At 58.3% G+C, this 57,671-nt stretch carries 49 protein-coding genes and 1 tRNA gene (1 of these 50 cut by a window edge); 32 read left to right on the top strand and 18 right to left on the bottom strand.

Translation table 11 applies throughout. From position 1 onward, the window contains the following. The 4 genes from PMI23_RS07785 to PMI23_RS07770 form a co-directional block, all read right to left on the bottom strand. Positions 1-1,319, bottom strand: partial view of a c-type cytochrome gene (locus PMI23_RS07785; protein ID WP_007915392.1) — the 5' portion only. 34 nt of this gene lie to the left of the window's left edge; only the first 1,319 of its 1,353 coding nucleotides appear in the window; it begins with the start codon at positions 1,317-1,319; its stop codon lies beyond the left edge, outside the window. A gap of 17 nt (positions 1,320-1,336) precedes the next feature. Continuing rightward, complete coding sequence (locus PMI23_RS07780) at positions 1,337-3,589, bottom strand: xanthine dehydrogenase family protein molybdopterin-binding subunit (protein WP_007949731.1); 2,253 nt, start codon at positions 3,587-3,589, stop codon at positions 1,337-1,339. Further along, positions 3,589-4,044 carry a (2Fe-2S)-binding protein gene (locus tag PMI23_RS07775; RefSeq protein ID WP_007915396.1) on the bottom strand — a complete coding sequence of 152 codons (456 nt, stop codon included), beginning with the start codon at positions 4,042-4,044 and terminating at the stop codon, positions 3,589-3,591. Before PMI23_RS07775 ends, PMI23_RS07780 begins: the two co-directional genes overlap by 1 nt. 77 nt (positions 4,045-4,121) lie before the next feature. Continuing rightward, positions 4,122-5,054: an AraC family transcriptional regulator gene (locus PMI23_RS07770; protein WP_007915400.1), complete on the bottom strand. Its 933-nt coding sequence runs from the start codon at positions 5,052-5,054 to the stop codon at positions 4,122-4,124. A gap of 230 nt (positions 5,055-5,284) precedes the next feature. Between PMI23_RS07770 and PMI23_RS07765 the strand changes: the two genes are divergently transcribed. Continuing rightward, positions 5,285-6,517, top strand: coding sequence for an MFS transporter (locus tag PMI23_RS07765; RefSeq protein WP_042704918.1), 1,233 nt, complete (start codon positions 5,285-5,287; stop codon positions 6,515-6,517). A 16-nt stretch (positions 6,518-6,533) separates the two neighbouring features. Here PMI23_RS07765 and PMI23_RS07760 read toward each other — a convergent pair whose 3' ends face one another. Beyond that, the gene (locus tag PMI23_RS07760) at positions 6,534-6,995 is read right to left on the bottom strand and encodes a hypothetical protein (protein WP_007915403.1); all 462 of its coding nucleotides are present in this window, start codon (positions 6,993-6,995) and stop codon (positions 6,534-6,536) included. 218 nt (positions 6,996-7,213) lie between these two features. Between PMI23_RS07760 and PMI23_RS07755 the strand changes: the two genes are divergently transcribed. The 4 genes from PMI23_RS07755 to PMI23_RS07740 all read left to right on the top strand — a co-directional run bounded on the left by PMI23_RS07755 (position 7,214) and on the right by PMI23_RS07740 (position 9,862). Then, complete coding sequence (locus PMI23_RS07755) at positions 7,214-7,435, top strand: hypothetical protein (protein ID WP_007915404.1); 222 nt, start codon at positions 7,214-7,216, stop codon at positions 7,433-7,435. A gap of 214 nt (positions 7,436-7,649) precedes the next feature. Further along, positions 7,650-8,198 carry a hypothetical protein gene (locus PMI23_RS07750; RefSeq protein WP_007915405.1) on the top strand — a complete coding sequence of 183 codons (549 nt, stop codon included), beginning with the start codon at positions 7,650-7,652 and terminating at the stop codon, positions 8,196-8,198. Between the two features lie 54 nt (positions 8,199-8,252). Beyond that, entirely contained in the window at positions 8,253-8,648 is a 396-nt protein-coding gene (locus PMI23_RS29735; RefSeq protein ID WP_157279734.1) for a hypothetical protein, read from the top strand. Positions 8,649-8,923: 275 nt separating this feature from the next. Then, entirely contained in the window at positions 8,924-9,862 is a 939-nt protein-coding gene (locus PMI23_RS07740; RefSeq protein WP_007915406.1) for a hypothetical protein, read from the top strand. A 172-nt stretch (positions 9,863-10,034) separates the two neighbouring features. Here the strand turns inward: PMI23_RS07740 and PMI23_RS07735 are convergent, their stop codons facing one another. After that, positions 10,035-10,655 (bottom strand): tyrosine-type recombinase/integrase, encoded by a 621-nt coding sequence (locus tag PMI23_RS07735; RefSeq protein WP_007915408.1) that lies wholly within the window; start codon positions 10,653-10,655, stop codon positions 10,035-10,037. Between the two features lie 300 nt (positions 10,656-10,955). On the opposite strand from PMI23_RS07735, the gene PMI23_RS07730 reads away from it, so the two are divergent. Together PMI23_RS07730 and PMI23_RS07725 are read left to right on the top strand one after the other, a co-directional pair. Continuing rightward, a complete protein-coding gene (locus tag PMI23_RS07730) occupies positions 10,956-15,005 on the top strand; it encodes a helix-turn-helix domain-containing protein (protein WP_007915409.1) in 4,050 nt (1,349 codons plus the stop codon). Positions 15,006-15,172: 167 nt separating this feature from the next. After that, positions 15,173-17,164 (top strand): DUF7380 domain-containing protein, encoded by a 1,992-nt coding sequence (locus PMI23_RS07725; RefSeq protein WP_007915411.1) that lies wholly within the window; start codon positions 15,173-15,175, stop codon positions 17,162-17,164. A 118-nt stretch (positions 17,165-17,282) separates the two neighbouring features. Here PMI23_RS07725 and PMI23_RS07720 read toward each other — a convergent pair whose 3' ends face one another. Both PMI23_RS07720 and PMI23_RS07715 read right to left on the bottom strand, forming a co-directional pair. Further along, positions 17,283-21,662 carry a response regulator gene (locus tag PMI23_RS07720; protein ID WP_007915422.1) on the bottom strand — a complete coding sequence of 1,460 codons (4,380 nt, stop codon included), beginning with the start codon at positions 21,660-21,662 and terminating at the stop codon, positions 17,283-17,285. Positions 21,663-21,706: 44 nt separating this feature from the next. Further along, positions 21,707-22,864, bottom strand: coding sequence for an HD-GYP domain-containing protein (locus tag PMI23_RS07715; protein WP_007915424.1), 1,158 nt, complete (start codon positions 22,862-22,864; stop codon positions 21,707-21,709). 342 nt (positions 22,865-23,206) lie between these two features. Between PMI23_RS07715 and PMI23_RS07710 the strand changes: the two genes are divergently transcribed. The 3 genes from PMI23_RS07710 to PMI23_RS07700 all read left to right on the top strand — a co-directional run bounded on the left by PMI23_RS07710 (position 23,207) and on the right by PMI23_RS07700 (position 27,202). Beyond that, complete coding sequence (locus PMI23_RS07710) at positions 23,207-24,544, top strand: MFS transporter (RefSeq protein ID WP_007915426.1); 1,338 nt, start codon at positions 23,207-23,209, stop codon at positions 24,542-24,544. A 24-nt stretch (positions 24,545-24,568) separates the two neighbouring features. After that, complete coding sequence (locus tag PMI23_RS07705) at positions 24,569-25,831, top strand: gallate dioxygenase (protein WP_007915428.1); 1,263 nt, start codon at positions 24,569-24,571, stop codon at positions 25,829-25,831. 123 nt (positions 25,832-25,954) lie between these two features. Beyond that, positions 25,955-27,202, top strand: a complete 1,248-nt coding sequence (locus PMI23_RS07700; RefSeq protein ID WP_007915430.1) for an OprD family porin — start codon at positions 25,955-25,957, stop codon at positions 27,200-27,202. On the opposite strand, the gene PMI23_RS07695 is transcribed toward PMI23_RS07700, so the two are convergent. Then, entirely contained in the window at positions 27,177-28,412 is a 1,236-nt protein-coding gene (locus PMI23_RS07695) for a LysR family transcriptional regulator (protein ID WP_007915432.1), read from the bottom strand. The genes PMI23_RS07700 and PMI23_RS07695 overlap by 26 nt on opposite strands. A gap of 154 nt (positions 28,413-28,566) precedes the next feature. Here PMI23_RS07695 and galB point away from each other — a divergent pair, with 154 nt between their 5' ends. The 3 genes from galB to PMI23_RS07680 are packed head-to-tail and all read left to right on the top strand — an operon-like array spanning position 28,567 to position 31,144. Further along, a complete protein-coding gene (galB, locus tag PMI23_RS07690) occupies positions 28,567-29,301 on the top strand; it encodes a 4-oxalmesaconate hydratase (protein WP_007915437.1) in 735 nt (244 codons plus the stop codon). After that, the gene (locus tag PMI23_RS07685; protein WP_007915439.1) at positions 29,298-30,014 is read left to right on the top strand and encodes a 4-carboxy-4-hydroxy-2-oxoadipate aldolase/oxaloacetate decarboxylase; all 717 of its coding nucleotides are present in this window, start codon (positions 29,298-29,300) and stop codon (positions 30,012-30,014) included. Before galB ends, PMI23_RS07685 begins: the two co-directional genes overlap by 4 nt. A 2-nt stretch (positions 30,015-30,016) precedes the next feature. Beyond that, positions 30,017-31,144, top strand: coding sequence for a 4-oxalomesaconate tautomerase (locus PMI23_RS07680; protein ID WP_007915441.1), 1,128 nt, complete (start codon positions 30,017-30,019; stop codon positions 31,142-31,144). Positions 31,145-31,298: 154 nt separating this feature from the next. Here the strand turns inward: PMI23_RS07680 and PMI23_RS07675 are convergent. Then, positions 31,299-31,386: transfer RNA gene (locus tag PMI23_RS07675), tRNA-Ser, on the bottom strand. Between the two features lie 122 nt (positions 31,387-31,508). Between PMI23_RS07675 and PMI23_RS07670 the strand changes: the two genes are divergently transcribed. Both PMI23_RS07670 and PMI23_RS07665 read left to right on the top strand, forming a co-directional pair. Further along, positions 31,509-32,180: a Bax inhibitor-1/YccA family protein gene (locus PMI23_RS07670; RefSeq protein ID WP_007915443.1), complete on the top strand. Its 672-nt coding sequence runs from the start codon at positions 31,509-31,511 to the stop codon at positions 32,178-32,180. Between the two features lie 403 nt (positions 32,181-32,583). Beyond that, positions 32,584-33,939, top strand: a complete 1,356-nt coding sequence (locus tag PMI23_RS07665; protein ID WP_007915445.1) for a hypothetical protein — start codon at positions 32,584-32,586, stop codon at positions 33,937-33,939. Positions 33,940-33,982: 43 nt separating this feature from the next. On the opposite strand, the gene PMI23_RS07660 is transcribed toward PMI23_RS07665, so the two are convergent. Beyond that, positions 33,983-34,312: a YceK/YidQ family lipoprotein gene (locus PMI23_RS07660; protein WP_007915447.1), complete on the bottom strand. Its 330-nt coding sequence runs from the start codon at positions 34,310-34,312 to the stop codon at positions 33,983-33,985. 58 nt (positions 34,313-34,370) lie between these two features. Next, positions 34,371-34,808, bottom strand: a complete 438-nt coding sequence (locus PMI23_RS07655) for an Lrp/AsnC family transcriptional regulator (protein ID WP_007915449.1) — start codon at positions 34,806-34,808, stop codon at positions 34,371-34,373. A 137-nt stretch (positions 34,809-34,945) separates the two neighbouring features. Here PMI23_RS07655 and PMI23_RS07650 point away from each other — a divergent pair, with 137 nt between their 5' ends. Beyond that, positions 34,946-35,839: a DMT family transporter gene (locus PMI23_RS07650; RefSeq protein ID WP_007915451.1), complete on the top strand. Its 894-nt coding sequence runs from the start codon at positions 34,946-34,948 to the stop codon at positions 35,837-35,839. Positions 35,840-35,842: 3 nt separating this feature from the next. Here the strand turns inward: PMI23_RS07650 and PMI23_RS07645 are convergent, their stop codons facing one another. The 4 genes from PMI23_RS07645 to PMI23_RS07630 all read right to left on the bottom strand — a co-directional run bounded on the left by PMI23_RS07645 (position 35,843) and on the right by PMI23_RS07630 (position 40,015). After that, a complete protein-coding gene (locus tag PMI23_RS07645) occupies positions 35,843-36,883 on the bottom strand; it encodes an FUSC family protein (protein ID WP_007915453.1) in 1,041 nt (346 codons plus the stop codon). A gap of 61 nt (positions 36,884-36,944) precedes the next feature. Beyond that, positions 36,945-37,904: an HlyD family secretion protein gene (locus PMI23_RS07640; RefSeq protein ID WP_007915455.1), complete on the bottom strand. Its 960-nt coding sequence runs from the start codon at positions 37,902-37,904 to the stop codon at positions 36,945-36,947. Between the two features lie 5 nt (positions 37,905-37,909). After that, on the bottom strand, positions 37,910-38,260 hold the full coding sequence (locus PMI23_RS07635; RefSeq protein ID WP_007915457.1) for a DUF3302 domain-containing protein: 351 nt from the start codon (positions 38,258-38,260) through the stop codon (positions 37,910-37,912). 129 nt (positions 38,261-38,389) lie between these two features. Continuing rightward, complete coding sequence (locus PMI23_RS07630; protein WP_007915458.1) at positions 38,390-40,015, bottom strand: NADP-dependent glyceraldehyde-3-phosphate dehydrogenase; 1,626 nt, start codon at positions 40,013-40,015, stop codon at positions 38,390-38,392. 369 nt (positions 40,016-40,384) lie between these two features. On the opposite strand from PMI23_RS07630, the gene PMI23_RS07625 reads away from it, so the two are divergent. From PMI23_RS07625 to PMI23_RS07560, 14 genes are all read left to right on the top strand, one after another. After that, positions 40,385-40,738 carry a c-type cytochrome gene (locus PMI23_RS07625; RefSeq protein ID WP_007915459.1) on the top strand — a complete coding sequence of 118 codons (354 nt, stop codon included), beginning with the start codon at positions 40,385-40,387 and terminating at the stop codon, positions 40,736-40,738. Positions 40,739-40,814: 76 nt separating this feature from the next. Continuing rightward, entirely contained in the window at positions 40,815-42,143 is a 1,329-nt protein-coding gene (locus PMI23_RS07620) for a D-arabinono-1,4-lactone oxidase (RefSeq protein WP_162130182.1), read from the top strand. 74 nt (positions 42,144-42,217) lie between these two features. Next, positions 42,218-43,426, top strand: a complete 1,209-nt coding sequence (locus PMI23_RS07615) for a DSD1 family PLP-dependent enzyme (RefSeq protein ID WP_162130183.1) — start codon at positions 42,218-42,220, stop codon at positions 43,424-43,426. Positions 43,427-43,583: 157 nt separating this feature from the next. Further along, on the top strand, positions 43,584-44,015 hold the full coding sequence (locus PMI23_RS07610; protein WP_007915477.1) for a hypothetical protein: 432 nt from the start codon (positions 43,584-43,586) through the stop codon (positions 44,013-44,015). A gap of 388 nt (positions 44,016-44,403) precedes the next feature. After that, the gene (locus PMI23_RS30275) at positions 44,404-45,015 is read left to right on the top strand and encodes a transposase (RefSeq protein WP_007915478.1); all 612 of its coding nucleotides are present in this window, start codon (positions 44,404-44,406) and stop codon (positions 45,013-45,015) included. Between the two features lie 56 nt (positions 45,016-45,071). Beyond that, complete coding sequence (locus tag PMI23_RS07600) at positions 45,072-46,670, top strand: ShlB/FhaC/HecB family hemolysin secretion/activation protein (RefSeq protein WP_007915479.1); 1,599 nt, start codon at positions 45,072-45,074, stop codon at positions 46,668-46,670. Between the two features lie 14 nt (positions 46,671-46,684). After that, on the top strand, positions 46,685-48,481 hold the full coding sequence (locus PMI23_RS07595; protein ID WP_007915480.1) for a DUF2341 domain-containing protein: 1,797 nt from the start codon (positions 46,685-46,687) through the stop codon (positions 48,479-48,481). Between the two features lie 11 nt (positions 48,482-48,492). Beyond that, on the top strand, positions 48,493-48,918 hold the full coding sequence (locus PMI23_RS07590) for an ExbD/TolR family protein (RefSeq protein ID WP_007915482.1): 426 nt from the start codon (positions 48,493-48,495) through the stop codon (positions 48,916-48,918). A gap of 3 nt (positions 48,919-48,921) precedes the next feature. Next, positions 48,922-49,626: an energy transducer TonB family protein gene (locus tag PMI23_RS07585; RefSeq protein ID WP_007915486.1), complete on the top strand. Its 705-nt coding sequence runs from the start codon at positions 48,922-48,924 to the stop codon at positions 49,624-49,626. 39 nt (positions 49,627-49,665) lie between these two features. Beyond that, the gene (locus PMI23_RS07580) at positions 49,666-51,363 is read left to right on the top strand and encodes a putative porin (protein ID WP_007915487.1); all 1,698 of its coding nucleotides are present in this window, start codon (positions 49,666-49,668) and stop codon (positions 51,361-51,363) included. A gap of 17 nt (positions 51,364-51,380) precedes the next feature. Then, positions 51,381-52,010 carry a hypothetical protein gene (locus tag PMI23_RS07575; protein ID WP_007915488.1) on the top strand — a complete coding sequence of 210 codons (630 nt, stop codon included), beginning with the start codon at positions 51,381-51,383 and terminating at the stop codon, positions 52,008-52,010. A 17-nt stretch (positions 52,011-52,027) separates the two neighbouring features. After that, positions 52,028-52,498 carry a YbjN domain-containing protein gene (locus PMI23_RS07570; protein ID WP_007915489.1) on the top strand — a complete coding sequence of 157 codons (471 nt, stop codon included), beginning with the start codon at positions 52,028-52,030 and terminating at the stop codon, positions 52,496-52,498. Next, complete coding sequence (locus PMI23_RS07565) at positions 52,495-53,442, top strand: peptidylprolyl isomerase (protein ID WP_007915490.1); 948 nt, start codon at positions 52,495-52,497, stop codon at positions 53,440-53,442. Before PMI23_RS07570 ends, PMI23_RS07565 begins: the two co-directional genes overlap by 4 nt. Before the next feature lie 187 nt (positions 53,443-53,629). Next, on the top strand, positions 53,630-54,610 hold the full coding sequence (locus PMI23_RS07560) for a LysR family transcriptional regulator (RefSeq protein WP_007915491.1): 981 nt from the start codon (positions 53,630-53,632) through the stop codon (positions 54,608-54,610). Positions 54,611-54,711: 101 nt separating this feature from the next. Here PMI23_RS07560 and PMI23_RS07555 read toward each other — a convergent pair whose 3' ends face one another. Further along, positions 54,712-55,473, bottom strand: coding sequence for a hypothetical protein (locus PMI23_RS07555; protein ID WP_007915492.1), 762 nt, complete (start codon positions 55,471-55,473; stop codon positions 54,712-54,714). Between the two features lie 252 nt (positions 55,474-55,725). Between PMI23_RS07555 and PMI23_RS07550 the strand changes: the two genes are divergently transcribed. Continuing rightward, the gene (locus tag PMI23_RS07550; RefSeq protein WP_007915494.1) at positions 55,726-56,244 is read left to right on the top strand and encodes a GNAT family N-acetyltransferase; all 519 of its coding nucleotides are present in this window, start codon (positions 55,726-55,728) and stop codon (positions 56,242-56,244) included. Between the two features lies 1 nt (position 56,245). Here the strand turns inward: PMI23_RS07550 and PMI23_RS07545 are convergent, their stop codons facing one another. Continuing rightward, a complete protein-coding gene (locus PMI23_RS07545) occupies positions 56,246-56,938 on the bottom strand; it encodes an aspartate/glutamate racemase family protein (protein WP_007915496.1) in 693 nt (230 codons plus the stop codon). A 212-nt stretch (positions 56,939-57,150) separates the two neighbouring features. Between PMI23_RS07545 and PMI23_RS07540 the strand changes: the two genes are divergently transcribed. Next, on the top strand, positions 57,151-57,642 hold the full coding sequence (locus PMI23_RS07540) for a hypothetical protein (protein ID WP_007915498.1): 492 nt from the start codon (positions 57,151-57,153) through the stop codon (positions 57,640-57,642). Positions 57,643-57,671 lie beyond the last annotated feature (29 nt).

Genomic DNA, 57,671 nt, shown 5'->3' with positions numbered 1-57,671 from the left:
GCCGGATCGGTGTGTTCACGCAACTTGCCCACCGTCTGCGCATCGACAGCGCTGGCCTGATTGCCCCAGGTGCTGCGCATGAACGTCAGCACTTCAGCGATCTGCTGATCTGACAACTGCTCGCGGAAGGCCGGCATGCGATAAGCGTCCGGTACGCCAGCCGCGACGACACGCTGCGAACCATTCAGGGTGATGTTGATCGCCGAAGCGCTCTCCTTGGCCAGTGCCGAGGTGGCGCCCGCCAGCGGCGGCATCCATTCAGGTTGCCCCTTGCCGTCCAGTCCATGGCACGAAGCGCAGCGCGCCACGTAGGTATGCGCACCGGGCGAGTCCAGACGTTGCGCTGCCGAAACCGCTTGATACTGCCACGGCGCGCCGTCCCGTTCGCGATCCCCGGGAAGCGACTTCAGGTAGTGGGCAATCGCGCTCAGATCGTCATCGCTCATGAACTGCGTGGAGTTGTTGAACGCTTCGGTCATCGAGCCGTAGACCACCGCGTGTTGGTTGCGACCGGTCTTGAGGAACTGCACGATTTCCGCCTCACTCCAGCGGCCCAGACCGGTGTTGTGGTCATCGCGCAGGCTCGGCGCGTACCAGCCATCGAGCAAGGCGCCGGCGAGGTACGGTTTACCGGTGTCATCGAGTGCCTTCTCGTTGAACGCCAGGCCGCGCGGCGTGTGGCAACTGCCGCAGTGCCCGGCGCCCTGAACGAGGTAAGCGCCACGGTTCCATTGTTCGTCCTGCGACGGTTTGGCCACGTAAGGCTCGGCGTCGACAAACACGCCGTTCCACAGTGCAATCGGCCAGCGCAGGTTCAGCGGAAACGGAATCGCACTCGGGATATTCGCCTGTTTCACCGGCGCCACGCCTTTCATGAAGAACGCATACAGCGCGCGCACATCATCGTCACTGAGCTTGGCGTAGGACGGGTAGGGCATCGCCGGATACAACCGGCGACTGTCGGGGGCCACGCCGTGACGCACCGCTCGGTCGAAGTCCGCCAAGCTGTAGTGGCCGATGCCGGTTTCCGTGTCCGGGGTGATATTGGTCGCATGGATTGAGCCCAGCGGCGTGGCCATTTCCAGGCCGCCGGCGAATGGCGCGCCGCCCGGCACGCTGTGGCAGGCCACGCAATCGCTGAGCCTGGCGACGTATTCGCCACGGGCGACCAGTGCCGGGTCGATATCGGCCACGGCGATCTGAGGGTTTTCCAGGCGCGAGACAGGCTCGCGGGTGACATACCAGGCCAGCAGGCCTGCCGCGACCAGGCACGGCACTGCCAGCCAGCCAGCGGTTCTTGCGAATCGGCTGTTATTCATGGACGCTCCGGCGCTGATCAAGTGAAGGTGTGTCGGCTCATGGGCAGGCTGCGCACCCGCTGACCGGTTAGCCTTGCCACCGCGTTAGCGACGGCGGGCGCGACCGCTGGCAACGGCGGTTCACCGATGCCACCCATTTTTTCCCCGCTCTCGACCACACGCACATGGACCCGAGCCATCCGCGCAGGCGGCAGGATCGGATACAAGTCGTAGTTACGCGCCCGGGGTTTGCCATCAATCCACACGGCTTCTTCCACCAGGGTTTGCGACAGCCCCAGCGCCACGGCGCCATTGACCTGAGCCTCGACAATCGCCGGGTTGACGATGCTGCCCGGATCAATTGCCTGCCAGATGTCGTGCACCTTGACCTGGCCGTTCTCGATGGACACCTCAGCGATCACCGCCGTCTCTGTACCGAACGGCGAAGCCATGGCCACGCCGCGCGCACGTTTGCTGCCGTCTTCGGCGGTAAACGGCCCGCGCTTCCAGCCACCTGACAGTTCACCCACCGCTTGCAGCAGCGTGGTCAAACGCTTGTTGTCACGCAGCAGATGCAGGCGCAGGTCGAACGGGTCTTTGCCGCCCTTGTCGGCCAGTTCATCGAGGAACGATTCATAGAAGAAGTCGTTCAGCGAGTTGCCTACCGAACGCCAGTAACCGAGCATCGCCGGGCCTTTGACGTAGATCTGCGCGATGCGCTTGTTGGGGATCGCATAGGACTTGCCCGACAAGCCTTCAAGCGCTGTGGGGTCAAGTTTTTCACCCTGCTTGCCGGCAAGGGCTTCGGTCGGGCCTTCTGTGGCACTGATCGCTTCGATTGCCAGCGGCCAGCCGTCGCTGTCCAGCGCCGCACGGAAATTCACTGCGGCAACCGGGCGCAGCACGTCACGCAGGAACTCTTCTTCGCGACTCCAGATCAGTTTGACCGGTCGGCCAACGGCCTTGGACAGCGCAATCGCCTGCGGATAGGGACTGGCCGAGTCGTAGAGGAAATGCCGACCGAAGAAGCCACCCAGCAGTGGCGAATGCAACGTAATGCGCGACGGATCCAGCCCGGTGCGTTTGGCGATGTCGGCGCGGAACATGTCCGGCGCCTGATTCGGCAACCAGACTTCCAGCGAACCGTCCGGATTGAATCGGGCCAGTGCCGAAGGCGGCTCCAACTGGCCGTGGTTCAGGTATTGGTTGTGGTAAGTGGCGTCGATCCGGGTCTTGGTCTCCTTGAGAATCGCAGCCACATCGCCTTGGTTTTCATCATCTTTGGCCGGGCCTTTATCTTCAGCGAGGCGCTTGAACCAGGCATCGCTGGAAAAGTCCGCGGGCATCGGCCGCACTTTGCTCTCGGCCGTTGGCTCTTGCCAGTCGACCTGAATTGCCTCGACCGCACGTTTGGCGTGCCACCAGCGCTCGGCGAGCACCGCCACGGCGCCCGGCAAACGATGCACGGAATGCACGCCTTTCATTGCCTTGACCTGCTCTTCGTTGCGCAGGCTGCCGACCGTCATGCCCAAGCGCGGGGCATGTTGAACGGCGGCATGGAGCATGTCGTCGACTTTCAGGTCGATGCTGTACAGCGCCTTGCCCGTGGATTTGTCATAGGCATCGAGACGCTTCACCGGTTTGCCGATCCAGCGGAACTGGCTCGGATCACGCAGTTGCACGGAGGCCGGATCGGGAACCGGCAGATCCATTGCGCGCTCGGCCAGATCACCGTAGGCCAACGAGCGGCCCGACTTGGCATGCACGACTTTGCCAGGCTCGGTGGTCAATTCACTCACCGGCACGCCAAGTTGCTGCGCACCCGCCTGCAACAACATGGCGCGGGCGAGGGCGCCGAGGCGGCGCATGACCGGGTAACTCATGCGCACCGACATGCTGCCGCCGGTGATGCGCATGCCGTTTTCCAACACCACATAGGCTTCGCCGGGCGGTGCGGCTTCGACCAGGAAGGTTGTCGGGTCGGCATCCAGCTCTTCACCGACGATTTGCGCCATCGCCGTGAACGTACCTTGTCCGCCCTCCATGAACGGGCAGAGCAGACGCACGCGGTTGTCCGGACGGATTTCGAGAAACGCCGGCACTTGCGTGCCGCGCTCGGCCGTTGCCGCTGCAACGGCAGCTTGCACGCGCGTTGTACCGAGCGGCAGACCGAAACCGAGGACCAGTGCGCCGACGGCGGTACCGGTCAGAAAACGCCTGCGCGAAACATTGATCGGTTCGTGCAGATCCAGCACCGAGGCTTGCTGTGAAGGGTCGATACGTACGTTCATCACGCGTCTCCCTTGCCGGCCAGCTCATGCACGGCGGCATGAATGGCGTTGTAAGTGCCGCAGCGGCACAGGTTGACCATCGCCGCTTCGATCTGCGCATCACTTGGTTTGGGGTTTTGTTTGAGCAGCGCGGTGGCGGCCATCACCTGACCGGACTGGCAGTAGCCACACTGAGCAACCTGCAGATCGACCCAGGTCGCGACCACCCGTTTGCCCACGTCATCGCTTTCGATCGCCTCAATGGTGGTGACCTCGCGGCCGACCACACCCGCCACCGGCGTGACGCACGAGCGCACCACATTGCCGTCCACCAGCACCGAACAGGCGCCGCATTGCGCCAATCCGCAGCCGTATTTGGTGCCGGTCATGCCCAAATCATCGCGGATCACCCACAGCAAGGGCGTATCGGCGTCGGCATCGACCTGATAGGTCTTCTGGTTGATTCGTAGTTCCATGGTTCACCCGCTGATCATCGGTTGACTTGCATTGTTATGAGCGGTGACACGCGGCGAGGCGTATCAGCGTTTTTCGTTCAATTCGCTACTGTGCCGAGGGCTTCTGCTTCGAATGGCTGCCCACGCAAAAGGGCAATGTCACGACTCGGCGCGGTGCCGAACAGCCGGGCATATTCGCGGCTGAACTGCGACGGACTTTCATAGCCGACCGCAAACGCCGCCCGCGAAACGTCGAGACGCTCGACCAACATCAGCCGCCGCGCTTCGTTGAGGCGCAGCCATTTCTGGTACTGCAGCGGACTCATGCCAGTGAGCTGTCGGAAATGGTGGTGAAAGGTCGGCGCACTCATCTGCACCCGCGCGGCCAGATCGTCGATGCGCAGAGCATCGGTGTAGTTGACCTTCAGCCAGTCAATCGCTTTGGCGATGCGATAACCCTGACCATCGACGGCCGTGATCTGCCGCAGCCGTGCGCCTTGGTCGGTGTGCAGCAGCCGATAGTGGATTTCGCGCAGAATCAGCGGCGCCAGCACCGGGATCGCCTCGGGTTCATCGAGCAATGCCAGCAGCCGATCGAGTGCGCCCTCCAGCGCAGACGACAAGCTGCCAATCGCGGCGCCCGTGCCCGTTGCTGGCTGCCGCTTGGCCGGCAAGCCGCTCTTGGTGATGACCTCGGCGAGCATGCTGACATCCAGTTTCAGCACGAGGCCGACACAAGGCTGTTCGGGGCTGGCGAGCATCACTTCGGAGTTGGCGGGCAAGTCCAGCGACGTCACCAGAAACCGTGACGGGTCATAGCTGTAGCCTTCACCGCCGACCCACAAGCGCTTTTCGCCGCGCCCCACCAGAATCAGGCTCGGTTCGATCATGCACACCACGGGCGGCGCCGGTTGGTCGCGACGAAACAACGACAAGCCGGGGATGGCCGTGGCGAAGTCACCCGGTGCGCTCACGCGCGGGTCAATGTGCAATGCCAAAGGCGATTCCTGGGGCAGAGGGGTAGGGATCATGTCGGGTCACTCCTGTTGACCGAACTCTAATCCGCGCGCGAGACGTTTCCTATCCATCACCCTGCATCGCCAGAGGATCAGGCAAGCATTCAAGAGGAATGCGCTAGGGAAGGGCCGGATTGACCGGGAGAATGTGTCTATCTGTTACAGGGGCAGTGTCCGGAAGCGACGACAAACTGCTTGCCCCTGCGCATCACATCCACAGGTTTTTCGCACCACAGGTAGTTCTCATGACGTTTCCATCTACAGATCCATCTAAAAGAACAGGCGGCTGGAGCGCTGTGCTGGCCATGTCGTTGGCCGCATTCGCCTTGGTCGCTTCAGAATTCATGCCGGTCAGCCTGCTGACGCCGATTGCGGCCGACCTGCACATCACCGAAGGCCAGGCCGGGCAGGGCATTTCCGTGTCCGGTGCCTTTGCCTTGATCACCAGTCTGTTGATTGCCTCGGTCGCTGCTCGCGTCGAACGCAAGAAATTGTTGCTGGGCCTGACCTTGCTGATGATCGTCTCCGGTACGGTCGTCGCGGTCGCGCCGGGTTACCCGTCATTCATGTTTGGACGTGCGCTGATCGGGATAGCGATTGGTGGTTTCTGGTCACTGTCGGCGGCGACTGCAATACGTCTGGTCAAGCCTGAACAGGTTTCGCGAGCGCTGGCCATCGTCAATGGCGGTAACGCCTTGGCCACGGTCATCGCCGCTCCGGCGGGAAGCTTTCTCGGCTCGCTGATCGGCTGGCGCGGCGCGTTCTTCTGTGTGGTTCCGGTCGCAGTGCTGGCCGCCGTGTGGCTGCTGATAAGCCTGCCGTCGTTCAAGGCCGAGCGCCAAGCCGGTAGCGGCAACGTTCTGCGCCTGATGAAGCAGCCGCCAGTAGCCTTGGGCATGGTCGCCGTCAGCGTATTTTTCATGGGCCAGTTCATGCTGTTCACCTACCTGCGGCCCTTTCTTGAGGGTGTGACTGGCGTCAGTGTCTCAACCTTGTCCTTGATGCTGCTGGGGTTGGGACTGGCCGGTTTTATCGGCACCTTTCTGATCGAACGGTTTATGGGCCGTGGCCTCTACCGCACGTTGACCGTCATCCCGCTGATCATGGCGGCCATCGCGCTGGCGTTGGTCAGCTTCGGCAAGTCCCCGCTGCTGACCGCCGTGTTGCTCGGCCTCTGGGGACTGGTTGCCACCGCCGCGCCGGTCGGCTGGTGGACATGGCTGGCGCAGACGCTTCCGGATGACGCGGAAGCCGGAGGCGGTTTGCTTGTTGCCATTGTGCAACTGGCGATCGCCGGAGGCGCGATCATTGGCGGTCTGGCTTTTGACCTGAGCGGATACAAAGCCACATTCGAGCTCAGTGCGGCGGTGCTGGTCGCCGCGTCTGTGCTTGCCTGGCTGGCGGGGCGGAATGCCACTGAAGTTCATCTTGTTGAGTCGGCCGCTGTTTCCGGCGATCCGGAGTCCCGATTTGTCTGATCGAGCAGGAGGCTGCTCAATGCACCAATGACGGTTGGGTCGCGACCGAGACCGTGAAGACCACGACAAACAGCACGACCAATCCCCAGAACATCACCATGATCGTCAGCAGAAAAACCTTAAGGCCTTGATAAAGCCTGCGCAGCCAATGGCCTTCGGGTTTTGCGTCTGCGCGGGTTCTGAGTACGCCTTTCAAATAAAAGCCGAGCAGCGCAAGCAGTGCGCCATCTATTGCCAGCGCAGGCAGGCCGGCCAGGGGGAAAATGCTTTCCCAGCGATAGAAAGAAGACCGGCTCAGAAAGACCACATAACAAGTCAGGCTGCCGTAGGGCAGGGCTCGCCACCATTTTCCCGCCAGCGCCCCGACCATCAGGCACATGATCACCATGAACGGGCTGAGGAGAATATGGAGCATCCACTCCAGTACGTTGGGCAAGTAGTCCGGGGAATGGATGTTGCGCCAGAGGTGTTCCAACATTGTTTGGGTTCCTTCCTTCTAGGGAGTCAGTGCTGCTGCGGTGCTTCCGTGCTGCTGGACGGTATCGGCGTGTTTTTGGGTTACATAAGGGGTGTTGGGTGAATTGGCGGCTTTAGGGAGCGCGGACTACGCCGGAGCATGCCCGGGCGGTGGAGGGTTTCCAGTTTTTGCGCTATTGCTATAGGACCGGCATGGAGCCGGGATCAAGGAGTGATCTGATGAACGATTATCGAAAGTTGACCCAGGCGGAACTGTCTGTCGCCCTAAAAATGCCTGAGAGCGAGGTTGCGCGTTATGTCGCCGACAATGAGCCCATGGCTGATGGTTCTGGCCACTGGGTGTTCTTTTCTCTCTCAGCGCCCAAAAGCCTTCTCTCTCGCCTAAGGGTTGACGATGGTCACCGGCTGGCGCTTGGCAAGTCGTGGACAATTGCGCCCTGACAACACGGTTGCTTCACTTCGGAGCGATCCGGGCCAATACGTTCCGATCGCTTCTCCTTAGTCGAATTATGGGTCAACAGTTTGGTGATGGTTGGCGTGCGGCAATTTTCGGCCAGAAGCGGCCGGTCGATCCCTCAAATGAAAGATCTGGCGTGATAGTGGGTTCGGGGATATTGTTTGCGCGTCCGGTAGGTCGCCGGCATAAGGAGAGGTTATGGAGAATCTAACAAGGAATCAGCATTTTATCTCTCAGTCCGAGCAACGTAGCAATTGCATCGACGAGAGCAGACCAAAGGATAAGCAACGAATCTACAAGTTTGAAATTGTAGATCGAGAAAATAGCATTGTCCGCCTGACTAATGCAGAGGGCGTTAGAGTTAAGAAGAATCTCTCTTTTGATGATCTTTTTAGTTTTGATGTAAAGAACTCATCTCTAAGAAAAAATCTAGAGGATTTCTTTCAGATATTTGAAGCGGATCTAGCTCCAGCCGCTGACCTTCTTATTTCAGAGTCAAAGGTCAACTCCGAAGGTGATGTTTTGAGGGGCGCCGCTGAAAAAGTCTTCAAATCAAAGTTTATGGGGTGGATAAGAAACCCATATTCTATTGCTCGAACAATTGATATGTTTAAGGGGGTTGCGGGGTTGTACCCAACTGATCCTATTTTGCTAGCCGATTTCTGTGACATTCGCACGGGAATAAAGCCTCACTTAGCTGCTGTTTGCGCAGAGTTTGGGGTGACGAGTGATCAGTATTTCCAGTGACTAGAGATTATTTTTCTGGCGTTAATGATCCCTCCTGGTGGCACGAAAAGTATTTTGGAATCGTCCGTCGAGAAGATTATTGAGTCAGAAGGTCACATGGGCCATGTCATAGTAGCGACTTTTGATGACATTGCTGGCTGCCGAGTTGCCATACCTGATACAGGTTATCTTCAAGGAACTAATGATCCCAATCACAATATGTTTCTTTTTAACTTGAGTCGGAGTGCGTTTGCTTCATTCAATGTCGTCAACTTGTCGAAGCAGACCCTTGTGCAGGTCCCGACACAGATGAGGGAACAAGTAAAGTCGTTCAATATGAAATTCTCGGCACAGCATCATCATAATGTTATGAACCTACTTGAGAGGTTTAACTTGCTTGCCGCGTATCAAGCCCGCTCTCATATTTTTTGTGCCGACCCGCAGGTCTTTGGAATTACCACTATTCAATGAGTGCTATTGCTTTGCTCTAAGTCGGATTGAGCCGATTAGCGCCCGCTTCTGGCCGGAAGCGGATGCTCAGGAGCAGCAGTTAGCGGCCATGAGCGGTCACATCATCATTGATCTTTAACGACTCCTATAAAGCTCTATGTTAAAAGTTTTTAGCCCTCCCCGTGACATGTTTCCGATTGCCGACTCTCATCACTGCTGATAGGCTTATTTTTGTGATAACGACAAGAGCTGTTGGCTTTGTCTAAATCTATTTGGCTTCCAAGCGAGGGATCGTAATGCCTATCGACGTAAATGCAAAAAGAATTGATAGTCCAACGTACAAATTAATTATGTATTTAAATAAATATGAGCCGGATCTTCTGGAGGATGAAGAGATTCAATTTCTTTTTAAAAATTTAAAAACGCACTTTAAAAAACTATTCTACACAATTTCCTATATCGATAAAATCCAGAAAAATAGTGATTTTATGGATGTTCATGATCAGTCTGGAATTGTCAGTGTAAGCGCGGTTGAGTATTGCTACTATAAAATTAGCACAATTTTTGACATTGCTTATCAAGTGGCGGATAAATTGATATTTCCCAAGAAGAAAGGGGGGAATAAGTACGAATACTTGGAAAGCAGATTTGAGGCGTATGCAAAAAACCTTATTGCGTTGCAGATTGGGTGGTATAAAAGTCTTAACAATATTAGAAATAGAATAGTTCATGGCGGGATTACGGTTAATCCTTTTTACGTGAACAATGAGCGTGTGAAAAGTAGAATTTGTTTTCAGGCTTACAATTTTGATCTGGACGATTTGATTGAAGTTGATTTCATGTATTCCAATGGGTGTAATAATAACATCAACTTCGCCGATAACTATTTTACCTTCCATACGCATCTTCTATACTCGTATCTCACCGATTTTTTTGAGTTCGTTCTGATTGAGCTGAGTAAGAACAAGGGTCATGACGTAGAGGACTTGAGCCTCAATGATCTGCCTTTCGATTTTTTTGAAAGAGATCAGAAAACGTGGTTGCTCTCGGAAGTGGATGCATTTGTTGACATCACTAAGAAAATGATAGCTCTGCATTTAACTTGTGGGGATGTAGATCGTATTGATGAAGTAAGTTCAGAAGATGTTAGCCAGCGCTTCCAGAAGTTCCCATTCACTATGATGAATAAAATTGGTGAAGGTGATTGGGTCTTGGTGGAGAAGGAGGGCGAATAATAAGAATTTACTGTCGGTGATTGTGGTATCGATATGCAAGCTGTTAGTTTTTGAATTCTAACCATTATCTGGTTTTTGTAGAGCAGTTCGCGTTGGACCGATGTTCGCCATCCAACAGCGGCAGTTCTGGGTCGGTTAGCGACGGTCTGACTTAGACCGCCGCTATGCATGATCAAACCTCGGTCTGTTCTGCCATCTCCAGAGCGTCATCGACCTCAATCCCTAAGTATCGAACGGTGCTCTCCAGCTTCGTATGGCCGAGCAGCAGTTGAACCGCCCGTAGGTTCTTCGTCCTGCGATAGATTAGTGATGCCTTCGTACGTCTCATCGTATGAGTGCCATACATGGCTGGATCACGGCCAACGGCCGTCACCCAGCCTTTGACGATACGAGCGTACTGCCGAGTGGATAGATGGTCTGAGGTATGCAGTCGGCTAGGGAAAAGGTAGTCCTCGCTGCGTAGCTGGACCTGATGTAACCAAGCCGCGACAGCGGACCGTGTTTGTTCGGTAATCTCGAATTGGACTGGCCGGTGCGTTTTCTGCTGTATCACCATTGCTCGTGAGGACACCTGTTCGCCATGGGCAACGTCGCGCACACGGAGCTTGGTTAAGTCGCAGGCTCGAAGCTTGCTGTCTATGGCCAGATCGAAGAGAGCCAGGTCACGGGTTCTCTCTCCTATTTGAAGCCTTACTCGGATAGCCCAGATATCTCTCAGTCGGAGCGGGGCTTTCTGCCCGACCAATTTTCCTTTGTTCCAAGGCTGACGCCTGCAGGTTGCAATGGTGTTCATGGCAAATCCTCCGCGTGTGGGAGGACAAGGATGGTTAGCCAGAGCAACGGTCTCTAAAGGCCAAAAGCGGACATATGCAAGCCACCGCTCGTGGCCATAAGCAGGCATTTACTTACCGCTTCGCAAGCAACAGTTGTGGCTTGGAGGTGATTAGAAAACTGGGGGGTAATTCGTAAAGATAGTAAGGCTAGCAGCCGTTGCATCTAATAAGAGATTCATGACGAAACCTTGCCCCCCCTCCCGATTGACGGCAAATAGTCGCACTCATATATTGCTAGTACGCACAAAGTGAGTGTGAGAATGAAGACTGATCAGCGTGGTAAACACAAGCGCTTCGGTGACGAGCTAAAGCGCCTCCGCCAAGAACAAGGCATCTCTACCCACACTGAGCTTGCCAAGCTTCTGGGCGTTGCCCAGCAGACCGTCACTCGATGGGAGGCTGGCGAGTCACGCCCGCGCGCTGATCAGATCGCGGTCGTGGCCAACGCTTTACGTGCCGATCCGCAGCGGCTTCTCGTCGTTTCGGGCCATGTAACTGAACAAGTAACGGTATCGTTTGACCAGCCGCTCCCGCTTGCATCTCTCTCGCCTGAAGGATTTCAACGCATCTGCCGTTCACTCCTAGAGGCAATTTATCCGGGGGGTAAGGTGCACGCGGCCGGTAAAACTGGGCACGAACAGTTTGGGATCGACATCGACGTCGAGCTCAAAACCGGCGAGGTGCATTCATTTCAATGCAAGCGAGAGGCCCAGTTCGGAGCAGCAAAGGTGAAAGCCGCAGTTGAAGCGCACAAAACAGAGGCAGCACAGAAATTCATCCTCCTTTCACGCGTCGCGAGCCCACTAGCGCGCAGCGAGGTGAAGAAACACCACGGATGGGATATATGGGATCAGGACGATCTCTCGGAGAAACTGCGCGAACTGCCAGTAGATGTAAAACGCCGCTTGGTTGATACCTACTTTCCTGGGCAGCGTTTCGCTCTTTTGGGTGAGCCATCGCCCGGTCCTTGGCTCACTCCAAACGACTTCTTCGCACCACTTGTAGTTGCCGACCGGCCATTCAGCCATCACTGGGGTCTCATTGGGAGGGGTAAGGAGTGTGAGCAGCTCGCCATTGCCCTAGAGGATCGGAAGCAGACAGTCGTGTCGTTGGTGGGGCCAGCCGGTGGAGGTAAGTCGCGCACTCTGCGAGCAGCAATCGATACCTTTACGCAAACGCATACCGGCCAAACGACCCTAATTCTCTCTCCAACTGAACAAATTACGACGAAGAGCCTCGATGACTTGGGGTATGGCGAAAAACTCCTCGTCGTTGATGACGCGCACGATCGCACTGACCTTGAGCTTTTGGTGCGCTATGCCGCGAGCCCGCATTCGAATGCGCGGCTCTTATTGGTGTATCGCCCATATGCGCGAGAGGTCATTGATCGCCAGTTGGCCCGCTATGGGTTGATGAGCGCGCCGGTGGTGCTGGAGAAGCCCACCAAGGCTGAAGGGGTTGAACTTGCTACGCATGTCTTGGAGTCACTAGGTGGGCCAATACACGTGGCCACGCTGATCGCCAACGTGGCTTATGACAGCCCGCTTTCTGTAGTAGTCGGTGCCTGGATTGTTGCCAAAGACGGAATGCATCCTGAGCTGTTCGGCTCGCACGAGGTGTTCCAGCGAACAGTCCTTCATCTATACAAGGAAGCAATTGCAAAGAGCGTTTCAACCAGTCCCAAGGATCAAGATCATATCGAGGGTATGTTGCGCGTGATCGCGCTCATCCAGCCAGTCGTGCCCGATGACCCCAAGGTGCTTGCACTCTACGAGTCAATCGAAGGGGTGAGTGCGCCAGATGCCACTCGATTGACCAAGCTCCTGATTGCATCGGGTGTATTGTTCAAACGAGGTGCGAGCTATCGACTCTCTCCTGATCTCCTGGCGGACTCAATCATCGAGTCCGGGTACATCATCGGAAGTGGCGCCTCAAATGGGCAAGCCGAGCGAGTATTTGAGGCGGCCATACCCGAGCATAAAGCTCATCTCCTCTTAAACCTAGGCCGCCTTGATTGGCGGCGTAATGAAGGTGACACGTCTAATAGTCCACTGCTGGACGCGCTATGGCGTAGCCTAAAGTGGGAGGGTGACTATGTGCAGGCGCACCTGAAGGCAGCTGTGGAAGCAGCGTATTATCAGCCGCGCCAAGCACTCGCATTTGCTCGCCGATTGATTGAGGAGGGGCATGGGGCGCACGTAGATGTTTGCCGATTGATCCGCAACGCGGCATACAGCCTGCAGTATCTCTGGGACGCCTCGGAACTGCTGTGGGATCTTGGGCGTAATGATCGGCGCCAAATCAACCAGCACCCGAATCATCCGCTTCGGCTTCTGAGTGAGATGGCGACACCTGAGCCACGAGTTCCAATCGCATACATTGAGGGTGTCCTCGATTTCATGCTCTCGCTCGTGCCGTACGTAGATACTTGGACTGGGGTATTCACTCCGTTTGTTGTACTCGAAGGCGCCTTGGCAACGGAAGGACACTTCACTTCCAAAGCCTCCAGTCGCGCCATTACGCTCACATCCTATGGTGTTGACATTGAGTCGGTGCAGGCAGTCCGGCGCCGAATCATAGACGTCATTTTGGAGAGCTTGACGAGCGACAACAAGCGTCGCGCCTACGATGCTGCTGAGACCCTCCACAATGCGTTGCGTGGACCGATCGGAGTAATGAATCGCGCGCCCAGCGATAAGGAGGGCGCTGATTGGGAGGAGGAATTCACTGATACGCTTGAGCGAGTTAACTCCCTGATCGAACACCAATTCCTGCCGCCTGTAGTGCTGATACGTATCGCTGAGTCGGTGGGGTGGCATGCACACTACGCTATTGGAACAACCAAGGAGCCAGCAGCGCGCATTTTGCGCCAGCTCGACCGAGATCTGAACACTCGTGTCACTCGTGTGCTTATGGATGCTTGGGGAACCAGCACTTGGAGGCACGAGGTTGACAGGCAAGACCACAACGATGAAATTCAGGCAAAGCTTGTCGAGGAGCTTGTTCAGGCGTTCCCTGATGAGAAAGCGCTTGGGTTGTTCATTAATGAGCGCTTGGACGAACTTAAAACATATCGTCGTGACTCAGCCCAATCGACTCATGTTTTCGTTAATCGGCTGTTGAACGACCGGCCTGCATTCGCTCGTGTGGTTCTTGATGCAAGAGTTGAATTCCCTGAGAGCTCAATCGCAGAGTTCGCCTCAGTTGCACTTGCAGTGCTAATAAAACACGCACCAAGCGAAGCTAACGCTCACATTGAAGCGCTGCTAACTTCTGGGGATGCGGAGCTTTCTCTAGTCGCGCGTGCCTACACGATGGGTCTAGTCAAACTCCGCGGCTTGACCGAGTTCGATCGCTCTATTTTGAGACGCATCTTCGGCTCAAGCGACCCCGCGGTGCTGGCTAGTTCCTCGTGGCTATTTCGCGACGTAGCCGAGCGGGACAAAAGCTTTGCAATCGAGCTTTTGGTCAATGCGAATCCTGCGTTGGCTGCTGAGTCGCCGTTGGGTATCTTCATGTGGTTCGACGATGACAAGCTCATCCCGCTTGACTCGATCAGTGAGAACGAGCTCAGTCGCATTCTCAAGTTATTTCTAAACTTACCGCGTCTGGACGACCATATCGTCCATGGGTTTTTCATGCGCGTGGCCAAACGAAGCCCTCGCTTGGTAGTTGAGCTTATAAAGGCGCGCCTCGAGCAGGCAGTCGATCGAGATGACTGGCGAACGTTGCCAGTCGGCGGCACTGCATTCAACCAGCCGTCTTTAGATGTTCTGGAGCATCTCGATGGGGCTGTGCTGTTGCGAGAGGTGCTTGACTGGGCGCTCCCACAGATCGACGTGTATCGCTTCGCGCACAACCTATCTGATGTCGTGTCAGGTGTGTTCGGACTTCGGCACCCAGCGTGTACGAGCATCCTTGAAGCGTGGTGTGCTGGTGGCAACAGCCAGCACTTCAGAGTGCTCTCTTATGTGCTTCGAGACGCTCCACCATTATTTGTGTTTGAGGACAGCGCATTTGTCGCGCGAACATTGAAGGTGGCGCGCTCGCTTGGTGTATCCGTCTATCGAGAACTCAGTTCTTCGCTCTTCGCGTCTGCTGTCAGTGGTATTCGAAGTGGCACTCCTGGTGAACCGTTCCCTGAAGACTTGAGAATGAAGGCGCAAGCTGAGGAAGCGCTCGCTACATTGAGCAGGGCTGATCCGGCGTTCGCTCTTTACGACGATATTCGCAGACATGCTGAGGGCAACATTGAGCGCTCACTTGCTGAGGGACGAGCAATGGCCGAAGAGGATGCCGATGAATATTAACCTGCCAAAAAACACAAAAATAATGACATATTGCATGCGTGGCAAGCTGCCACGATCACTAAAATAAAGTGGCATACTTTGGGCCTCTGGTAGAACGATTTTGCGTATCAAAGCAGCCATGCAGTCCACCGCCCGCGTAGTTAAATCATCCAGAGCAGGGAGAGGGAATGAGCGAGCAGACCGGGCCATCAAACGATCAGGACGTGGCGCTAGGCGCCGGACAGAAATCGGACAGGGAACTTGGCAGGGAACCGGACATGGAGCTGGTTCCAGGAGTTCCTTCAGCACCGGAAACGATCATCGGTAACAAATCAGATCGCTCCCGGCTGGAATTTGCTTCTGTCAATGATTTCCGGCAGACCGAGATCAGCCAACTGCTGGAGACCGTCGATACGCTCGACTTTTACTCATTCGACTCTGAGCTGAGCGCACGCTCCAGGCGGGCGCTGGCGAATAAGAACTACGGCGGCTGCCGGGCTTACAGAGTGCTCATTGTGGTGTGTTCTTTCCATTTTTCTGTAGATCGCCAAGATGCCTTCGGCCCAAGGTTGATCAGGGATGGCATGCGCACGTCCATCCCCGCCGACATTGCTGGGGAGCAGAGCCAGGCGCTTGCCACTATCGCCGAAATGATCGACCACCCCCTCCTGCGCGCTCGGGTTGCAGATGTGTCTTGGTATAACCACAGAAACCTGCATCAAAGCGCCGTCTTGGCAATTAATTCCTACTGTCAAACGATCGAATTCTACTTGGACGACAAGCTTTCGTTCAGATACGAGCCACCCTCTGGGCTGTCCTCCAAAGTCGTCGATCTGATCGAAAGGGCTTTCCACATCGTAGCCGGCACAGGCAAGCGAAAAACACCGCCCGAGATCGTGATCGCAACATGGAACCGTCTTTACACCCATGCCGAGAAACTGAGGTGTTTCACGTCGCTTGATCGATTGGCTCGGCTAGGCCAGTCCTTCAGCCTGATCGAATGGGCGCAAGTTGCACAGGATGCGGAGAGGTCGGCAAACGCAGCCGCTGCCAGCGACTACGCCATGGCCGTCAAAGTAGTGTGGGAGCTTGCCGCCCTCGCCCATCATCAGTCCAAAGATCACCCAGGCTTCAAGCGCTGCAAGTTAAAGTCGATCGAGCAGACGCTCAGGATGCGAGAAGGCGTCGACAGCTTCATGGCCAGAGCTAGCTGGACGCGGGATGCCATACGGGAGCTTCGTGCTATTCCAGGCATGCAAGCAGAACTGGAAGCGTTAAAGACCGAGTTGCTGGAGCTGCAAGCGCAGGCTGCTCACGAATTTTCTCCCTTCCAGATCCCGATGGATTTGAGCGAGGTGCGCCAAGGCACTATTAATGTCTTCAAGGATCTGACGCTTCCAGAGTTCTTTTACACATTTGCCCGGATCTGTGAAGTACCTGAGAAAATGGCGCTGCACACGGACATCATCCGTGACCGTAGCGACTCACTCCTTTCCGACCTCTTCAACGGACAGATCTACACCGACGTCCTGGGCCGGGTAGTCACACAAGCACCGACTATCAATCTCGACGACACACCGCCACCTGAATGGTATGACCATGAGAGCCTTCGCTACTTGGACATCCAGTACCAAATGTGGGTTGAAAGCCGTGTAAAGCCGGCCGCCCAAACCCTTATGACCAAATTTGCTGTCGACGATGGACACCTGATGGCCATCGTGTCAGCCAGCCCATTCGTGCCATCAGGGTTCGAGCACATTTATGCCCTGGGCCTCGCGCGCTTCCTTCAGGGGGACATGGTGTCCGCCTGCCATCTGCTGTTCCCACAGCTCGAGAACTCACTACGCCATGTGCTTAGTGACGCTGGAATTGATACATCGAAATTGGACGAAGAATTGCTGCAAGAAGACCGGTCGCTCAGTGGGCTGCTGAGCAACCGACGAGAGCAGCTAGAGTCGGTTTTCGGCGTCGACCTGATCTACACGATTGACCTACTGTTCAATCTCAAAGGCGGCCCGTGCCTGCGCCACGAAATGGCACACGGCAAGTTGGCATCTGGTGCCTGCTACCTGCATTCCAGCATCTACGCGTGCTGGCTCATGTACTACCTGATGTGCTTGCCGCTGCTTCAGTGTTGGAGGACCCATGTCGCCCCGCAGCTAGAACGTGTTTCACTCTAGCCAATATCAGCGTTTGCTGAACGGCTGCTTTTGGCCGAAAGCGGTCATTCGGGAGCAGTAGCTATCGGCCAAAATCGCTCAACTACAGAAACCATCTACAGCAACCTCCTCACTCAAATCACCCATCCTGCAAAAGCTTCAAAGCCCGATCAAAATCGAACCTTTCCACCTGTACCGCGACCAGAGCCAGGCGTTCTTCTAACGCCCGATCAAGTCGCATGTTGCGCAATCCCGCAAGTGCGTCCAAAGCCGCCGTGTCACCTTCGTCCAAAAGACCCATGAGCCTGTTCAGTTGCTCGTTGATAGCGGAGTCGTTCTGTAGCTCATCACCTGCGCCGGCCGGTGTGTCTGCCTTGAGGTCGGCCAGTGCGACCAGAATCGGCTGCAGGCAATACTCGACCTGCATCGCCAGCCCTTGCAGCACCGTAGCCGGCTCGCCGTCATGGCAGGCCTGTTCCAGCAAAGCGCAGGCTTGCGCCACGGACCTGGCGCCGATGTTGCCGGCGGTGCCGCGCAAGCTGTGCGCCAGTCGTTCAGCGGCGCCAGCATCCGGATCGATCCGTGCGGTGTGGAACTGTTCGATAAAGCCTGTCTGGGTGTCGCGAAATTTGCAGAGCAGGCGTAGGTAGAGATCCCGCCGTCCCATGCAGGTGGCGAGACCTGCCGCGAGGTCGATGCCCTCAAGCTGCTCGGGCAAGCCATCGGCGAATCCTGCGTTCAGCGATGCTTGAGCGGCACGTGGCTTGATCCATTTTGCCAGGGTGGCGAACATGGTTTCGACGTTGAGTGGCTTGGAGATATGGTCGTTCATGCCGCATTCGAGGGCGCGCTCGCGGTCACCGTCCATCGCGTTGGCGGTCATGGCGATCACCGGCAAAGTGTTGAAGCGCGGTTGCTGGCGGATTTGTCGGGTTGCCGTGTATCCATCCATCACCGGCATCTGGCAATCCATCAACACGCCATCGAAGTCGCCATCCTCGGCGAGGATGTCCAGGGCCTCCTGACCGTGCGTGGCGAGTCGCAGGCGTATTCCGACGCTCTCCAGCAGCTCGCTGGCCAGTTCCTGATTGAGATCGTTGTCTTCGACCAGAAGCAGTCGCGCGCCATTGAGGCTGGCGACTGTGTTGGCATTGTGCAGGGAGCGTTCGCCCGTTCGCGTTTCACCCTGTGGTTCTCTGCCCAGCACCACGCCGATGGCTTCGAGCAGCGAGGACGGCGTGACGGGTTTGGTCAGTACCACCGGCAACTGGATGCCTTGGCGCTCGGCTTCTTCGCGGGCTTCTTCGCGTCCAAATGCGGTGATCATGATCACCGATGGCGTGCGCATCAGGCTGGCGGAATGCATTTTGCTCACGGCTTCCATGCCATCCATGCCGGGCATCCGCCAGTCCATCAAGACCAGATTGTAAGGCAGTGCCTTGTGCTCGGCGTCGGCCAACATGCGCAGCGCCAGATCACCGCTCTGCGCGACATCCACTTCCAGGCCAAAGCTGCGCGCCATGCCCGAGAGAATTTCACGCGCACTGGCATTGTCATCCACGACCAGTACCCGCATGCCCAATAGCTCGCCGGCCTTGAACATACGGCGCGGCTGCACGCCTTGCTGCACAGCGAGTTGCACCTGGAAATGGAATGTCGAGCCGACCCCCGGTTGGCTTTCCACCCAGATTCGGCCGGCCATCAGCTCCACCAGCTTCTTCGAAATGGACAAGCCGAGCCCGGTGCCGCCGTACTTGCGAGTGATCGAACTGTCTGCCTGACTGAACGACTGGAACAGGCGTGAACACTGCTCGACGGTCATGCCGATGCCCGTGTCGCGCACCCAGAAGTGCAGTTGCACGTGTTCGTTGTGTGTACCCACTTCTTCCACGCCGACCACGATGTCACCGTGCTCGGTGAACTTGGCCGCGTTGTTGCCCAGATTGATCAGCACTTGCCCCAGGCGCAGGGGATCGCCGATCAGGGCCGTGGGCAGATCGGGCGGGATCTGGAACAACAACTCCAGACCCTTGTCTTCGGTCTTCAGGCCAATCATGGCGGCGAAGCTGTCGAGCACGTCCTCGAGGCGGAAAGGCGCCTGTTCGAGGCTCATCCTGCCGGCCTCGATCTTGGAAAAATCGAGGATGTCGTTGATGATTCCCAGCAGGTTCTCCGCCGAGCGATGCACCTTTTCAATGTAGTTGCGCTGGCGATTATCCAGATGGGTACGCAGCGCCAGGTGGCTCATGCCGATGATGGCGTTCATCGGCGTGCGGATCTCATGGCTCATGTTGGCAAGGAACTCGCTCTTTGCCTGAGTGGCTTCTTCGGCTGCTGCTCTTGCTTCTGCCAGCGCCGTCACGTCGATGTTGATGCCGGTTGCGCGCAATGGCTGGCCGTCCGGCGTGCGTGAGAAACGGTTGAGCGAGCGGAACGTGCGTATCTGCCCGTCATTTTTGCGCACGATGCGAAAGTCGAATTCGACGCGGTCATCGCCACTCTGCACGGCGCTGTCGAAGGTGCTGCTGACCCGCGCCAGATCCTCGGGATGCACCAGCGCCTGCCAGTGCTGCAGCGTGCCACCGAAGGCACCCGGTTCAAGACCAAACAGGGTTTCAAGCTGCGGCGTCCAATAGTTTGTGCCGCTGACCAGATCAACATCGAACAGACCGATGTCGCCGGCCTCTTGCGCCAGGTTCAGGCGATCGCTGGCAGTCCGCAGCCTGGCTTCCATCGCTCTGCGTTCACTCACGTCGCGCACCGAGGCACAGACGCAGACGCCACGACCTTCCAGGCGGGGCAGGTGGGAAAGGCCAATTTCCACGGAGAACAGGCTGCCGTCTTTGCGCACGCCGCTCAGGTCCTCCAGATCGCCACCCATCTGCCGGGTGCCGCCGCTGGCAATGAAACCGTCGCGCAATTTGACATGACGCTCGCGGGCAGCCTGAGGCACCAGACGCTCGATGCTGGCGCCAATCAACTCGCCGGGGGCATAACCAAACAGGCTGTCCATTTGCGGGTTGGTCATCAGAATGCGACCGTCAGCCCCCAGCACCAGCATACCGTCCGGTGCTGCCTCGATGATGCCGCGATACCAGGCCTCGGTGGCTCGCAATGCTGCCTGCTGGGCCTCCAGTTCGCTGGCCTGGTGTTCCAGTTGCAAAGTCTGCGCGCCCATTTCGTCCGCCTGACGACGAGTCTCCAGCAGCAGCGCCTGGGCCGCCTCACTGCGCTCCATGATGGCCATGGCGCCGGCCAGCCTGGGCAACACTTCTTGCAAGAGCAGCGCTTCGTTCTCTTCCAGTTGGCGAAAACCGGCCATTTCCACCACCCCGAGCAGGCGTTCGCCACGCAGCACGGGTTGAACCATCAGGACGCTGGCGGGAGCGGCGCCCAACTGCGTGCGTACATGCCAAAACGGTTCGGGTAAATTCTGCAGGTGGCGGGGTTGGTGATCCAGTGCGCACTGGCCAAGCAACCCGTCACCGAGCGCAAGTTCAACGGGCAGCGGATGCTCACTGTCCACCGCGTAACCGCCCACCAATCGAAGGCGCGAGGCGCCTTCATAGAGAACGTAAAGTGCCCCTTGGCACATGCCTAACTGCGGCGCGATGTGGCTAAAAAAAGCCTGGGCCAACTGCTGCGGCGTTTCCGCCTGTTGCAGATCCACTTGCAGAAGCGAAGTGTGGTTTTTAACCCAGCGCTGGCGCTCAAGCTGACAAGCCTCCACCTGCAACGTGGCGATGGCTCGGGCGAGGTCACCGGTTTCGTTGCGAAGGTCGGTGTGGGGGATCTGCCCGTCGAGTTTGCCGGACGCCAATTCGTCTACCGCCACACGGACACGATTGAGCGGCACGCGAATGGAATAACTGACCAGCCAGGTCAACAGCAAGGCCAGTGTCGACCCGCCCAGCAGCAACACATAGGTGATCGTGGTACTGCGCTGCGCATATTCGGCCAGATTCTTCGCGGTATCGTGGATGTCGGCTTGCTTGTTGTTCTCGATCTGCGTGAGCAGCTCGTCGCTACCCTGTTCCAGCGCGAGAAAATCCTGACTGTTAAGCAACATCCAGGCTTGACCGAGGGAGCCTTTGCCGGCGAATTCCAGCGCCGCATCGCCATCTTTTTGCAGACGCTGCAAGACCCTCTCGAACTCCAGCAGACTGCTCAGACTGCTCTGTCGCCGCAGTGTCGGGCGCACCTGTTCCAGGGCTTCGTGGAGTCGTTCCTGGGCGACACTCATCTGCGTTCTGGCGCTGATGCGAATGTCCGCGTTGTTGGTCGCGATCGCACGTTGCATGGCCAGCAAAAGATACGGCAACTGCACCCGGACTTCCTGCACATGCTGGATACCCACCAGATCCTGCTGGTACAACTGCTGCATTTCGTTCCTGAGAGAATACTGGGTGCGCAGGCTTTGCACGCCCAGTATCAGAACCAACATCAGCAGCGCCGCGAAGCCGATGATCAATTTGCTGCGCAGGGACAGGCGCTCGAGCGTCTCGAACAGTCTGTTCATAACGGGCCTCGTTCAGCAGTGGGGGGCAAAGAGCGGCACACGGCTCAGGGTTGGTCAGCGATCTGTTCAAGCAAGGCCAATTGTCTGGCCAAGTCCTGATCGCTGTCGGCGAACTGCACGGCAATGTTCTGGAACTGCCCGGCATTGGCCAGAAATGCATCGCAGATGTCCGGGTCGAAATGTTTGCCGCGGCCTTCGCGGATTATTTCCACTGCCTGCTCATGGGGCATGCCGGGCTTGTATACGCGGCGGCTGATCAGCGCATCGTAGACATCCGCCACAGCCATCAAACGCGCGCTGATCGGAATATCGTCGGTGGCCAACCCTTGCGGATAGCCGCTGCCATCCCATTTTTCTTGATGCCCGTAGGCGATTTCCTTGGCCAGACGAAGGAAGTCGACGCCGATCCCCAACTGGTCCTCGGCGTGCTGGATGGCGTCGCGTCCCAAGGTTGTGTGGGTCTTCATGATCTCGAACTCTTCCGGCGTGAGACGTCCGGGCTTGAGCAGGATGCGATCAGGAATGCCGATCTTGCCGATATCGTGCAGCGGTGCCGACTTGAATAGCAGCTGGATGGTTTCCTCGTCGAGAAAGTGACGAAAGCGCGGATGCTCGCGCATCAGTTCGGCCAGCAATTTTATGTAGTGCTGGGTGCGGCGAATGTGGTTGCCGGTTTCGTTGTCGCGGGTTTCGGCCAGCGAGGCCATGGCGTGGATGGTGACATCCTGGATGGCAATCACCTCGCGGGTACGGCGTTGCACTTCCTGTTCCAGAAAATCGTTTTGATTGCGCAGAAAGTCGGCGACGGCCTTGAGCTTGACCTGAGTCTCGACCCTGGCCATGAGCACCGGAGGAATGATCGGCTTGGTGATGTAGTCAGCAGCGCCGAGGCTCAAGCCGCGAATTTCGTCCTCCGTGGCGGTCATGGAGGTCAGGAAAATGATCGGTATATGACAGAGGCGGGCGTCATGTTGGAGCCGCTCGGCAACGTCATAACCGGACAGCCCCGGCATCATGATGTCCAGCAGAATCAGGTCGGGGAGCGTGTCGGCCTGCAGAAGGCGCAAGGCTTTTTCACCGCTGTTGGCGGCCTTGACCCGGTATTTGTCCTTTAGCAACTCGGCAATCAGCATCAGGTTGTCTGGGGTATCGTCGACCACCAGAACGGTTGCTGATGGATAAACGCCCTGCATGCTATCCATGGATGTTGGCTCCCTTGACTGATAAGCAGTAGGCGTACTTACGCCAGACTCTTGTCGGCAAGCGTAGCTAGAAAAGCTGCAATCGGTAGGTCGAAGCAGGGAGGTTTGTTCGATGAGGTACTCGATTATTGGCCGCTCGCGCCACGGTCATCAATCCCACGCTCTACCACGCCCCGTTTATCTCTTTTGATCCCCCGATAAGAAAAACCGATACCTGCTTAAGGATTTCCCAGAGGCGGGCGGTATACCTGCGGCTTTACAGTCACCTTCATCGTTCAGCGTGGACGGTCTACTTACAGGCCTTGTCCGTCGGGACTTCTACAAAAATAAGAAGGTGAGAGCATGACGAGTGAAACGGTCGATATCAAAGCGTGGATCGACAACCGCAAAGTGGTGCCGTACCAGTGGCTGATTATGGGTTTATGTTTTTTCATCGTGCTTTTCGATGGCTTCGACGTCGCGGTGATGGGGTTTATTGCCCCCTCGCTGATTCAAGAGTGGGGATTGTCAAAAGCAGCGTTTGGCCCAGTGATGAGCGCGGGCATGGTTGGGCTGGCGATCGGCGCGCTGACCGCTGGCCCTTACGCCGACCGAATCGGCCGCAAAAAGGTACTCCTAACGGCGGTGACTGGCTTCAGCGTGCTGAGCCTGGCCTGCGCCTTTGCGCGTAATCCCTACGAACTGGCGGCCTTGCGTCTGCTGACCGGTGTGGCGCTGGGCGCAGCGTTGCCCAACACCACCACACTGCTTTCCGAGTATTTGCCGGAACGCAATCGGTCACTGTTCATCACGATCATGTTCACCGGGTTCAACATGGGGTCGGGGTTGGGCGGATTTCTCGCCGCGTGGTTGATTCCCCATCACGGTTGGCAGTCGGTGCTGCTCGCTGGCGGGATTCTGCCGATGTTGTTACTGCCCTTGATGTGGCTGTTGCTGCCTGAGTCGGCGCGTTTTCTTGCCGCGCGCAACGCGCCCGCCAGCCAGATTGCCAAGGTTCTGAGCAAGCTGGGGGGCACGTTTAGCGCGGCGACTAAATTCGTCATTGCCGAACCGCAGGCTCAGCAAAAAGCACCGCTGCGCTTGTTGTTCACCGAAAGCTATCGCTTCGGCACGCTCGCTTTGTGGGCGACTTACTTCATGGGGTTGCTGGTGATCTACCTGACCATGGGCTGGATGCCGACCCTGCTGCGTGAAGGTGGGCTGTCCATCGAACGCGCCGCGACCATCACCGGCCTGTTCCAGATTGGCGGTACCGTCGGCGCCATCGTAGTCGGCTGGGCGATGGACCGGCGTAATCCAAACGCGGTAATTGCCACGTCCTACGCACTGGGTGGCGCTTTCATTCTGCTGCTGGGCGCCTTCAGCCTCGAATCCAGTCTGCTGGCGTTCGGCGTAGTGGCGGCAGGTTTCTGCATGAGTGGGGCGCAAACCGGCCTCAATGCTTTCGCGCCGGGCTACTACCCGACAGATTGTCGCGCCACGGGCGTCAGCTGGATGCTGGGTATCGGCCGCTTCGGGGCTATCTTTGGTTCACTCATCGGTGGCGCGGTGCTCAGCCTCGGGCTGGGGTTGCCGCTGCTGTTTGCCCTGTTGAGCGTGCCTGCCTTTATCGCTGCACTGGCGATCATGGCCAACGGTCATGCACGGCGCCGAGTCAATCGGGCCTTGCTGACGCATTAATCTTTTTCGACAAAGGAACTCGTTATGGCACGCATCATTGGTGGCCTCGCTGTATCTCACACCCCGACTATCGGCTTTGCGGTCGATCACGACAAGCAGCATGAGGCCGCCTGGGCGCCGATTTTCCGTGGTTTTGAGCCGATCAAGGTGTGGCTGAAGGAGCAGCAACCGGATGTGCTGTTCTATATATTCAACGACCACGTGACTTCGTTTTTCTTTGATCACTATGGTGCCTTTTCCCTCGGTGTCGATGAGCGTTACGAAGTCGCTGATGAGGGCGGTAATCCACGCGAGTTACCGGGGATCGCTGGCCATGCGGCGCTGTCGCGGCACATCGGTGAGAGCCTGGTAGCGGATGAATTCGACATGAGTTTCTTCCGTGACAAGCCGCTCGATCATGGCTTCTTCTCGCCGATGTCGGCGCTGCTGCCGTGCGAGCCGGACTGGCCGGTGGAGATCGTGCCGCTGCAGGTTGGCGTGTTGCAGTTCCCGGTGCCGAGTGCGCGGCGCTGCTACAAGTTGGGCCAGGCGCTGCGCCGGGCGATCGAAAGCTACCCCGAGGACTTGAAAGTAGCCATCGTCGCGACCGGTGGCGTTTCCCACCAGGTGCACGGCGAACGCTGTGGGTTCAACAACCCGGAGTGGGACCAGCAGTTCATTGATCTGTTGGTCAATGATCCCGAGCGCCTGACCGAAATGACCCATGCCGAATACGCCGCGCTGGGGGGCATGGAAGGTTCGGAAGTGATCACCTGGCTGATCATGCGCGGCGCGCTGTCGGCCACGGTGAAAAACCTGCACCAGGATTACTACCTGCCGTCGATGACCGGCATTGCCACACTGTTGCTGGAAAATCAGGATCGGCCCGTTCCCGTTGACGTCATTGCGCGGCATTTGCAGCACATGCAGCATCAGTTGGCGGGTATCGAGAAGCTTGAAGGCACCTATCCGTTCACCCTGGAACGCAGCGCCAAGGGCTATCGGTTGAACAAGTTTTTGCATCGCATGATCGAGCCGCACTGGCGTCAGCGTTTCCTCGACCAACCCGAAGCGCTGTTCGATGAAGCAGGGCTGAGCGACGAAGAGCGGGATCTGCTGCGCCGCCGCGACTGGCGCGGATTGATTCACTACGGGGCGATTTTCTTCGTGCTGGAAAAACTCGCTGCCGTGGTTGGGGTGCCGAATCTGCAGATCTACGCAGCGATGCGCGGACAAAGCCTGGAGGCGTTCATGAAAACCCGTAATCAGCAGGTGCTCTATTCGGTAGCGGGCAAGGCCCCGCGCTAACGTCACGGCGTCATCGACGGCTCGCTCCGGGCCGCTTCGCAACACCCTTGAATGATTTCACTGCGCCCGGCTCATGCGGGCGTAGCGGACTGCTTCATCCCAAAAAAATGGATAACAATAACAATGAAAATCACCGCCAATACTCGCGTAGTCTTCACGCTGTCCGCTGTTTGTGTGCTGCCTGTCGAGGCGAGCGCCGCAGGCTTTGTGGAAGACGCCAGCGCCAATCTCAATCTGCGCAACTTCTACATCAATCGTAATTTCACCAACCCGGCCAATGCGCAGGGCAAAGCCGAGGAATGGACGCAGAATTTCATTCTCGATTTCCGCTCTGGATTCACCCAAGGTGCAGTCGGATTTGGTGTGGATGTGCTGGGCCTGTATTCGCTGAAGCTTGACGGCGGTCAAGGCACGGGAGGCACGCAATTGCTGCCGCTGGACAGTGATGGCCGACCTGCCGATCAATTTGGGCGCCTGGCTGTCGCCGGGAAAATGAAAATCGGCAAGACCGAAATCAAGCTCGGCGAGTGGATGCCAGTGTTGCCGATATTGCGTTCCGACGACGGTCGCTCGTTGCCACAAACCTTTCGTGGCGGTCAGGTCACTTCACAGGATATCGCCGGGTTGACCTTGTATGGCGGTCAGTTCCGGCAGAACAGTCCGCGCAACGATTCAAGCATGGAAGACATGTTCATGCAGGGCAAAACCGCGTTTACCTCTGACCGTTTCAACTTCGTCGGCGGCGAATACGCGTTCAACGAAAAGCGCACGATGATCGGCGTGTGGAATGCTCAGCTAAAGGACATCTATCAGCAACAATATCTGCAACTGGTTCATAGCCAACCACTGGGTGACTGGACGCTGGGCGCCAATCTTGGCTACTTCTGGGGTCGCGAGGATGGCAGTGCCCGCGCAGGCAATCTGGACAACCGTACGTTCTCGGCATTGCTGTCGGCACGCTACGGCGGCAACACGTTTTACCTCGGTTTGCAAAAGCTCAGCGGCGACGATGCCTGGATGCGCGTCAACGGCACCAGCGGCGGAACCTTGGCCAACGACAGCTACAACAACAGCTACGACAATGCGCGGGAGAAATCCTGGCAGCTGCGCCATGACTACAACTTCGCCGTCCTCGGCGTGCCCGGTCTGACCCTGATGAACCGTTATATCAGCGGCGACAATGTGCACAGCGGAGCCGTCACCGACGGTAAAGAATGGGGCCGCGAATCCGAGTTGGGTTACACGCTGCAAAACGGCGCGTTCAAGAACCTCAACCTGCGCTGGCGCAACTCGAGCATTCGCCGCGATTACAGCAGCAATGAGTTCGACGAGAATCGCTTGATCATCAGCTATCCGTTGAACCTGCTTTAACCGCTTCATTGGCCTGAGTTCGGATTACCTGGCGGATCACCTCCATCAACGCCTGCGCGACCGGTGAGTGCAGGCAGCTGCTGCGGTACGTCAGGCCGATGGCCCTGGCGGTCTGTTTCAATTCCAGCGGCAAAATGCACAACTCGCCGCTAGCGATTTCCTGTTCCAGTTGATGCGCTGAAACGGCTGCGAGCATGTCCGAGCGTAACAACAGTCCGCGAATGATCGCCATGTCGGCGCTTTCCACCACCGGGGAAGGCGCCGGAATGCCGAAACCGGCGAAGCAGTCGTCGAGCATTTTGCGCGCCGGCGAACCGGCGCGCGGCAATACCCACTTCGCGTTAGCGAGATGATCTTGCAGGCCGGTTTTGCCGTAGAGCGGATGATCACGCCGCGCAAGCACGACCATTTCCTCTGTCAGCAGTGACTCACCGACCAGGTCGCTGGCATAGGTCGACGAACGCAGCGCTCCGAAAATGAAATCCACATCACCGGCGCGCAATTCAGTCGCCAGCAGGTCGAAGGGACTCTCATTGGTGATCACTTGAATACCCGGGTGCTCGGCCATCAGGCGCACGATGGCTTCGGGCAGGATGCGCGTGCGGCCGAGGGGCAGGGCACCGACGTGGACGACGCCGTGCAAGGCACCGCGAAGGGCGGTGATGTCGCTGTCGATATGGCGCAGTTCGTTCAGCGCACGGCGGATTGCAAACAGGATGTCATGACTCGCGCGGGTCGGTTGCAAGCCGCGCGGCGTGCGCTCGAACAGCGATTGGCCGCAGCCGTTTTCGAGGACTTTCAGCGTCGAACTGACCGCAGGCTGACTCAGCCCCAACAGGTTGGCCACTGTCTGCATGTGCTGGGTTTCACAGAGTTTGACGAACACTTGCAGGCGTCGCGCCTGGAACAGATAAAGCGGTTCAATCGCAGCTTTTTCACCTTGGCCGAGCAATGTCGGCACGCTCCCAAGCTCTGCCAGCACCCGTCGCGCTCGGGGCAGCAAACGCTCTCCGAAATTGGTCAGGCGCATACCGTTGGCGTGGCGCTCGAACAGCATTACGCCTAGCCGTTCTTCGAATTCGGAAATCGAGCGGGTGACCACCGATTGCGCCCGGTACAGCGCGACTGACGCCTTGGAGACGCTGCCGTGATCAGCCACGCGGACGAAGGCGCGCACGTGCATCAGGCTCGGCAGTTCAAAGACTTCCATGGGTAAGGACTCTGTGGGTCGGCGAATCCGACGACTATGCCGCCGCTATTTTCGAGTGGCAATAAAAAAAACGCATACCTCGAACACTCGAACGCATTACTCCGTCGGCGGGGTGCGATGCGATGCTCTTTCGCAACGCAAAGGAGTATCCGCAATGATCGAATCAACCAAAAACGCGCTGGTTGTCAGCGCCCACTCAGCCGATTTTGTCTGGCGTGCCGGTGGTGCCATTGCCCTGCATGCGCAGCAGGGTTACAACGTCCATATCGTCTGCCTGTCGTTCGGTGAGCGCGGCGAATCCGCCAAGTTGTGGCGCAAGGGCGAGATGAGCGAAGACAAGGTCAAAGCCGCACGTCGCGAAGAGGCTCAGGCCGCCGCCGACATTCTCGGGGCCAGTGTCGAGTTCTTCGATATCGGCGATTACCCGATGCGCGCCGACAAGGAAACCTTGTTCCGTCTAGCCGATGTTTTTCGCCGGGTGCAACCGGAGTTCGTCCTCAGTCACTCGCTCAAGGACCCGTACAACTACGATCACCCGCTGGCCATGAACCTGACGCAGGAGGCGCGCATCATCGCCCAGGCCGAAGGCTATAAACCGGGTGAGAAAATCGTCGGTGCACCGCCGGTCTACAGTTTCGAGCCACACCAGCCCGAGCAATGCGAATGGCGCCCCGATGTATTGCTCGACATCACTGATGTCTGGGACAAGAAGTACGCGGCCATCCAGTGCATGGCCGGGCAGGAGCATTTGTGGGAGTACTACACGCGCGTCGCCCTGCAGCGTGGTGTGCAAGCCAAACGTAATGTCGGGATCACCTCAACCCGCAACATCGTTTATGGCGAGGGTTACCAGAGTATTTTCCCGCGTGTCACGGAGAATCTGGGATGAGCGAACATATCGGCAAGACTGGCGTTGTTGTGCGCAATATTCAGCGGGCCGAAGCGGCGCTAGTCGATGAGTTGAAACGCTTCGGGGTCGCGACCATACATGAAGCACAGGGCCGCAAAGGACTGTTCGCGAGTTCGATCAGGCCGATTCAACAAGGCACGGTGATCAGTGGTTCAGCCGTCACGGTGCTGGTTGCGCCGGGTGACAACTGGATGTTCCATGTGGCCGTCGAACAATGCCGGCCCGGCGATATTCTGGTGGTTGCGCCGAGTTCACCGTGTACCGACGGCTACTTCGGTGACCTCTTGGCCACCTCGCTCAAGGCTCACGGCGTCCGGGCGCTGGTGATTGAGGCCGGCGTGCGCGACACCCATACCCTGCGCGAAATGGGCTTCCCGGTCTGGTCCCGCGCCATCAGCGCGCAAGGCACAATTAAGGAAACCCTGGGTTCGGTCAACCTGCCACTGGTGTGCGGCGGGCAACTGGTGCATCCGGGTGATGTGGTGGTTGCTGATGACGATGGTGTGGTGGTCGTACGACGCACCGAGCTGCAGCAAGTCGTCGAAGCCAGTCGCGCCCGGGCCGACCTGGAGGAACAGAAGGCTTTGCGACTGGCCAAGGGTGAACTGGGGCTGGACATTTACAACATGCGCGTGCGCCTGGCGGAAAAGGGTTTGCGTTACGTCGACAGCCTCGAAGAACTGGGAGACTGAGCATGGCGCAGACCCGCATTCCCTGTCTATTGATGCGCGGCGGTACGTCGAAAGGCACTTACTTTCTGGCCGACGATTTACCGCAAGAGCCTGCGCTGCGAGATCGCGTGTTGCTGGCGGTGATGGGCTCGCCGGATGCGCGGCAGATCGACGGCATTGGCGGCGCTGATTCACTGACCAGCAAAGTGGCGATCATCAGACCGTCGAGCCGCGCGGGTGCTGATGTCGATTACCTTTTCGCCCAGGTGCTGGTGGATGAGCCGCGTGTCGATTACGGTCAGAACTGCGGGAACATCCTCGCCGGTGTCGGTCCGTTCGCCATCGAGCGCGGGTTGGTGGCGGCGACAGCCGACGTCACCCCTGTGCGGATCTATATGGAAAACACCGGACAGATCGCCATCGCCCATGTCCCAACGTCTGATGGTGAAGTGCGCTATGACGGCGACGCCCGTATTGACGGCGTGCCGGGGCAGGCCGCGCCGTTGATTGTCGAATTCGAGGATGTCGCGGGCTCCAGTTGCGGCGCCTTACTGCCGACCGGCAACGCCCGGGACGTGATCGACGGCGTTGAAGTGACCTGCATCGATAACGGCATGCCCGTGGTGCTGATCAACGCGCAAGAGCTGGATTGCAGTGGCTATGAGAGTCCCGCGCAACTCGACGTCAATGCTTCACTGAAACAGCGTCTGGAGTCCATCCGCCTGCAAGCGGGGCGGCGCATGAATCTGGATGATGTGAGCCAGCGCAACGTGCCGAAAATGTGCCTGATTGCACCGCCGCAGGTCGGTGGGGCCATCACCACACGCAGCTTCATTCCCCATCGCTGCCACACCAGCATTGGCGTGTTCGGCGCAGTCAGCGTGGCCGCCGCCTGCCTGATCAAAGGCAGTGTGGCAGCGGTCATGGCGGTGGTGGAGGAGGGCGAGGTGAAACGCCTGTCGATCGAACATCCGACGGGCGAGTTCACGGTGGAGGTGCGCTTGCAGGACGAGCGATTGGTTGGGTGCGGACTGATGCGCACGGCTCGGTTACTGTTTGATGGCTTCGTCTGCATTCCATCAGCGACCTGGCGTGGTATAGCCGTTGGTCAATCAGGAGAGTGCCTCTCGCAAGTACGCGTAAAGAGCTGAAAACTCCATTTTTCACTTTGCTCCTGCCTATTCCGGTGGCAAGCCTTGGCTGACCTTTTTAGTGGGTGGCCGCCAACCAGCGAAGAAATCTGGAAATCTCAAACCCCAGAAACGACAAAGCCCTGAATAATCAGGGCTTTGTCGGTACAGAATATGGCGGAGGCGATGGGATTCGAACTCATGGACCTGTTACAGTCGACGGTTTTCAAGACCGTTGCCTTAAACCACTCGGCCACACCTCCGTTGCGTTGCGGGCGCCATAATACCTGAATGAAACACACTGTCAAACTCTCTGCATGGCTTGTTACAGAGCGTCTGTTATGATCTTTGCGACTGAACGTTTCAAACCAACAGGAGTGTCGCCATGCGCGAACAGGATTACGCAGTTAATAACAGCGTGCAGGCTGAGCAGCTAGAGGTTAGCCGCGTCCTGCGCAACACTTATGGCCTACTGGCTCTGACCCTCGCATTCAGCGGCGTCATGGCTTTCGTTGCCCAGCAGATGCGCGTTGGCTACCCGAACATTTTCGTGGTGCTGATAGGCTTCTACGGGCTGTTTTTCCTCACCAACAAGCTGCGTGATTCCGCGTGGGGCCTGGTGTCCGCTTTTGCGCTGACCGGTTTCATGGGTTTCCTGCTCGGCCCGATCCTCAACCGTTACCTGGGCATGCAGGGCGGCGCTGAAGTGGTCAGCTCGGCGTTCGCGATGACCGCACTGGTGTTCGGTGGTCTGTCGGCCTACGTGCTGATCACCCGTAAGGACATGAGCTTCCTCGGTGGCTTCATCACCGCTGGTTTCTTCGTGTTGCTGGGTGCAACGCTGGCAAGCTTCTTCTTCCAGGTCAGCGGCCTGCAACTGGCGATCAGCGCAGGTTTCGTGCTGTTCTCGTCCGTGTGCATCCTGTTCCAGACCAGCGCCATCATCCACGGCGGTGAGCGCAACTACATCATGGCGACCATCAGCCTGTATGTATCGATCTACAACCTGTTCATCAGCTTGTTGCAGATCTTCGGCATCATGAGCCGCGACGACTGATCGTTAGTCGTTTCAACAAAAAACCCGCTTCGGCGGGTTTTTTGTTGCTCGTCGAAAAGCGTAGTGGCCTTTCGCCTACAAAATGATCTGAAAATAGTGGCGTATTTTTGGAACTCACCTAAACCTAATTACCAAGGAAGAGCAGTAGCCTGATCGACAGGAGTCGGTAACCAGCACCCCTCGTTTAATTCCTGCGTCCCTCGCATTCACTTCCCTTGCTGTTGATCGCCAGGCCTTTCGGTCGAGAGCGACTGTATTCGTTCGTCCAGTGAAAATCGGGAGGTGAACCACCCCAAACTCCATGCACCGTGACCGTATCCCGGCGAACGACCGGGACCCTGATACCAGAAAAATAATGGAGGCCCTGCCATTGCAGGCGTTGTCCCAATCAAGGAGATCATCGATGAACCAGCCCCAAGGAAAACTGGCTGTACTGGCCATCACCACCGCGCTGTTCAGCGCGTCAACCCTCGCCGGCGTCTATCCTGACTTCGGCTATCAACCACCTTCCAGCCAATACTCTGGCCCACTGTTTGAGTTGAGCCAGAATTACCCGGCCACAGCGCCGAAAGTACCGCTACCCGGTTTTTTCAAGAATCTACCGACCAAGCCAGATAACAATTTTGAGACTTGGCGTGCGTACATGGAGGAAGTCAAAACCTATTGCCTCGAAGGCAACGTCGAGGCTGATTGGTACGTGCAGAACAATAAAAAACGTCAGTGGTATCACATGCCGTGGCAGCACTACGGCCCGCTGGGACGCGAAGGGATTCACGGCCTGACCAAAGAGGCGCAGATCCAGGTCAAGCAACTCGCCCCCACGCAGACCGCCACCGGCCAGACTTACGCGGTGGGCATCTATAACGACATCGGTGCCTATACCATCGGAGAGGTCTGGAAAGACCCGAACAACCCTGATCCGAAATACACATCGGCACCCAACAGCTTCCCCGACGGCACCGTAGTCTGCAAAGCCCTGTTCGCCGATATCGATCGCAGCACCGTGCCGTTCCTGGTGAACCCGGTGTTGTGGAAGGGCTACGTCACCGAAACGTTCACGTCGGCCAATCGCAAGGTCAAGGATGTCGCATTGATTCAGATGGACATCGCCGTGCGCGATCAGCGCATGAGCGCCACTGGCTGGATCTTCGGCACCTTTCAGTACAACGGCGCGAAAACCGGCAAGCCGGGCTGGGACAACCTTGTCCCGGTAGGGATCATGTGGGGTAACGATCCGGAAGAAATCGGCAACGACTTCACCAACCCGCAACCGACGCAAACCAAGATCAACCCCGCATTGCAACAGACTGCGATCAACGCCAAGACCCAAGAGTTGCCGCCCACCCATCTGGGCTGGAACGGTCGCCTCAATGGTCCGGTGGACAACCCCAACAGTTCCTGCCTGAGCTGCCATGCGACCGCCGAAACGCCGCAAGTGGCGATCATGAATCCAACGTTCCAGGCCAATGCGCCGCAGCCGGGTTCGCCTGAATGGATGAAGTGGTTCCAGAACATTCCGGCCGGCCATGCTTTCACTCCGGGCACTCAAAGCACTGACTACAGCCTGCAGTTGTCCGGCGGTCTGGTGAATTACTTCGAGTGGAAATGCGACATGAGCGGCATCTATGCTGACGGCAAGAATGCGTGCAGCAAAGCGTCGGACATGAAACTGAAAATGCTCAAGTCCACCAACAACGCCACGCCGCAGCCATTGCAGAAAGTCATTCGTGACCCGAGCCTGCAGCAACTGCTGGAGTAAGAAGCGAAAAGCCTGCGCACGTTTCGGCGTGCGCAGGCTTTTTTCAGTTGATCACGATGCTGCCATCAGTCTGCTGTTTGTAGACGGTGTAGGGCAGCAACAGCGTGTCGAGTGCCCCGGACACCACGGCATCGATCAACACCACGGGAATCGCGGCGTTTTTGTAATCGTCGGCATCAACGCCCTTGCCCAGAGGCGCATGCAGGCTGCAAAAGTCGTAGGCGAGGCCGCTGTAAATCCTTGGCACCGCCCCGCAATAACTTTTCTGCTCCTTGAGGCTGTCCACCGCAGCCTGATCACTGCGCACCACGGTCTGTACGGTCCCGCAACCGGCAAGCGTCAACGCTGCCAACACCATTGCCTGAAATCTCATTACCGCCAATCCTTCGCCGGAAAAACCTCAATCTACGCCGAACGTGCGGAAAAAGCACTCAGGCCATCGGTGGCAAACGGCGCTTGACCGGCGTCTTCTTGACGATCGCGGTGTTGGTTTCGGCCAAGGTATTGAGGCGGTCGAGCAGGGTGTCCAGTTGTTCCATCGAGCGCACATGCAGGCGCGCGATAAAGCAGTCCTCGCCCGTCACCTTGTCGCACTCGGTGAATTCGGGAATCGACAGAATCTGCCGTTCAACTTCCTGTAACTGTCCCGGCAATGGCCGCACCCGGACGATGGCCTGCAATTGGTAACCAAAGCATTTCGGGTCGATCTCGACGGTATAGCCCTTGAGCACACCGCGTTCCTCCAGGCGCCGCAAGCGTTCAGCCACGCTTGGCGACGATAATCCACTGATCTGCGCCAGCGCTTTGAGTGAGCGCCGTGAATCTTCCATCAAGGCGCTGATGAGGATCTGGTCAATGTCGTCGGTCATGGAAAACTCCAGCATTAGGCAATTGACGGAAACCACCCTCGATAAAAAAGGCAGATTGCGAGTTTAGCCTGCTTTTTGCTCTGGAGCGTTTGCGTGTTCGCTTGGCATACTTTTGCCACAAAGACAGGAGATCAATGATGGACAAGACACTGCGTCACGGCTCATTTGAAATGACCGCCGCCATGCTGATATCCGGGACGATCGGCTGGTTTGTGCTGGTCTCCGGGCAACCGGTACTCGATGTAGTGTTCTGGCGCTGCGTGTTCGGCGCCGGCACCTTGCTGTTGATCTGTGCCGCTTTCGGCTTTCTGCGCCCGGGCATTCTGACCCGCACGACGTTCTTGCTCGCGGTGCTGAGCGGGGCGGCGATTGTCGGTAACTGGGTGCTGTTGTTTGCCTCGTATTCTCGCGCTTCGATTGCGATCGGCACGGCGGTGTACAACGTGCAGCCGTTTATGCTGGTCGGGTTGGCGGCACTGTTTCTCGGCGAAAAAATCACTCTGCAGAAGCTTTTCTGGCTGGCGATTTCGTTCATGGGCATGTTGGCGATCGTCAGCGCCCACGGCACTCAGGGCGAGAGCGGCAATGACTATCTGATGGGCATTGCGTTGGCGTTGGGCGCGGCGTTTCTGTATGCGATTGCAGCGCTGATCATCAAGCGCCTGACCGGCACGCCGCCACATCTGATCGCGCTGATTCAGGTCTGCACCGGGATCTTGCTGTTGGCGCCGTTCGCGCATTTCAGTGCGCTGCCGCAAGCGCCGAGCGCCTGGGCCAGTCTGGTGACGCTGGGCATCGTCCACACCGGTCTGATGTATGTGCTGCTGTACGGCGCGATCCAGAAATTGCCGACCGCATTGACCGGCGCACTGTCGTTCATCTACCCGATTGCGGCGATCTTCGTCGACTGGTTCGCGTTCGGCCATCGCCTGGAAACCCTGCAATGGATTGGCGTGGCAGCGATCCTGCTGGCCGCTGCCGGCATGCAACAGGGTTGGGGCTTGAAGTCCCGGCGACTGGCCGCGCAGTAACCCTCAGATGTTCCAGCGCGGTGCGGTTTTTGCCAGGCGCTGGCGCATCTCGGCGATGTTCGTCGCCAGTTGCCGGGTCAACAGTCGGTAGCCATCCAGCGTGCTGTAAACCGGCGCATCGAGGTTGGCTTCCGGCAACTCGAGCGACTTGTCCAGGCGTTGCGAGGCGCCGGTTTTCAGCGCCCGGGCCATGCCGATCAGTTGCACGCGAATCTGCCGGTGCTCGGCCTTCAGCGCGGATTGCAGGTGGGCCATGGCTTCTGGATCGTTGGCATCCGGGCGGATGTTGCCGAGGATCTCCAGCGTGCTGATGCACATGCGCAGATTGCGCTGGATCGCATCGAGTTCGGTCATGGACACCTTCACTTCCTTGGACACCGACGGCATCAATGAGCGCAGCTGCACCATCACCGCGCCGAGCCGCCCCATCAGTTTCAAATGCTCATCGGCGCTGACCGGTTGACCGCTGATGATGCGTCCGTACACCGTGGCGCAATCGCGCAAAGCATCGGCGAGGTTGTAGCGCCACGAATACACCGCGTAGAGCGGCAGGGCAAAAGAGAAGGCCAGAGCGAGGGCGATGCCGATCAGAATATCGACCCCACGCCACAAGCCATCGGTGATCGGATTGTCGCCATGCCCGGCGACGATGAACACGGTGATCGCCGAAAGCAGGGCGGTGTAACCCCCCTTGCCGATGGCGTGATAGGAGAAGAAACCGCAGACCACCGCCATTGCAAAATACGTCAGCCACGGCATGCCGAGCCATGCCTGCTGCGCCACCAGCAGCAACCCGACGCCGGCACCGATTAACGTACCGGTGGCGCGCTCGGCGGCTTTCTTGCCGATGTTGCCGTGGTGCTGCAAACCACCGATCACCACTAGCATGGTCACCGATGCCCATTCGCCGTGGGGCAGGTTGATGCCGGTGGTCAGCAGGATCGTCGCCAGTAAACCGAGGGCCACGCGCACCGCATGAATCAGCCGCGCGTGCCGGTAACGTCGATAAGGATCCAGCAACGGTCGCAAGACACGGCGCAGCAAGGGCGGAAGTCGATGGGTGCTGTAAGTACTCAGTGCGGGCCTCTCGTGATGGCGGTTCAGATCAATGGAACGGGAAAATGTAATTCATCCATGCTGCCATACGCAGGAGGATTTTGCGCATCGTGCCAATGTGGTGGAAGTGCTGACTGTACAACGCGGCCTGCCCGTAAGCACCGCCCGGCATCAGCTTGCTGTACTGGGCGAACTCGGGATCGGTGATTTCGATGATCACCGGCACACGCCCGGCCGGCGGCGAACCGGTGTAGCCGATCAGGGTGCCGGAAGGTTGCACCTGACCTTCGGCAATCACCCCGATGACATTTTTCACCCGACCGGCGAACACCTTGCCGGGAATGCCGTCGAACGCGACTTCCGCCTCATCGCCGACGGTCAGGCGCAGCAGGCTGTTCTGGCGCATCCACGCAGCAAAATATTGGCCTTCCTCGGGAATGAACACCATCGAGGGACGCAACGGCAACTTGCTCGCCATCATCCCCGGCCGCAACGAAACATGGGTGACGAAGCCTTTGCTCGGCGCGCGGACGGTGGTGTTGTCCAGCTCGAACTGGGCGTTGTCGAGCTGCGCTTGCAGGTCGTCGGTGCGGGCAATCGCGGCATCCAGTTCACGCTGGGTGCCGAAGTTGCGCCGGATCAATTCGGTGATCCGGTAGCGATCACCCTTGGCGGCGATCAGTTGCGCCTTGAGCGACTTCACCCGGTTTTGAAACGGCGTAGGGTCGATGCGAAACAGCACGTCGCCTTTTTCCAGCGGCTCGTTCCCTTTCACCGGCACGTCGATCACTTGGCCGCTGATGATGGGAATCACCGGCACAGAAACGAAGTAAGTGCGCGCCACTTCGGAGTAGGGATGGTTGTAGTTCATGGTGAAAATCAAGGCGCCGATCATCAGGATGCCGCCCAGTACGGCGGTGGGCACCGTCCATTTGTTCAGCGGGATACGGAAGATCTTGAACACTGCGACGCAGATCGCGGCGTAAGTCAGGATGAGCAGCAGATCCATGGCGTTCAGCCCTCCCGGTTGTGGGGAGCAGTGGCATTCGCCGCTTCGAGTCGCTCGAGGCGTCCTTGCAGTTCGCTCACCTGTTGCTCCAGGCGAGCGACATGGTTTTGCACGGATTTGCCGTCACCGAACCCCCAGCCGCGATCTTCTCGATAGGCCATCGCCCAGATCCACAGGAACGGCCAGAGCGCATGCAGCGTGAACAGACTGACCCAGCCAGTGGCATGGATTGCATCCTGATGCGGATGGTTACGGTGCACAGCAATTTCGTAGGGAATGTCATGCAGCACGATGATCCCGTAAAACAGCACGAGCCCGGCAAACACCAACACGCCTAACGCGAAGTAATCCAGCATGATCAAGCTCCCGGCATCCAGCACAGTGCTGGCATCAGTGTAGACACTGATTTGCCGGGCGCTTGGCGACTTTGGATCAGAACCGCATGCGGTCGCCTTCTTGCTTATTCATGATGCGGGTGACAGTGATCAGAAGATGTAATCGGTGGTCAGGAAGCTCGAGTCACGCCCGCGAATGATCTCGCTGATCAGGTCCTTGTTGCTGTCCTGGAACTTGGTCGCCACCAGCGTACGGATCGAGAAAACCCGCAATGCATCGTGTACCGACAGCGTACCTTCCGCCGAATTCTTGCGGCCGTTGAACGGGTAAGTGTCCGGCCCGCGCTGGCATTGCGCGTTGAGGTTGATCCGCCCGACCTGGTTGGCAAAGGTGTCGACCAGACGACCGACCGCCACCGGGTTGGTGCCGAAGATGCTCAGTTGCTGACCGAAGTCCGACTCCAGCACATAGTCGATCACGGTATCGAGATGACGGTACGGCACGATCGGCACAACCGGGCCGAATTGCTCTTCCTGGTAGACGCGCATCTGCGGATTCACTGGGTACAGCACCGCCGGGTAGAAGAACGATTCGCGTGATTCGCCACCATTGGGGTTGACCACTTCGGCACCCTTGCTGCGCGCATCCGCCACCAGACCGTGTAGATAATCGACCTTGCCCGACTCCGGCAGCGGCGTCAGCGATACGCCGCTGTCCCATGGCATGCCCGGTTTCAGCGTGGCCAGTTTGGCGTTGAATTTTTCGATGAAGCTGTCGACCACGTCTTCGTGGACGAAGAGGATTTTCAGCGCGGTGCAGCGCTGACCGTTGAACGAAAGTGAACCGGTGACCGCTTCGCTGACGGCGTTGTCGAGATCGACTTCCGGCAGAACGATGCCCGGGTTTTTCGCATCCAGCCCTAGTGCGGCGCGCAAACGGTGCGGTTTCGGGTGCAGTTTCTTCAGATCGCTGGCGGCTTTGTTGGTGCCGATGAAGGCGAAGATGTCGATCTTGCCGCTGGCCATCAGCGCACTGACGGTTTCGCGGCCACTGCCGTAGATCACGTTGATCACGCCGGTGGGGAAGCTGTCGCGGAAGGCTTCGAGCAACGGACGGATCAACAGCACGCCGAGCTTGGCCGGTTTGAACACCACGGTGTTGCCCATGATCAGCGCCGGAATCAGCGTGGTGAAGGTTTCGTTCAGCGGGTAGTTGTAAGGGCCCATGCACAGGGCGACGCCGAGCGGCACGCGGCGGATCTGCCCGAGGGTGTCCTGTTCCAGCTCGAAACGGCTGGAGCGGCGATCGAGCTCCTTGAGCGCATTGATGGTGTCGACGATGTAGTCGCAGGTGCGGTCGAACTCTTTTTCCGAGTCCTTGAGGTTCTTGCCGATCTCCCACATCAGCAACTTCACCACGGCATCGCGCTGCTGACGCATGCGGCCGAGGAAAGCTTCGACGTGCTGGATACGTTCGGCCACGCGCATGGTCGGCCACAGGCCCTGGCCACGGTCGTAGGCACGTACGGCGGCGTCGAGGGCGGTGAGCGCGGTGTCGGCATCGAGCAGCGGGGTGCTGCCGAGGATGACTTGTTCGTCGCCGTTGTCGCCTTTCAGATAGACCGGGCTGCGCACAGTGGCGAGCGGGCCGTCCCAGCGGCGCAACTGGCCGTCGACCAGATATTCGCGTTGCTCGACCTGAGCGTCGAGGCGGTATTTTTCCGGGATGTCGCTGACAGAAGGGAACAGGTTGCCAAGGATGTTTGCTGTGGTCATGTCGCTACCCCGTGTTGATGTCCGTATGCAGATCAAAAAGCCTTCACAGGTTATACGCCTGAATGCGCCGGAATTTAAACCCGCAAATGTCACCCGAATGTCACGCAAAGGCGCAGAGCAGAGGGGGCTGGCAACACCGCGAACTCTGTGGGAGCTGGCTTGCCAGCGATGTGGCCGGTACTTTCAGCATCTTCATTGCCTGACACACCGCTATCGCTGGCAAGCCAGTTCCCACAGGGTTTTGTGTCTATAGCCGATCCCGAGGCGAGTCCTGGCTGGCCCCGTTTGCCCCCCTCGCTGTCCCGCAATGCCCTCAACCCGTTGCACCCGCTGCCTTAAGGTGTGAACACAACAATAAGCGAGGCCGTTATGCGGGCAATCCGACTCACTTTACTGCTGGCGTTAGCCGTGGCGCTGCCTGGCTGCGGTGAAGACCCCAACCCCCCGGTCACCACCCATAACGCCGTGCCAAACGACCCGGCACTGGCGCAGATCTATACCAACAGCTGCCAGCTCTGCCACGCCAATCCCGCCGCCAACGCACCGCTCACCGGCGACCGCAAAGCCTGGGAGCCGCGCCTCCAGCAGGGCGCTGACACGCTGCTCGATCACGCCATCAACGGCTACAACGGCATGCCGCCGATGGGCCAGTGCGTCGAGTGTTCGGAAGAGCAATTCCTGCAATTGATCGGCTTCATGGCCGACCAGCCCCTCCCTCAATAAGGTGCCCGGCATGACCATGGATCTGACACGGCGTCAGTTGTTGCAACGGGCAAGCATTGTCGGCGCGTTCAGCGCGTTGGCGAGCCACCCGGCACTGGGCCAGTTGATGCGTGCGCCGCGTTTGATTCCGTGGCGCAACTGGTCGGGCGGGCAGAGTTGCCTGCCGGCGGCGCGCTTGGCGCCGAAGAATCTCGATGAACTAACGACGGTCATCAAGCAGGCACAAGGCAAGATTCGCCCGGTCGGCTCGGCGCATTCCTTCAGCGCGCTGGTGCCCACTGACGGCACGCTGTTGTCGCTGAGCTATTTCAACGGTCTGCTCGATCACGACGCGAAAACCTTGCAAGCCGAATTCGCCGCCGGCACACCGATGTCGCGCATGGGCCAGCCGCTGAAAGACATCGGTCAGGCCCTGCAAAACATGGCCGACATCGATTACCAGACCCTTGCCGGGGCCATTGCCACGTCGACTCACGGCACCGGCAAAAACTTCCAGTCGTACTCGGCGCATGTCTGCGGCATGCAACTGGTGACGGCCAGCGGTGAAGTGCTCGACTGCGACAGCCAGCGCCATGCCGAAGTATTCAACGCTGCCCGCGTCTCCCTTGGTGCCCTCGGTGTGGCAACAAAAATCCGCCTGCAAAACCGCCCGGCCTATCGCCTGCGCGAACGCCAGTGGATCGCCAAGACTGAAGAACTGCTGGAGGACATCGACAACAACACCCGTGAAAACCAGCACTGGGAAATGCTCGTCGTTACCCATTCCGACTACGCCTTGTCGATCGCCCTCAATGAAACCGACGACCCGGCCACGCCGCCGATCAGCCCGGAAGAAGAGGGCGGTAACGAGTTCGTTACCCTGATCGAGAAGATCGATAAGTACGGCAGCGACTTCCCCGATCTGCGCCGCACGCTGCTTAACAACTTGCGTCATCTGGCCAGTTTCGATGATCGCGTCGGCGACTCGTTCGACATCTACGCCAACGTACGCACCGTGCGGTTCAACGAAATGGAATATTCGGTGCCTGCCGAACACGGCCCGGCCTGCCTGCGGGAAATCCTCAAGCTGATTCAGGACAAGGACCTGCGCACCTGGTTTCCCATCGAGTACCGCTACGTCAAGGCTGACGACATTCCGCTGAGCATGTTCGAGGGCCGCGACAGTTGTTCGATCTCGGTCCACCAGCATTATCAGATGGATCATCACAACTTCTTCGCGGCGGTTGAACCGATCTTCTGGAAATACAACGGCCGACCGCACTGGGGCAAGTTGCACACGCTTAACGCGAAGAACCTGCAAGCGCTATACCCGCACTGGCGCGAATTTGTCGACGTGCGCCAGGCACTGGATCCGAGCGGGCGCTTTCTCAATGCGCATCTGGCGTCGATATTGGGGGTGAGCTGATGGCGGTCAATCGACGCAATTTTCTGCTTGGCACGTTGGGGTTTGGCGCATTGTTGGTGGGCGTAGGCGCGTGGTTGCGGCCGGGAGACCACGGCGCGCCGTACAGCGATTATTTCCGCGCACTGAACAAAGAGTTAAAGGAAAAAGGCCCGATGCGCCCGGTGCTGCTGATCGACCTGGATCGGCTCGATCACAACATCGATGTGGTGATGCAATCGGTCAGGCGCGGCGGCAAACAATTGCGCCTGGTGGAGAAGTCGCTGCCGTCCCCGGGACTATTGAGCTACATCGCACAACGTGCCGGGACGCAAAAATTGATGTCATTCCATCAGCCGTTTCTCAATCATGATGCGCAGGTATTTCCACAGTCCGACATCCTGCTCGGCAAGCCATTGCCGGTGCGTTCGGCAGAGCTGTTCTACCAAACCCACAAAGGTCCGTTCGATCCCGCAAAGCAACTGCAATGGCTGCTCGACGGCCCCGAACGTTTGCAGCAATACCTTGCGTTGGCGAAGGGTTTGGGCACACGGATGCGCATCAACATCGAGCTGGATGTCGGCCTGCATCGCGGCGGGGTCAGTGATGAGCAGGTGCTGGGGCAGATGCTCAGACTGATCAGCGCCAACCCGCAGCACCTGGAATTCGCCGGGTTCATGGGTTACGACCCGTTCGTAGGCATGGGCGTGCCGGGGATTCTCGGCTCGCCGGAAGAACTATTCGCCAAGGTCATGGTGATTTATCAGCGCTGCGTCGATTTCACCCGGCAGCAGTTTCCAGCGTTGTGGCATGACGGTTTGTGCCTGAACACCGCTGGCAGCCCGAGTTATCGCATTCATGAAAAAGAGAAGCTCAGCACTGAAGTTTCGGTGGGCACGGCGATGCTCAAACCGACGCACTACGATTTGCCATCGCTCACCGAACACGTCCCCGCGACCTACATCGCCACGCCCGTATTGAAAAACACTGGTGCGGTGAATATTCCGGCGCTGGATGGCAAGTCGAAGTTGTTTTCGTGGTGGGACCAGAATCAGCGCCAGACTTTCTTCATCTACGGCGGCAACTGGATGGCCGAGTTCGAATCGCCAGCCGGTTTGCAGAGTAACGGGGTGTACGGCCGCAGCTCGAATCAGGAAATGGTCAATGGCTCGAATGCCGTGGGATTGGTTGTGGAAGATCAAGTCTTCCTGCGTCCGACGCAGACTGAAGCAGTGCTGTTGCAGTTTGGGGATTTACTGGCGGTGCGGGGTGGCAGGATCGTTGAGGTGTGGTCGGTTTACGCCTGACTCCAAATTTTTGAGTTTGTCTACTGTCAAGTCTTACAGTAGATCTCGTGTCCGCGATGGCTGTACTAATGGTAGTGACACAGTCTATGCAGCATGCATTGAAAGTTCAGACTGTGCCGCTCTTTCAATAGACAAATAGCCTATCAGGATGACAAAAATGAAGACGGACACTGAAGTGGTAGTAGCCAATGCAACAGGCCTGTTTGAGGTGGAAACCGACCAGCTCGGAATAATGCGTGCAGATATTGTTACCCTTGACGACACAACCTACGGTTTCAGCGTTTTTGGACGTCAGGGTGTGGGCGGAAATATGGAGCCAAAAAAACAATTGCTATTAACGTTTCCCAAAAGAGAGTCGTTTCTAATATATGACGCGAAGGATTTGCTGGATGTGAAATACATCGACTACAGCGAATCTCACTATTTCGAATATGTTGTTGAGTCTGGTTCATTTGCTGTCTCGTATACAGAGTCACCCAGGAAAGCCACCGGGTTGTTCAGTATGGATATGAAGTTGAAAGGCTCTCCGGTTCCACCAGGACCGGAGAGGCTGAAAGTAAAAGGATTCTTTCACTTGAAGAACGACTAGACATACTTGAATGGGGGACTGAATTACCGTGTGGCGCCTGCGTAATATTTCGTTAAGTCACCTATTCGACAGGTGCTGGCCCCTGACTCGAGTCCAACCCGAGCCGACTTAAGCCAAATACAAATAAAACGGTAAACCTGTGGGAGCTAGCCTGCTAGCGATGGTGTCCCGTCAGCCGACATCAACTCGACAGACACACCGCCATCGCTAGCAGGCTAGCTCCCACAGTATTTTGTTGTGTCTGTGATTTCTCGACCAATTCTGTAATGAAGCTTTTATGACAAAAGTTCGGTAGCACATCGCCAGTCCGGTCATGCCTATGTAACGCGCTTGAGGGGCCCAACGGGGCGCTTTTCACAAGCCGAGGCGGGACGCCGGGAGTGAGGCAATGGGGACTATGGAACGCTACTCGAAAGTGGGCATGCAGGAACTCGATCAACGCCTGTCGAAGATCGTCGAAGCCGCGCGCAAGAAGCCGGTTTCGGTGTATCGCTACGGCGCGCCATGGGTCTGGATTGTCTCGCAGGATGACTGGCAGGGCGCCTTGAAAGAGGTCTCCAGCTACATTCCGCCGGGCCATTCGCTGGTGTTGCTGCGCCCGCAGATCGACGACTTGCTTGACGCCCACCGCGAGCTCCTGCACGACCTCAATGCCGAGCCGGGCATGCTGATTCCCGCGCAAACGGTCATGCACATCCTGCTCCTGCAACTGCTGTATTCGGTGCCCAGCGAGCAGCAACTGTATGAACAGCTCAATTACAACCTGTTGTTCCGCTGGTTCGTCGGTCTTGGCCTGAACCAGAAAGTCTGGAGCTTCAACGCCCTCAGTCGCGACATCGCCACGCTGCTCAACGAGCCCCGGGCGGTGCTGCTCATTCAAAAAATCATCGGCGAAGTGTTCTGCGGCGCGTTGCTGCAAATGCCCGAGTTCTCGTTGAACTTCGCGCTTTTGCACACGTGGCTGGGCAAACACGCCTGCGCCTCGACAGCCAGCAATTGACGCCATACACGCGGCGTTCGAAACGCCAACAGGTCATCGCGAATTCAGGGGGTAGTGTGGAACCGATTTTCAAGTCACGGCTGGCGCTGTGGGGCTGGCTGCTGGTGACGGCGGGCGCGCAGCCGGCATTGGCCGAAGAGGCCGCCAACAACGCAGCGGCCCAGCGTCTGGTCGACGTCAACGAGTACTTCGTGCGCGGCAACACCGTGCTCGATGCGCGGGCGATCGAAGAGGCGGTGTACCCGTTCCTCGGTCCGCAAAAAGCCCTCAGTGACATCGAAGGTGCGCGCGACGCATTGCAGAAGGCCTATCAGCAACGCGGCTATCAATCAGTGTTCGTCGAGCTGCCCGAGCAAGCCGTGGCCGACGGCATCGTCTATCTGCAAGTCAGCGAAACCAAGGTCGGCCGCGTGCGTGTGGTCGGGGCCAAACACTATTCGCCGCTGGACATCCGCGACGACGTCCCGGCGCTGAAGGAAGGCGAGGTGCCGGACTTCGCCAAGGTTCAGGGCGAACTCGCGCAGCTCAACAAAACCCCGGGCCGGCAAGTCATGCCACTGGTGCGAGAAGGTCAGCGCCCCGGCACCATGGACGTCGATTTGCAGGTCGAAGATCAAAACCCGTGGACTGCGAGTGTCGGCCTCAACAACGATTACAGCGCCGACACGGAAAAACTGCGCACGGTCACTAGCCTTGGCTACAACAACCTCTGGCAACTCGGCCATAGCGTCAACCTGACGTTCTTCACTGCGCCGCAGGAAACCGACAACGCCAAGGTCTGGTCGGGCTCCTACACCGCGCCGCTGACCGATCGCTGGAGCGTGCAGTTCTCCGGTTACCAGTCCGACAGCAACGTCGCCACCATCGGCGGCAGCAACGTGCTCGGCAAGGGCCACTCCTATGGTATGTCGGCGATATACACGCTGCCGTCGAGCGGCAACTGGTCGAATTCTCTGTCCGCCGGCATCGACTTCAAGGACTTCGACGAACGCCTGACCTTGTCCGGTGAGAGCGACAAAGTCCCGCTGCAATACGCACCCTTTACCTTCGCTTACAACGGCTATCGCTACACCGAGAAGAGCCAGCTCGGCCTCGGTCTGAGCCTGGTCGCCGCCACTCGCAGCATCTTCGGCTACGGCAGTTCCGACGAAGACTTCGACTACAAACGCTACCGCGCCAAACCGAGCTTCGCCGTGCTCAAGGGCGACACCAACTACACCTGGACCTTCGACAGCGACTGGCAGAGCGCAAGCAAAGCCGCTTTCCAGTTGGCCTCGGGGCCACTGGTTTCCAACGAACAGTTCTCTGCCGGTGGCGCGACCTCGGTGCGTGGCTATCTGGCCGCCGAGCGTACCGGCGATGACGGCTTGCTGCTCAGTCAGGAAGTGCGCACGCCATCGCTGGCCAAGTACGCCGGCACGTGGATGCAGGACTGGCGTTTCTATGCCTTCGCCGAAGGCGCACAGCTTTATCTGCGCGACGAACTGCCGGACCAAGACGCCAATTACGCCCTGGCCAGCGTCGGCCTCGGCACCCGCGCCAGCCTGAGCAAATGGCTGTCCGGCAGCCTCGACTGGGGCTATCCGCTACTCGAAGGGCCGAACACCTCGAAACAGGAATCGCGCCTGCACTTCAACCTTCAAGCCACTTTCTGACAAGGAGCACGTTCATGCAGCGCCTCTTTCTTTCGTTGTTGATCTGCCTGGGCTTCGTGCTCCCGGCCACGGCTCAGGCCTGGTGGCAGGACGACTGGCATTACCGCAAACAGATCGCTGTCGACACCACGCCACAAGGCGCGGCGATCAATCAGGCCCTCGGCCGTACCGCGCTGCTGGTGCGCCTGCACACCGGTAACTTCACCTTCGACGGCGTGAAAGAGGACGGCTCGGATCTGCGCTTCGTCGCCGCCGATGACAAGACCGTGCTCAACCACCAGATCGAAAGCTTCGATGCGCTGATGGGCATGGCGCTGATCTGGGTCGATGTGCCGAATGTCGAGGGCGGTCAGCGCCAGGACATCTGGATGTATTACGGCAATCAGAAGGCGCCGGCGACCGGCAACGGCCAACTGACGTTTGATCCGAATTACACCGCGCTGTATCACTTCGACGGCGCCACCGGCACCCCGCCGAAAGACACCACCGCCTACGGCAACACCGCACAAAGCGCGACCGGCGCGGCGATTGACGGCGTGGTTGGGCGCGCCTTGCAGTTTAGTGGCCAGCCGTTGTTGCTGCCGGCCAGTCCTTCGTTGCAACACAACACCGGCAGTGCGTTCACTTTCAGTGCCTGGCTGCGTCTGGATCAGGCCAGTGGCGAGCAACTGATTCTCGCTCGCCGTGAAGGCGCCAACAGTCTGCTGGTCGGTGCCAATCAAGGTGTGCCATTCGTTGAGATCGATGGCCAACGTGCCGTCGCCACACAAGCGCTGAATCCGGGCCAATGGCAACACGTCGCGCTGACCGCTGAAGGCTCGAAAGTGACCCTGTTCATCAACGGTCGCGAAGCGGCCACGCTCGCTCAAGCGGTGCCGGCCTTCAACTCGGTCATGGCCATCGGTGCTGACGTGCACGAAGGTCCGTTCCAGCCGTTTGTGGGCGCTATCGATGAATTGCGCCTGTCGAAGGTTTCACGTCCGGCAGCGCTGTTGCTGGCCGACGCTACCTCGCAAGGTGCCGAGTCGAAACTGGTGGCTTACGGCGTCGATGAAGAGCAATCCGGGTTCGGTTTCGGCAGCCTCGGCTTCCTGCTCAACGCCGTGCCAATCGACGCTTGGGTGATCATCGCCGTGCTGGTGCTGATGATGTTCCAGTCGTGGATCATCATGCTGCGCAAGAACCGCAGCCTCAGCCGTGTCACTGCCGCCAACGAAGACTTCCGTGTGCAGTTCGCCAAAGTCGGTACGCGTCTGGAAATGTTCGCCGACGACGCGCAACTCGCCCAGCGCTTGCAGCATTCATCGCTGTGGCGCCTGTACCTGGTGGCAGTCAAAGAGATCCGCACTCGCCGCGAACAGGGCGCCGATACCTCCTCGGTTTCGGCTGCGACCATCGAAGCGATCCGTTGCTCGATGGACGGCGTGCGTACCCGCGAAAATCAGCAGCTCAGCTCGAAGCTCTCGACCCTGTCCAACGCCATCGCCGGCGGCCCGTACATCGGCCTGCTCGGCACGGTGCTGGGGATCATGGTGGTGTTCCTCGGCACGGCGATGGCCGGTGACGTCAACATCAACGCCATCGCACCGGGCATGGCTGCCGCATTGCTCGCCACCGCGATGGGCCTGTTCGTCGCGATCCCGGCGCTGTTTGGCTACAACCGCCTGATCACCCGCAACAAGGAAGTCAGCGCCGACATGCGTGTGTTTGTCGACGAGTTCATCACGCGGCTGGCGGAGATGCACGGCGAGAGTCAGTTCAGTGAGTCGGCGCATCGCGGCCATCACGCCAACCACTCCGTACCGGCCTGAGGAGCACTGACATGGCGTCTGTAAATGCCTCCCACGACGATGACGAAGATGCCGCGGTAGACAGCATCAACATCACCCCGCTGGTCGACGTGCTGATGGTGGTGCTGGTGATGTTCATCCTCACCGCCACCGCGCAGGTCTCCGGAATCCAGATCAACCTGCCCAAGGCCAGCGCCTCCGTGTCGCTGTCCGAGGCCAAGACCAAAGCGATTTCGGTCAACGACGGCGGCCAGGTTTTCCTCGACGCCTATCCGGTGACGTTGGCCGAGCTGGAAGAACGCCTGCGCATCGAAAAGGCACAGAGTCCGGATTTCCCGGTGATCGTGCGCGGCGACGCGACGGTGCAATACCAAAAAGTCATTGAAGTGCTGGATCTGTTGCGCCGGCTCGAACTGTCCCAAGTCGGTCTTGTGACCGGCAAACCGAGTCAGGGCTGAGTCATGACCGCACAACTCCCGATCGAGCCGCTGCCGGTGAAAAAGCCAGCGCTGCGTTACGCGAAGTGGGGCGCCGGATTGCTCATCGGTGCGCTCGCCGCATGGTTTCTGTGGCAGTGGGCCAATGACATGAGCGGCATCCGCCGCGAAGCGCCGAAGGTGCCGACGATCATTCCGTTGCCACCACCGCCACCTCCGCCGCCGGAAAAACCGCCAGAACCGGAAACCCCGGTGGAAGAAAAAGTCGTCGAGCCGGAGCCAACGCCCGAGCCAGAAGAGGTCAAGCCCGAGGAAGAAGCGCCGCCATCCCCGGCGGATGATCTGGCCAACCCGATGCAAATGGACGGCGATGCGCAGTCCGGCAACGACGCTTTCAACATCGGCGCGGGCAAGGGTGGCGGCATGGCTGGCACTGGTGGCGGGCGTCTGGGCACCGGGACGTACAGCCAGTTTCTGGCGTTCACCTTCCAGCGTTTGCTGCGTGAGAACCCTGAGCTGCGCAACCTCGCGTTTTCGTTGCAGGCCGATGTCTGGCTGAGCAGCGTCGGCGAGATCACCCGCGTCGAGCTGATCAAGTCGAGCGGTAACCCCGAGATTGATACGCAAGTGCTGGCCGCGTTGCGCGGTGCGCCGGCGCTGAGCGAACGGCCACCGGCCTCCATCACTTTGCCTGTGCGCCTGTCCCTGCAAGGGCGGCGTCCAGGTTAACCCCACTTTTAAAGCTTTGGCAAAAGGAGTTGTGTGCAGATGATTTCCAACGTGAATCGATTGTCCCTGGCGGTCGGCATGGTCATTGCGACCCTGGTCGGTCAGGCCGTGGCAGCGCCTGCGCTCTCGGAGAACGCCACGATCAATCTGATCCGCTTGCTGGTCGAGCAGGGCATTCTGAAGCAGGACAAGGCCGATGCGCTGATCGCTCAGGCGCAGAACGAAGCGGCCCAGGCCAAACAGGCTGCGGCATCCACCGCCGTGGCGGCGGGGCCAGTGGCGGCGCCGGGCGACGTCCGTGTGCAATATGTGCCGGCAGCGGTGCGTGACCAGATTCGCGATCAGGTCAAAGCCGAAGTCATGGCCACCGCCAAACAGGAAAACTGGGCTGCGCCAAACAGCTTCCCGGAATGGGCGGCGCGCATCAGTTTCGACGGCGACATTCGCTTGCGCAACGAATCGCGCTACTACTCGGACAGCAACAGCAACGAGATCGTCGACTTCGCCAAGCTCAACAACAACGGCCCGTACGACGTGAACCCCAACAGCAGCACCAATCTGCCGCCGCTGCTCAACACCCGCGAAGATCGCACCAACCAGTTCCGCATCCGCGCAAGGCTGGGCATGAAAGCAGAGATTTCGCCGCAATGGACCGCCGGCATTCGTATCGGCACCGGCTCGGACAACAACCCGGTATCGACCACGCAAAACCTCGGCGGCGGTTTCGCCAAAAAGGACATCTGGCTCGATCAGGGCTACCTGAACTGGAAGCCTACGGATGAATTGACCCTGACCGGCGGGCGCTTCGCCAACCCGTTCATGTCCACCGACATGCTTTATTCCAACGACCTGAACTTCGACGGCGTCGCGGCGATTTTCGACCACAAGCTCAATCGCGATTGGGGCGTGTTCGGCACCGTCGGTGCGTTCCCGGTGGACTACACCAACGACACCGCCAGCAGCAACGGTTTCGACAAGGAAGAGAGCGACAACAAGTGGTTGTACGGCGCGCAGATTGGCGCCAAATGGGCAATCAACAGCAACAACCGTTTGAAAGGTGCACTGGCCTACTACCGCTTCGACGACATTCAAGGCCAGCGTTCCAGCCCTTGCGAACCGTGGGCCGGCGCGCCGGGCTGTGACAGCGACGGCAGCCGCGCGGCGTTCATGCAGAAGGGCAACAGCGTGTTCCTGCTGCGCGACATCACGCCGAACCCGCTTAACCCGACCACCACGCCGCAGCCGCAGTTCGTTGGCCTTGCTTCGGAATTCAATCTGCTTGATCTGAACATGGTCTGGGATGCCGACTTGCCAGAAGACTTCAAACTGCGCAGCCAGGGCAACTACATCCACAACCTCGCGTACGACGAAGGCGACATGCGCAAGCGTTCGGCCGGGCAGATCGTCAACAACCTCGACAGCAACGGCGACATCGAAAGCGGCGCCAATGCGTGGATGGTGCAGTTCACCCTCGGCAGCGCGCTGGACCTGAAAAAGCAGGGCGACTGGAACATGTTTGCCGGCTACAAATACATCCAGCCTGACGCCTTGCCGGACGGCTTCAACGACTCGTCGTTCCACCTCGGCGGCACCAACGCCAAGGGCTATTTCATTGGCGGCAACTACGGCCTGGCGAAGAACGTTTACGCCACCGGTCGCTGGATGAGCACCGAAGCGGTGTACGGCGCGCCGTTCGACATCGACGTCTTGCAGCTTGAGATCAACACGCGCTTCTAAGGCGCCGGGAGAGGGTTATGAAAACGCGATTTGTGTTGCTCGGGCTCGGGCTGTTGATCGCCACTGGGGCCAGTGCCGAAGGCATGGAAGAACGCCTGCGCACGCAATTGCGCAGCACCACGCAACAGTTGCAGGCCCTGCAAAGTCAGCAGGCCCAGGCCAGCGCCGCGCAACTGGCGGCGCAAAACGAAGCCAAGGCTGCGCAGGCGCAAATCAAGCAATTGAGCGCTGAACTGGCTAAGGCCAAAGGCGTCGCCGAGCAATTGGCCGGACAGCAACAGAGCCTGCACAGCCAGGCGCAGGCACAAGTGGCGGCCAGCGCCGAGCAGACCGGCAAGTTCAAAAAGGCCTATGACGAGTTGCTGGTCATGGCCCGTGCCAAAGAGGCAGAACGGTCTAAGCTTCAAGCGCAATTGACTGAACGTGACACACAAGTGCAGCAATGTTCAGTCAAGAATCAGCAGATGTACGGCGTCGCCAAACAGATCCTCACTGCCTACGAAAACATCGACGTGGCCGAGGTGATGAAGATCCGCCAGCCCTTCGCGGGCAGCGCCCGGGTCAAGTTCGATGAACTGGCGCAGGGGTTCGGTGACGAGCTCTACAAGACTCAATTCGACGCGCCGCAAGCCGCGCTCTCGCACTGATAAACAAGGAAGAAGTAATGACTCAATTGATCAGCCATGTTTCCCCACAATCCCTGACCGACGTCCTGCAAGCCGCCGGTTATCGCGTCAACCAGACTGAACAGAACGGCATCGTCCAGTTGCTCAGCGCCAGTCAGGGCATTGGCTACGCCGTGCGTTTCGGCAACCCTGCGGTGGAGCAGGGCAGTTACGTCGACTTCACGTTCAGCTGTGCGCTGCGCGTGCAGGGAGAGTTGCCACAGGGTGTGGCCGAGCAGTGGAACGCCAGCCGCCGGTTTGCGCGGTTGTCGTTGCAGGGCGAGTTTCTGGTGATGGAAATGGACGTGGTGGTGGCGGCGGGCGTGAGCAATGATCACCTGCGTGGCAACCTGGAATTGTGGGATCGCCTGCTGCAAGAGTTTATTGTTTATCTGCGTGACTTCACCCAGAACGGCAGCGCGCAGACCGCCAAAGTCGCCATCGCTGAGCAAGAGGAAGTCGCGCTGTGAAAAAGCCTGCCATGGTGATCAGCGCTGCGGCAGTGGCGCTGTTGGTGGTGACCGTGGCGCTGGTGGTGCGGCCGGGCAGTGACCCGGTCGCCGCCCAGCAATCGTCACCGCTGGCGACGGTTGCAACGGGGCCGGCGGTGGCGCGGTTGGGTAATCAGCAGGTAACCCCTGCGGAACTTCAGGCGTTGCTGGCGACAGTCCCGCCAGAGACCCGCGAACAATTGCGCGGCAATCGTGAAGCGCTGGAGCGCTGGATTCGCACGCGGCTGGCCGAGAAAGCGGTGCTGGAGCAGGCCGATGCCCAAGGCTGGGCGCAGCGCCCGGACGTGGCCCGGCAGACCCGTGCGGCGACTGAGCAGATTGTGTTCCGTGATTACTTGCGTTCGGTCAGCCAGGTGCCGGCGGATTATCCGAGTGCAGCGGAATTGCAGCAGGCTTATGACGCGGGCAAGGCAAGCTGGCAGACCCCAGCGTTGTATCGGGTCAGTCAGATTTTCCTCGGCGTCAATGATCCGCAGAATCTTGAAGCGGTGCGCAAGCAGGCGCTTGAACTGAGCAAGAAAGCGCAGGCGACACCGGCAGAATTTGCTGCACTGGCGACGCAGTATTCGCAGGATCGCGTCACCGCTGAACGCGGCGGCGATAGTGGCCTGCAACCGTTGCAGCAATTGGTGCCGGAAGTGCGAGGCGCCGTGGCACGGCTCAAGGTGGGCGCAGTCTCTGATCCCGTCCAGAGCGCCGCCGGGTTCCATGTGATCAAACTCACCGAGCAACAACCGGCGCGGCTGGCGACCCTCGACGAACTGCGCGATCAACTGACCCAGGCCTTGCGTGCGCAGCGGCAGGAACAGATTGCCCAAGCGTACCTCGACGGCATGCTCAATACCGCGACGCTCAGCATCGACGGTGCCGAGCTCAACAAAGTCCTAGAGGAAAAACACTGATTTCACCTTCACTGAGTGACCTGTGGGAGCTGGCTTGCCAGCGATGGCGGCTTACCAGTCACCCATGATGTTGGATCTGCCGGCCTCATCGCTGGCAAGCCAGCTCCCACAGGATCTCCACTGGGTTCAGAAATAGTTTAAAAGTGCTGAAAGCCACCAAAATACAAAGATCGACAGGGAGTCATCGATGTCATTCACCGAACCCGCAGGACGACAGGGCAACTCCGATTACCATTGGCCACACAACAAAAGCGAACCTTGGCTTTCGCACGCCGCGACCATCGACGCTGACGTCGCCCAATACTTCCTGGTCAGCGCCCGCTGCGGTTGCTTCATGCAAGCCGCGCGCAGCCTCAACGTGCGCTCGACCTTGCTGCGTAAACAACTGGCCCAGCTCGAACAAGAACTGCAACACACGCTGTTCAGCTTCCAGGGCAGCGCACTGAGCCTCACCCGTGAAGGCCAGCAACTGCAGGCCAAACTGATAGCGCTGGCCAACGAACGCAAACTGCCGGTGATCGAACAGCCACTGATCCGCCTCGCCGTCGCCGAATCGATCCTCCACGACATCCTCGGCCGCGACCTCATCGCACTGCTGCGCCGCAACGCCAGCGTACGCCTGGAAATCATCGCGCTGGACAGCGAATTGTCGCTGCGTGCCGTCAGCGCCGACGTCGTCCTCTGGCTCTCCCACGGCGAAACCCCACACCCGGGCCCGACCTTCGCCACCAGCGAACCGCAAGCGCTGGCACGCCTCGACTACCTGCCACACATCGCCAAACGCTACTCCCGCGTTACTGCGCGCCCGGACACACCCGACGACCTCGCCGACTTCATGCTGGTGCAATGGCAACACGACCGCCAGATCGACAGCTTTCGCCCATGGAATGAACTGGTCGAACAGCGTCTGGCCGGGGTGGTGCAGATGCAGTCCTATGAATTGATGCTGGAGATGATTCGTTGCAGCGCGTGCATTGGTTTGTTGCCGGCGTATATGAGCCGCTTTGACCGGGGCCTGATCGCACTGCCGGGGTTGTTCGAAGAGCCCATGCAATTGCAGGCGTGGCTGGCGGTCAACGCCGAGTCACAGAATGTGGCCGAAGTGCAAACCCTCACCGACCTCATTCATCACACTTTCTCCGAGCGCCACGAATGGTTTCAGTCCTGATTCACATCTATTGTGGGAGCGAGCCTGCTCGCGAAAGCGGCCTGACATCTGTCACAGTTCGCTTTCGGGCAGACTCATGTTACTGGATGACATTATTCACGCTATGATTGGGCAGTAAATTTGATGTTGTCTACGCTGACAGTCAATAGGTTGCCGGTCTCGGCAGAGGCTCCATCAAGACTGAACTCCACTCTTTTAATACCGGGTTGCTCAACGGCCACCACCTCATATTCAGTATGGTCCACTGCACTGATTTTTTTAGTCTCCAGTAGGGTTGCTTTGTCGTCGTAAAAGGTAGCAGTAAATACGCCGTCAGGAGTGCCGCCCGAATACACCTTGTACTTAAATTCAATGCTTGAACAAGGCACTTTTATGTCCATTGTCACGAGTAAAGATCCTTCCACTCGGCGCACAAAATACAGGTAATGCTCACCGGCGCTATTGATGATTTTTAGATAACTTTTTGGCTCCGCTGCTGAAGTGATTGTCATGTAGTAGGTTTCGAGAGTCGTGAAAGGCCCTTCAGGGTAATCTACGAATTCTTCGATAAAAAATTGCTGGAGTAGGGTAAATGTTCTTGCGGGAGAACTCGACAAACCCTCCGGAGTTTTGGCGGTAAAGCTGTACGTGGACGGGGTCAGGCCTCCTATCGATAAACGCCATTCGCCGGTTGATGTATCTGAGGTAGCCTCGCCTTTGGACACCTCTCCGTCGAACACCTCAATGTTCTGACCTGGGGCGGCTGTGCCGCTTATCTTAAATGAAGTTTCTACCGTAATTCCTTCATTGAGAATCTCGATACCGCTGCCCAAGCCTTTGATTGACGTTAGCGTTGGTAAAACATGGGTCGAGTACTTCTTCATGTTGAAACTCCTGCATTAAGTGTGGAAGGAGCCATCAAAGCGCAAGCTGAAGAATCGCGCACCTGTCAGATCTGACAGGTGCGAGCTAAAATCCGACGGGCGGCTGAGTTGCAGGTTTGTGTCAAATAACGCAAACGGTGAATGAAAGATCGCTTTCGCGAGCAGGCTCGCTCCTACCGTATTTACTCTCGCCAGACAGACAACTGGCAGTTTAGAGTGGTCGGCCACACATCGATCCAGGAAGGATCCGCCATGCCCGACCACAACGCCGCCATTCATATTGAACGCTTCAGCGAGTCGCACCTCGAGGCTGTCACGGCGCTTTACAACGAGCGGGCCGTCACCCGGCAGGTGTTGCAGATGCCGTTTCAGTCAATCGACGTCTGGCGCCAACGGTTGCTGGCGGAAAATGAACGGGTGTTGAAGCTGGTCGCGCTGCATCAGGGCCAGGTCATTGGCCATCTGGGGCTGGAAAACTATTCGCGGATTCGTCGCAGCCATGCCGGCAGTGTCGGTATGGCAGTCGCTGTGGCGTGGCAGGGCAAAGGCGTGGGGTCGAAGCTGTTGGCGGCGGCGCTGGACGTCGCCGACAACTGGATGAATCTGCACCGCGTCGAACTCTCGGTTTACGCCGACAACGAGGCCGCCATCGCGCTCTACCGCAAATTCGGGTTCGAGACCGAAGGCCTGTTTCGCGATTACGCGGTGCGCGACGGGCAATGGGTCGACACCCTGAGCATGGCCCGCCTGCGCAATCGCCCGAAAACCTGACTCAGTCGCCCAGCGCAAACGCCACCGCCGACTGTGCATGCAGTTCGGTGGTGTCGAGCAGGGGCAGGGCGCTGTGTTCGGGTTTGACCAACATGCCGATTTCGGTGCAGCCGAGGATAATTGCCTGAGCGCCGCGCGCGGTGAGGGATTCGATCACCCGCTGATAGATTTGCCGCGACTGATCGCTGATCACGCCGACGCAGAGTTCGTCGTAGATGATCCGGTGTACATCCTTGCGCTCTGTTTCGTCCGGCACTAACACGGTCAAACCCTTGGCGACCAGGCGTTGCTTGAGGAAATCCTGTTCCATGGTGAATGCGGTGCCGAGCAATCCGACCGTGCGTGCATCTATGTTCAGAGCCGCCTGTGCGGCCGGTTCGGCAATGTGCAAAAACGGAATGCTGATCGCCGCCTGAATCTGCTCGGCAACCTTGTGCATGGTGTTGGTACACAGCACCACGCATTCGGCGCCGCCGGCTTCGAGCCTGCGCGCAGCATCGACCAGAATTGCTGCCGCATCGTCCCAGCGCCCGGCGTGCTGGGCCTGTTCGACAGGGCCAAAATCGACGCTGTGCATCAGCAATTGCGCCGAGCGCAACGGGCCGAGACGGTCACGGACTTGCTGATTGATGAGTCGATAGTATTCGGCGCTGGATTCCCAGCTCATGCCGCCGATCAGGCCGATGGTGCGCATTGGATGTCCTCAGGCAAATGACAGTGTCGAGCGTTCAGGTCTGCGCGGAGTTTCCTTTTCTTCATGTTTCGATGCCAGCAGCAAGTGACTGTACCGCTGATCTTTCACGCAGGTGTCATGGTGCTTCATCGGGCCTGGTGCAGGTTAAACGTACGCCGGGGCTGGTATCTGCCACTATCGACCTTTGCAGCTCCTTTCCGAGGAACACCGCTATGGACGACGTACAACAACTGGGCGAGATGCTTCGTCATTACGCCGAGAGCGAAGCGCACAAGAAGCAACTGTTCGAGACGCAATCGGCTGCTTGGGCTACACGGATTACTGCGCTGTTCAGCGAAATTCAGCAATGGCTGGAGCCGGTGCAGGCGCCGAATCTACTGGAGGTGAGTCGCGAGGCCTATGTCGCGTTCGGGCCGAGTAACCCGGTAGAGACGTCCACTTTCAAGACGGAGAAGCTGAGCATTGTGATTGCCGGCAAACCGGTGGAGTTCGTGCCGGATGTAATGGGCAGCGCGGGTCAGATCTCGCTCGCGGTGATGGGGCTGACGGCGGCGCGTTATGGCAGCATTTCGCTGGTCGGATTGCCGGACGGCACGTGGCAATGGCGCAAGACCAATGGTTTGAAGGATCCGGATACGTTTGCCTTCGACGCCAATTTCCTTGCCCAGCAGTTGCAGAGTCTGATTCCTCGCGATCGCGGTTAAGATCAAGAGCTACCCCCTCACCCCAGCCC

It is taken from the genome of Pseudomonas sp. GM24 (genome assembly GCF_000282235.1).
Lineage (GTDB): Bacteria > Pseudomonadota > Gammaproteobacteria > Pseudomonadales > Pseudomonadaceae > Aquipseudomonas.
This window is presented reverse-complemented; position numbering and strand designations above follow the sequence as displayed.

What these genes read in the sequence shown, in the direction of transcription:
- PMI23_RS07780 (WP_007949731.1), bottom strand. Translation starts at nt 3,589, where the DNA reads ATGAACGTACGTATCGACCCTTCACAGCAAGCCTCGGTGCTGGATCTG.
- PMI23_RS07775 (WP_007915396.1), bottom strand. Translation starts at nt 4,044, where the DNA reads ATGGAACTACGAATCAACCAGAAGACCTATCAGGTCGATGCCGACGCC.
- PMI23_RS07770 (WP_007915400.1), bottom strand. Translation starts at nt 5,054, where the DNA reads ATGATCCCTACCCCTCTGCCCCAGGAATCGCCTTTGGCATTGCACATT.
- PMI23_RS07765 (WP_042704918.1), top strand. Translation starts at nt 5,285, where the DNA reads ATGACGTTTCCATCTACAGATCCATCTAAAAGAACAGGCGGCTGGAGC.
- PMI23_RS07760 (WP_007915403.1), bottom strand. Translation starts at nt 6,995, where the DNA reads ATGTTGGAACACCTCTGGCGCAACATCCATTCCCCGGACTACTTGCCC.
- PMI23_RS07755 (WP_007915404.1), top strand. Translation starts at nt 7,214, where the DNA reads ATGAACGATTATCGAAAGTTGACCCAGGCGGAACTGTCTGTCGCCCTA.
- PMI23_RS07750 (WP_007915405.1), top strand. Translation starts at nt 7,650, where the DNA reads ATGGAGAATCTAACAAGGAATCAGCATTTTATCTCTCAGTCCGAGCAA.
- PMI23_RS07740 (WP_007915406.1), top strand. Translation starts at nt 8,924, where the DNA reads ATGCCTATCGACGTAAATGCAAAAAGAATTGATAGTCCAACGTACAAA.
- PMI23_RS07735 (WP_007915408.1), bottom strand. Translation starts at nt 10,655, where the DNA reads ATGAACACCATTGCAACCTGCAGGCGTCAGCCTTGGAACAAAGGAAAA.
- PMI23_RS07730 (WP_007915409.1), top strand. Translation starts at nt 10,956, where the DNA reads ATGAAGACTGATCAGCGTGGTAAACACAAGCGCTTCGGTGACGAGCTA.
- PMI23_RS07725 (WP_007915411.1), top strand. Translation starts at nt 15,173, where the DNA reads ATGAGCGAGCAGACCGGGCCATCAAACGATCAGGACGTGGCGCTAGGC.
- PMI23_RS07720 (WP_007915422.1), bottom strand. Translation starts at nt 21,662, where the DNA reads ATGAACAGACTGTTCGAGACGCTCGAGCGCCTGTCCCTGCGCAGCAAA.
- PMI23_RS07715 (WP_007915424.1), bottom strand. Translation starts at nt 22,864, where the DNA reads ATGGATAGCATGCAGGGCGTTTATCCATCAGCAACCGTTCTGGTGGTC.
- PMI23_RS07710 (WP_007915426.1), top strand. Translation starts at nt 23,207, where the DNA reads ATGACGAGTGAAACGGTCGATATCAAAGCGTGGATCGACAACCGCAAA.
- PMI23_RS07705 (WP_007915428.1), top strand. Translation starts at nt 24,569, where the DNA reads ATGGCACGCATCATTGGTGGCCTCGCTGTATCTCACACCCCGACTATC.
- PMI23_RS07700 (WP_007915430.1), top strand. Translation starts at nt 25,955, where the DNA reads ATGAAAATCACCGCCAATACTCGCGTAGTCTTCACGCTGTCCGCTGTT.
- PMI23_RS07695 (WP_007915432.1), bottom strand. Translation starts at nt 28,412, where the DNA reads ATGGAAGTCTTTGAACTGCCGAGCCTGATGCACGTGCGCGCCTTCGTC.
- galB (WP_007915437.1), top strand. Translation starts at nt 28,567, where the DNA reads ATGATCGAATCAACCAAAAACGCGCTGGTTGTCAGCGCCCACTCAGCC.
- PMI23_RS07685 (WP_007915439.1), top strand. Translation starts at nt 29,298, where the DNA reads ATGAGCGAACATATCGGCAAGACTGGCGTTGTTGTGCGCAATATTCAG.
- PMI23_RS07680 (WP_007915441.1), top strand. Translation starts at nt 30,017, where the DNA reads ATGGCGCAGACCCGCATTCCCTGTCTATTGATGCGCGGCGGTACGTCG.
- PMI23_RS07670 (WP_007915443.1), top strand. Translation starts at nt 31,509, where the DNA reads ATGCGCGAACAGGATTACGCAGTTAATAACAGCGTGCAGGCTGAGCAG.
- PMI23_RS07665 (WP_007915445.1), top strand. Translation starts at nt 32,584, where the DNA reads ATGAACCAGCCCCAAGGAAAACTGGCTGTACTGGCCATCACCACCGCG.
- PMI23_RS07660 (WP_007915447.1), bottom strand. Translation starts at nt 34,312, where the DNA reads ATGAGATTTCAGGCAATGGTGTTGGCAGCGTTGACGCTTGCCGGTTGC.
- PMI23_RS07655 (WP_007915449.1), bottom strand. Translation starts at nt 34,808, where the DNA reads ATGACCGACGACATTGACCAGATCCTCATCAGCGCCTTGATGGAAGAT.
- PMI23_RS07650 (WP_007915451.1), top strand. Translation starts at nt 34,946, where the DNA reads ATGGACAAGACACTGCGTCACGGCTCATTTGAAATGACCGCCGCCATG.
- PMI23_RS07640 (WP_007915455.1), bottom strand. Translation starts at nt 37,904, where the DNA reads ATGGATCTGCTGCTCATCCTGACTTACGCCGCGATCTGCGTCGCAGTG.
- PMI23_RS07635 (WP_007915457.1), bottom strand. Translation starts at nt 38,260, where the DNA reads ATGCTGGATTACTTCGCGTTAGGCGTGTTGGTGTTTGCCGGGCTCGTG.
- PMI23_RS07630 (WP_007915458.1), bottom strand. Translation starts at nt 40,015, where the DNA reads ATGACCACAGCAAACATCCTTGGCAACCTGTTCCCTTCTGTCAGCGAC.
- PMI23_RS07625 (WP_007915459.1), top strand. Translation starts at nt 40,385, where the DNA reads ATGCGGGCAATCCGACTCACTTTACTGCTGGCGTTAGCCGTGGCGCTG.
- PMI23_RS07610 (WP_007915477.1), top strand. Translation starts at nt 43,584, where the DNA reads ATGAAGACGGACACTGAAGTGGTAGTAGCCAATGCAACAGGCCTGTTT.
- PMI23_RS30275 (WP_007915478.1), top strand. Translation starts at nt 44,404, where the DNA reads ATGGGGACTATGGAACGCTACTCGAAAGTGGGCATGCAGGAACTCGAT.
- PMI23_RS07595 (WP_007915480.1), top strand. Translation starts at nt 46,685, where the DNA reads ATGCAGCGCCTCTTTCTTTCGTTGTTGATCTGCCTGGGCTTCGTGCTC.
- PMI23_RS07590 (WP_007915482.1), top strand. Translation starts at nt 48,493, where the DNA reads ATGGCGTCTGTAAATGCCTCCCACGACGATGACGAAGATGCCGCGGTA.
- PMI23_RS07585 (WP_007915486.1), top strand. Translation starts at nt 48,922, where the DNA reads ATGACCGCACAACTCCCGATCGAGCCGCTGCCGGTGAAAAAGCCAGCG.
- PMI23_RS07580 (WP_007915487.1), top strand. Translation starts at nt 49,666, where the DNA reads ATGATTTCCAACGTGAATCGATTGTCCCTGGCGGTCGGCATGGTCATT.
- PMI23_RS07575 (WP_007915488.1), top strand. Translation starts at nt 51,381, where the DNA reads ATGAAAACGCGATTTGTGTTGCTCGGGCTCGGGCTGTTGATCGCCACT.
- PMI23_RS07570 (WP_007915489.1), top strand. Translation starts at nt 52,028, where the DNA reads ATGACTCAATTGATCAGCCATGTTTCCCCACAATCCCTGACCGACGTC.
- PMI23_RS07560 (WP_007915491.1), top strand. Translation starts at nt 53,630, where the DNA reads ATGTCATTCACCGAACCCGCAGGACGACAGGGCAACTCCGATTACCAT.
- PMI23_RS07555 (WP_007915492.1), bottom strand. Translation starts at nt 55,473, where the DNA reads ATGAAGAAGTACTCGACCCATGTTTTACCAACGCTAACGTCAATCAAA.
- PMI23_RS07550 (WP_007915494.1), top strand. Translation starts at nt 55,726, where the DNA reads ATGCCCGACCACAACGCCGCCATTCATATTGAACGCTTCAGCGAGTCG.
- PMI23_RS07545 (WP_007915496.1), bottom strand. Translation starts at nt 56,938, where the DNA reads ATGCGCACCATCGGCCTGATCGGCGGCATGAGCTGGGAATCCAGCGCC.
- PMI23_RS07540 (WP_007915498.1), top strand. Translation starts at nt 57,151, where the DNA reads ATGGACGACGTACAACAACTGGGCGAGATGCTTCGTCATTACGCCGAG.